The sequence below is a fragment of the Sphingobacterium tenebrionis genome, assembly GCF_037126265.1.
Classification (GTDB): Bacteria; Bacteroidota; Bacteroidia; order Sphingobacteriales; family Sphingobacteriaceae; genus Sphingobacterium; species Sphingobacterium tenebrionis.
This window is the reverse complement of the sequence record NZ_JAYLLN010000012.1, coordinates 1-57,671: the sequence shown is the minus strand read 5'-3', so window position 1 is coordinate 57,671 and position 57,671 is coordinate 1. Positions and strand designations below refer to the sequence as shown.

The following is a 57,671-nucleotide window of genomic DNA, read 5'->3' as shown; positions in this document are numbered from 1 at the left end:
TTTCAGATTGAACAACGCGGATTTATTCGGGAAGGCTATTGGGCGGATCTGGTATTGGTGGATCTGAACAAACCTTACACGGTAAATAAAAACAATATTTTATCGAAATGTGGCTGGTCACCTTTCGATAACCACACGTTCTCTTCTACCATCGAGCATACCCTGGTTTCAGGAAATCTAGCCTATACGGCAGGGAAGATTGTAGAAGTAGGTTCTGGACATCGCTTACTCTTTAATCGTTAATTATGGATAAACGTTCATTTATAAAAGCCATTGGACTTGGTTTGGCAAGTGTGCCATTTTTCGGGCATTCGGAAGCCATGGCCACAGCCGCACAATTGAAGAATTTATTAAAAGGAAAGGTGCTTAAAGCCGGTGATACCATTGGCCTGATAACTCCTGCCTCCGCATTGCCGGATGAAGAGTCCATTACCATCTGTAAGGATGTTATGGCTTATTTTGGTTTCAAGGTGAAGGAAGGAAAATATATCCGCGAACGTTATGGTAATCTGGCCGGAACAGATGCGCAGCGGTTGGAAGATTTGCATGCGATGTTTCGTGATAAAGAGGTAGCAGGTATTCTTTGTATCCGTGGAGGTGCTGGAGCATCCAGGCTGCTGCATAAGATCGATTACGATATGATTGCCAAAAACCCGAAGGCATTGATCGGTTATAGTGATATCACGGCCTTGATCATGGCTTTTCAAGCAAAAATTGGTTTGGTTACTTTCCATGGCCCGGTAGGAACCAGTACATGGAGTAATTATGTAGCTAAGGGCTTTACTGAACAGTTAATGGAAAACAAACTGGTAACCTATAGTAATCCGGATAAAAAAGGAGATAATGTGGTCCAGTATAAAGATAGGATTACAACCATTAATCCAGGTGTTGTAGAAGGGAAGTTCTTGGGCGGAAACCTCACCTTGATTTCGGGTCTTTGTGGTTCTCCTTATCTTCCGGATTTTAAGGATAGTATCCTTTTTTTGGAAGAGATCAACGAATCGCCAGAAAAAGTGGATAGGATGTTCTGCCAGTTGATGAATTCTGGGATATTATCCCAGATCAAGGGTTTTGTTTTTGGGAAATGTACCGACTGTAGCCCATCTGCTGGTTATGGATCGTTGAACCTAGATCAGATCTTACGGGACTATATCAAACCCTTGAACATTCCTTCCTATTCCGGAGCCGTGATTGGTCATGTTTCTGATCAGTTCTTATTGCCGGTAGGGGTGAAAGCAAGGATCGATGCCAGTAAAGGCACAATAGAGTTTCTTGAAAAAGCGTTAGTATAGTATGAAGTTATTTCTTGTTTCCATCGGTTTACTCGCTGCAACGACATGCGGCAATCCATTTTCTTCGAATTCCTCTTCAGGAAAGGGGCTTCAGGTCGACAGCAGTCAATGGAATGAGATGCATGCTAAATATAAGGAAAAAGCGCTTTTCCATCGACGTTTCAAACATCAGGATATTGATTCTTTGGTTAAAGTTCATCAAGAAAATTCACTGTTTGCAGTTTCTCAAATTGGAAAATCTGTGGAAGGAAGGGCGATTTATGAGCTAAGCTATGGTAAAGGCGATAAAAAGGTGATGCTTTGGTCACAAATGCATGGCGATGAGCCTACTGCTACGATGGCCTTGTTTGATATCTTTAATTTTCTTTCCGGAAAGAACGATGGTTTTGATTCCATCAGAAATATACTCCAATCCAATTTAGAGCTTCATTTTATTCCGATGCTCAATCCGGATGGAGCAGAACGTTTTATGCGTAGGAATGCGCAGAGCATAGACCTTAATCGGGATGCCCGAGCAGGTCAAACGGTAGAAGGAGCTTTATTAAAAGCGCGTGCCAAGGCGGTTAATCCGAGGTACGGTTTCAACCTTCATGATCAGAATATTTATTACAATGTGCCTGATACAAAGAATCCAGTGACCATTTCTTTATTGGCACCGGCATTTAATCAGGAAAGGGATATCAACGATATCCGAAAGGGAGCCATGCAGATCATTGTCGGGATGAATACCATTTTGCAACAGTACATTCCTGATGCGGTGGCGAAATACGATGATACCTATACACCACGTGGATTTGGGGATAATTTCCAATCTTGGGATGCCAGCACGGTATTGATCGAATCGGGTGGATTAAAAGGAGACCCGGAAAAACAACAGATCCGTAAATTGAATTTTATCATTATCCTGAACGCTCTATTGGAAATTGCCGAAGGTAGTTATGGCCAATATGATGCTAAAGGGTATGAGGATATTCCATTCAATGCCAGCCAGATGCACGATGTGATGATTCGTGGATTGGAATTTGGATCAGATTCTATTTCTTTGGTGAGCGATATTGCCATCCGTCGTGGTGAAACTACGGTTGGAAGAGATTATTTTATCCGAGGTAGGGTAGAGGATATCGGTGATCTTCCAGAGTCTTATGGATATGATGAAGTAGAGGCTAAAGGAATGAAATTGGTGGTTGGTAAATTAGCAGCAACACCGGTGGATTCCTTGAAGAACATCAGTAAAGAAATGGCTTACGATCTGTTGAAAAAGGGTTATATGGGAATTCAAGTTAAGGGACTGACACCTGCTCAAGTGGGAAGTCTGCATAATTTGCCTATACATATCTATAATAAACCTAATTTTGCGACAACAAGCTTTATTGATTTAGGGGGAACGGCCAATTTCTACATTGGTGATTCAGCTGGAAACCTTAAATATGCGATATTGAACGGCTATCTGATAGATTTATCAAAACCTTTGGCAGAATGGCCAGCATTAAAAAACAGAGTCCAATAGGACTCTGTTTTTTTTATCGTTATTGCTGATATAACTTTAGGAATTTCTGTAGTTTGGGAGCAATGACTACTTGACAGAATTGGTTTTGGGGATTCTGGTTAAAGTAATCATGGTGATAATCTTCGGCTTCCCAAAAGGTTACTGCTGGTTCTACTGCCGTTACGATCGGACTATCATAAACCTTAGCCTCTTCCAATGCTTGGATAAACGCTTCTGCTTCCTGCTTCTGTTTGTCGTCATGGTAGAAAACCACCGATCGATATTGGGTTCCCACATCAGCTCCTTGTCTGTTTAATGTAGTAGGATCGTGGGTTTTAAAGAAAACCTCCAATAGATCCTGAAAGGAAACCTGGCTTTCATCAAAATCGATCTGAATGACCTCTACATGCCCCGTAGCGCCTGAACATACCTGTTCGTAGGTTGGGTTCTCACGTTGTCCGCCCATATAACCTGGAAGGACTTCCTTTACACCTTTTGTATGTTGGAAGATGACCTCTGTACACCAGAAGCAACCTCCACCGAATGTTGCAATCATATCTTGTTGTTTGTTTATACAAATTTACGAAGAATTCTTTTTAGCTTTTCTTCGGATTGTAATGGTACTTTCCTTTTTCGATGAGGTCTTGTTTCTCATTATCGCATACGGCAAAGGTGAATCCATCCTGCAAAGCATAAGAACCGTATTCTCCGTTTTTATTTAAAGCAAGGAACCCAACTTGGATATCTTTGGCGATATCGGGTTTCTTTTTCACGATCCGCATCACGGCTTCTTTGCAGGCATCTTCGGGAGAATAGCCTTGACGCATCAATTCTACCACCAGAAAACTTCCCACTGTACGGATGACTTCCTCACCTACACCGGTTGAAGTTGCACCCCCGATTTCATTGTCTACATATAATCCTGCGCCAATGATGGGGCTGTCGCCAACTCTTCCATGCATTTTGAAGGCCATGCCGCTGGTGGTACAGGCGCCAGATAGATTCCCATTCGCATCTAAGGCCAACATACCGATGGTATCGTGGTTGTATTTATTTCCAGGAAGTTTTTCGGTCGCAAAAGCTTTGTTCTCAATATTCATTACCGGCTTATAGTTCTTTTCCTTCAGCCATTCTTTCCATGCCTTTTCAGAAGCTTCGGTCAATAAATTTTCTTCTTGGAATCCATTCTCCAAAGCAAACTGTTTTGCACCTTGGCCAACCAGCATCACATGTGGGGTTCTTTCCATCACCAAGCGGGCTACGGAAATAGGATGGGCAATATTTTCCAAAGCTGCCACAGAACCACAATTGCCTAGTTCATCCATGATGCAGGCATCCAAGGTTACATGGCCATCCCGATCTGGGAATCCGCCTTTACCTACGGTCTGATTTTCCAGGTCTGCTTCGGCTACTTTAACCCCTTGCTCCACGGCATCCAATGCACGACCATTATTTTCTAATACCTCCCAAGCTGCTTTATTGGCTGCAACGCCGAAATCCCACGTAGAAATAACAATTGGTTTTTTTCCTTGGCCTTTGGCTGCACTGCTATTATTGTCGCAAGAGATGGCGGTAGCTACTGCCGATAGGCTAGCTGCCCCGACAATACTTTGTTTGATAAATTTTCTTCGTGAATGCATAGTATTTGCAATATTAGTAATAGAATTGCATATTTACCTATTTAGGACTTATAAACAGTGAACATGAACTTTAAATTTACCGCATTATTTTGTTTTATTCTCGGAATAAATCAATTAGCCCATGCCCAGACAGATTCCACGCTGTATAAAAAAGTGGAGGGGCTGGTCTTGGAAGCTAAACAAAAATATGCGCCAGATAAACGTACTAAAATTGTTGCATTGGTACAAGCGGATGCAAAGAAGAATACCTATGTGATCGAATCTACTGAGAAGGAAGCAAATACCTTCCTACAGTCCAAGATTAAAGGTTTACCAGGTAAAATATCCATCAAATCCCTACCGGATACTTCTATTGGGGAGAACATCTATGGGGTGATCAACCTTTCTGTTGCCAATTTAAGGACCCAACCGGGCAATGCCTCTGAAATGGCAACCCAAGCATTGTTGGGTACCCAGGTAGATATTCTACAGAAGGACCGAGGGGAATTCCGTGTCAGAACTCCGGAAGGTTATATTTCCTACATTCCTGCTTCTTCCTTGGTGCCGATGAATGCCAAGGAAATTGCAGACTGGAAAAACAGTAAAAAAGTAATCTATACGCAGGAATTTGGAAAATCCTATTCGAAAGCTGATCCGGCGAGTATTCGCGTATCGGATTTAGTATATGGGGATATTCTTGCCCTAACAGCAGAATCTGGTGATTTTTATCAAGTAAGTTATCCCGATAAACGGATTGCTTTCATCCCTAAAGGTGAAGCCTTAAGTTTTGACCAATGGCTAGCCACCCGCCAATTGACTTCGGAGAATGTGCTGTCTAGTGCAAAGACCATGATGGGATTACCCTACCTATGGGGTGGAACTTCAGTAAAAGGGGTAGACTGTTCGGGTTTCACCAAAACAGCCTATTACATGAATGGTTATGTGATTCCGAGGGATGCTTCTCAACAAGTATTGGCTGGCGATAAAATTGATATATTGGATAAGGATGGGCATTTTGATGCGGAAAAGGCATTAAAGAACCTGAAACCTGCGGATCTATTGTTCTTTGCTTCTGGAAAAAACAGTAACCCGAATGCAAGGGTAACCCATGTGGCATTGTATATTGGTAATGGCGAATTTATTCATGCAGCTGGTACCGTGCGAATCAATTCCATGTTGAAGAACGCTAGCAACTATGATGATTTCCAGACCAGGACCGTTGTTGCAGCGCGCAGGTATATCGGGGCGGAGGATGCCCAAATCCAAAAAGTTCAGAACAACGCATATTATAAACCATAATAGAGATGGATCAACAAGAATGGGTAAGTAAAAAAATGGGGAAATTTACCCTGAGGTTCAAACCTTACACCCTAACTTTAAGACATGTTTTTACTGTTGCATCTTTCAGCCGTTCGACCACACCTGTGGTGTTGACGCAACTGGAGTATGAAGGGGTAGTAGGATATGGGGAAGCAAGTATGCCGCCATACCTCGGCGAATCGCAGGAAAGCGTGATGGCATTTTTAAATAAGATCGATCTTTCATCTTTCGATTCTCCTTTTCAAACAGAGGAAATCCTGCATGCCGTAGATGCCTTGGAGGCGAAAAACACAGCTGCAAAAGCGGCGCTGGATATCGCCTTGCATGATCTTTTAGGGAAATTGATGAACCAGCCTTTTTATAAGATCTGGGGTCTGAATCCGGAGCTGATCCCCGCAACTTCTTATACCATCGGTATCGACACGGAAAACATGATCAGAAAGAAAGTGCAGGAAGCGGAACAGTTCAAGATCCTAAAAGTGAAATTAGGATTGGATACCGATAAAATGATTATAGAAACCATTCGTTCCGTGACGGATGTGCCTTTATGTGCAGATGTGAATCAGGGATGGAAAAATAAGGAAGAAGCTTTGGAAATGGCCCATTGGTTAAAGGAACGCAATGTGGTTTTTCTGGAACAGCCGATGCCGAAGGAAATGATCGATGAGAATGCTTGGCTGACTGAGCATTCACCAATACCGACAATTGCCGATGAAGGCTGCCAACGCTTAGTGGATGTTCCAGGATTGCAAGGTGTCTATACAGGTATCAACATCAAATTGATGAAGTGTACCGGTATGCGAGAGGCCAAACAAATGGCCGAATTGGCCAGGGCATTAAACATGAAAGTGATGTTAGGCTGTATGACGGAGACTTCCTGTGCCATTTCTGCGGCCGCTCAATTAGCGCCTTTAGTGGATTGGGCGGATTTGGACGGAGCACTTTTGATTGATAATGACCTTTATGATGGCATGCGGGTGGAGAATGGGAAATGTATTTTACCGGATCGCCCCGGAATTGGTATAAAATTGAAATAATATTGCTATTAATTTCTTAGCAGAGCTATTAAAAAAACAATCAACCTAAAAAATTGATTGTTTTTTTATTTTATGGGCAATAAAATTGCAATTTTATGCAACATTATTTGGCTATTTTTCTTTTTTATTTCCCAAATACTAACAAATAATCAATCTAAATTGCATTTTTTTGCAAATTTCCTATCAGATTTGACATCATTCAGCTATCTTAGTTTTGTCTTAATAACCAATCAAGCTAAAGATGAAACTACCTTCAATTATTTCACTTGCGGTAGCATCCGTTTGCTCTATGCAAATGTTGGCCGCACAACAACAATCTATAGCTGGAAAGATTACAAATACGAAAGGAGAGCCCATAGTAGGAGCCTCGGTATTTATAAAAGGTACCCAGCAGGGTACTGCCAGCAATGAAAGCGGATTATTTTCGATCAATGCTCCTAATAGTGCTGTTCTTCGGATTACGGCGGTAGGATATGCACCCAAGGAAGTAGCCGTAAATGGCCGGACGAGCATTCAGGTGCAATTGGATCAGGAAGAGGGAGCGATCGATGAGGTCGTAGTAACCGCCCTAGGCATCCAAAGAAGCGAAAAATCGCTTGGATATTCGACCCAGAAGATCGATGGGGATGATTTGACCTTTACAAAAGAAACCAATGTCCTTGGATCCTTGGCAGGAAAAGTAGCTGGTGCGCAGGTTACCGGTTCTTCAGGAGCGAGTTTAGGTGGTACCCAAAAGATCAAGATCAGGGGTATCAACTCCGTAACTGGTGGTGGCCAACCTTTAATGGTAATTGATGGAACACCTATTTCCAATGCCAACTTCAGTAGCAGTACCGGTAATGGCGTAGATCTTGGAAACGTGGGACAGGATATCAATCCGGAGGATATTGAATCCATCAACGTGCTGAAAGGCCCTACGGCTTCTGCCTTGTACGGTTTGAGAGGACAATACGGGGTTATCATGATCACCACTAAAAAGGGTAAAAAGGGTCCGAAATCCATATCTGTCGATGTCAACTCCGCTACATCTTTTGAACAGGTCGGAAATTTTATGCCACTGCAGAATATTTATGGGGTGGGTAATAACCAGACCTTCCTGAAATTGGCCTCCGGCGAATTGTATGTGAACGGAAATGATGAATCTTGGGGTCCAAAGATGGATGGTACGCCTGTAAGGATGTATTATAGTTTCTATAAACAGGATGAAGATTATGGAAAAGCAACCCCTTTTTCTCCACAACCAAATAATATCGAGGATTTCTTTCAGACAGGAATGAATACCAATAATGGTATTACGATCGCTGGAGGAGCGGAGAATTCCGCGGTTCGTTTCTCGTACAACAATACCTACATCAAAGGAACTTACCCGAATACCTGGTTGAAGCGTAATAACTTTGCATTGAACGGTTCCTTGGACCTAACCGATAACCTGACGGCTTCTGCGAACATCAATTATGCAAATAACAATGGTCAACGTCCGGTAATGGGGTACCAAGGTTCTTTTACGGGTGCAACGCAATGGTTCCAGCGTAATATCGATATCAATAGATTGAGGAACTATCGCTATGCCGATGGTACGATCATGAACTGGAACGTGAATCCGAATACCACGCAGGAATTGATGATCAATAATACACCATCGGATTGGAACAACCCTTTCTTTGATGCTTACGAAAACCTGAACAATGATAACCGTGATCGCGTTTTTGGTGATGCGGGATTAACCTATAAGGTATTGCCGGAATTGAAACTATCGGCTTTCGTGCGCAAGGATTTATTTACCCAAAACACCAGTCGTAAACTATCGATCGGTGGACGTTCTGAATCTGGAGCAGGATCTTTCTTATCCAATACAGGATATTCGGTAGGGAAGTTCCAAAATGATGAAACGAACTACGAGTTCTTGGCAACCTACGATAAGGTTTGGGACGATTTTTCACTGAATGCCAATATGGGTGGTAATATCTATCAAAGGAATTATGATTACCTAACCCAAAAAACACAGGGTGGATTGAGTTCTCCAGCCTTCTTTAATATCGAAGGTTCGATTGATAGACCATTGAATGAATCTTATAAATTGAAAAAACAGATACGTTCTTTCTATACCATGGCTTCTATTGGTTATAAGGATACTTATTTCTTGGATGCCTCTATCCGTCGGGATATTTCATCGACCTTACCTAAAGACAATAATTCCTATTGGTACCCTTCGGTATCTGGTGCCTTTGTGTTCAGTAACCTGATCGGACCTTCTGCTTTGAGTTTTGGTAAGTTGAGAGCTTCTTATGCGGTGGCAGGTGCGGATGTGGATCCATTCGATATCTTGACCAATTATAATATCGGAAGTGTGTATGCGACTTCGAATTCTACCATCAATACACTTTCTATTCCTGATATTTTGAACAATCCTAATCTGAAGCCTTCTTTCGCGCATTCTTATGAAATTGGTGCCGATTTGAAGTTCTTCCAGGACCGCTTGGGATTGGATGTGACTTATTACCAACAACGTAATAAGGATCAGGTGATCAGTCTTTCCACTTCTTCAGGAACTGGTTTCTCTCGTGCAACAGTTAATGCCGGAGATATCGAAAATAACGGTATTGAGGTGTCGATTAATGCAACGCCAGTTCAAACGGAGAATTTCACTTGGACAACCACCTTGAACGGTGCAAAAAACAATAGTAAAATCCATGAGCTGATCCCTGGAATTGATTCCTACGAGTTGGGTTCCAATACCTATTCCAGCCAAACGGTGTATTTGTATGCCAATAAAGGTATGGCATTCGGATCCTTGGTAGGACCGGGCTATAAAACGGATGAAGCAACCGGAAAAATTCTATTAGACAATAGCAATATGCCTATTCAGCAGATGAACAAGGACTTCGGATCCGTTCTGCCTGATTTTACAGGAGGATTCATCAATTCCTTCCGGTATAAGAATGTGGACCTTAATGCCATGATCGATTTCCAAGCAGGAGGTCAATTCTTCAGCTGGTCGAAAATGTTGGCCGTTAAGTCTGGTCAGGCGGAGGAAACTGCAGCGATGAACAGCAATGGCAAGAATGTTCGTGATCCATTGGCAGATGGTGGAGGTTATGAAATAAATGGTATTTCAGAAGCTACTGGTCAAGAAGTGAATGCATTTGTAGATGCAAGAACTTATTTTAGAAACAACATCGGTACCCGTATCTACGAAGAATGGTTGTACGATGCTTCGTACATCAAACTGAGAGAGGTAAGTTTAGGCTATACCTTTAACCAGAATCAATTAGGAAGCTCTCCATTCAAATCTATCCGAGTAGCCGTTATTGCTAGGAATCCTTGGATGATTTGGCAAAAAGCTCCGAAAGGGCTTGATCCTTCAGAATTATCGGCTGGAAGTGCTTCAATCAGCTGGATCGAAAAGGGAGAATTGCAGACCGTTCGTTCCTATGGATTTAATTTAAGTGTTAAATTTTAACCATTAACATCATGAAAAAGCATTTATTAAAATATATATTATTTGCCCTTACGCCTATTGCGGTTGCTTCCTGTACTAATTTCGATGATTCGTACTATGAAAATCCCAATAAGCCCAGTAAGGCCTCAGGAACGCAATTGATTGCGAATGCACAGTTTTTCCTGCCAAATTTAAGTTCTAGTGCGTATGGTGTGCATTATCCGCAATACCTGAGTTTAACAACCTATACGGATAATACCCGTTTTATTGCGCAGAATTTTGATTTTGAGACCTGGTATGTGGGTCCGTTGATGAACTTGGAGGATGTGCTGAGCAAGCAGGATGCATTGGATGCTAATGAAGGGCCGGTTGCCAATCAGGTGGCCGTAGCCAAGATCTTAAAAGCATTCTTTATGTGGAATGTGACGGATAGATGGGGGGATGTGCCGTATACGGAAGCTTTCCAGGGAACTGCTCTTCCAAATCCTAAATACGATAAGCAAGAGGATATCTATAAAGCTTTATTTACTTTATTGGATGAAGCGAATGCCGCTATTGTATTGACTAACGGAACGATCAAGAACGATATTATTTATAAGGGGGATATGTCCAAATGGAAGAAGTTGGGGAATTCCATCCATATGTTGATGGCCTTACGCTTATCCAAAGTGAATCCTACCTTAGGGAAGGCGGAGTTTGAAAAGGCCATGCAGGCTGGGGATATGACCGCAAATGCGGATAATTTATCCTATCCTCATTTGGCGCAGGCTGCCCATCAGAATTTCTGGTACAATTCCTTTACGGTGTTGAAAAGAAACTGGTATGCTTTGTCGGAGGCTTTGGTAAACCTGATGTTGCCACAGGAGGATCCTCGATTGGCGGTTTATGGGGATAAGAATGCAGCAGGTGGATACGCTGGACTGGCATTTGGAAAAGCAGTTCCGAATCCTGACGTGGATATCCCTAAGGTGTCTTTGTTGGGTGCTGGAATCAGAAATCAAGACTCTCCTGTGCCATTGGTAACTTATGCACAATTGCAGTTCGCAAAAGCGGAAGCCGCGAAGTTGGGATGGATAGCTGGTGGAGATGCGCAGGCGAAAACGTATTATGAAACGGGGATAAAAGAATCGATCAAGCAATGGACCGGTTCAGATGCTTCAGCAGCTGGATATTTGGCAAAACCGGCGATAGTATATTCTCCAGCGAAAGCGTTGGAGCAGATTGCTACGCAACGGTATATTCATGTGTTTCCGTATGGGTATGAAGGTTGGGCAGAATGGAGAAGGACAGGTTATCCTGTGCTGACCCTGGCTTCGGAGATTAATGGTGGTAAGATGCCTAGGAGAGATGGTTATCCGCTAAGTGAGGCCGCAAATAATAAAGCGAATTATGAAGCTGCGGTTTCTGCGCTTCCATATGGTGGTGAGGATAATTTGAATAGTAGGGTGTGGTGGGATAAACCATAGGTTTTCCCGTCATTGCGAGGAGGTACGACGAAGCAATCTTTGAACTTTGTCATCCTGAGCAGCGTCGAAGGATCTGTACGGTTAGATACGAACAGATGCTTCGACTACGCTCAGCATGACATGCGGGAAGATTGCTTCGTTCCTCGCAATGACGTGATTTCCTCGCAATGACGTGATTCCTCACGATGAGGTGTTACCTCGCAATAATATTTTAGTCTTTATCAGTACCTCCGAAAAGGCCTAATTGACCGTTATCATCAATCTGAATATCATCTGGATTGGTAATTTCAAATGAAATCTCATCTGCTTTCGGAACAACCTCTTCATTCTTCTCAACATCCAGTTTTTTCTGAACGTCTTCCTTCTTCTCAACATCCAACTCTTTTTGAACGGCATCTTTCTTCTGAACGTCCTCTTCTTTCTTAACAACCTCTACATTGCCCATCTTTGGATTTTCCGGTTGAGAATCTACTTCTTCCATTCCTCCGCTAGCACCTTCCAAACCAGCACCATTACCCTCCAAACTACCACCAACTTCCATTACCTCTGCCAAATCCTTCTCCTCCGTCAACAACTTGATTTTTTTCACGGTATGGAAAGATAACCTATTCCCTTGGGCCTTCATACCCTTCACATCCACGATTTCTGTTAAATCCTGATCCAAATTCTCTTCCGTCTGCGATTTCCCTTTTAACAAATCAAGATGAACAACAGGTTGATCATTATTGGTCAACAAGATCAATTTGCTATCCTCGCCAATAAATTTCACACGCTTTCCAACCGGATTATCATCAAAATTAAACCTCTTCACAAAATAAGTACCCTTACTATCCTGATGGATCGCTGTATAAACCTGCTCCGGAATAAATTTTTCCAAACGGATCATCTTCTCATCAAAATGGTTATTCAGATCAAAGGTGCTCAGTTCATAAGAACCATCGCCCAAAGCCATTAATATCTTATCATCACCATCAAATTCACCCAAGAACTTCCCACGATCATCAGCATTCAAACGCTTCAATATATCATCATACCAGATCTTCCTGCCCGCAAGAGTGGATATCCCCGCACTTTTGAAAATGATTTTCTTAACCGGATACTTACTCACGATATTTCCTTGAGAACCCCGGCCTTTAATGGCCACTTCTGCAAAATCCATATCAAAATTCAGTTTCCGAAGCTTCGTATGCGGCTTCAACTGCACATTGACAATCTCTGCCTCACCATTCGAATTCGCAGTAAAATACAATATTTTGGTACCCTTGCTTCCTTTCCCGATATCATAATCCTTATCACGCGTAACTCCGGTTACCGCAAAACGTTTAATATAACTCGTTCCAGTCGCTCCATCCTTATAAATCGCATTGTAAATCGTCCGCTCATCACCTTTCTTGAATACCGCCACATGGATGATATCCTTGCCCACAAACACCTTATCCTGAATTTTTACAATGGAATATTTACCATCCGCACGGAACACAATGATATCATCGATATCCGAGCAATCGCCCACCAGTTCATCCTTACGCATGTTGGTCCCGATGAATCCCTCTTCACGATTGACATATAATTTTGCATTGGCAAGGGCAACCTGCGTCGCCTCCACCTTGTCAAATACGCGAAGCTCTGTTTTTCGTTCGCGGCCTTTACTGTACTTTCCGCGCAGGTATTCGAACCATTTGATGGTGAATTCCGTCAGGTTCCGAAGGTTCTTCTTCACCTCCTTGATTTCATCCTCCAAGGCCTTCATCAACTCATCCGCCTTTTTCACATCAAATCGCGTGATGCTACTCATCGGTTTATCGATCAAGCGTTTGTAATCCTCCGGAAGGATAGGGCGGTAGAACTGCTCGAAGAAAGGTTCAAACAAGCGGTTCAATACCTCAACAACCGTTTCAAAATCTCCAGAATTTTCATAGTCAGGATGTTTGTACATCCCTTCTTGGATAAAGATCTTCAAAAGATTACTGAAGAAGATCTTCTCCATCAATTCATTCAAGCGGATCTCCAACTCCTGTTTCAAGAGACTTTTGGTCTGTTTCGTATTCTCGATCAGAATATCATTCACACTCATGAAATGAGGTTTGTTATTCTTGATCACACAGGTATTTGGCGAAATGGATGTTTCGCAACCTGTAAAAGCATATAAGGCATCGATCGTTACATCAGGGGAGATCCCAGGTGCCAAATGCACCAAAATCTCCACGAATTCTGCTGTATTATCCTCGATTTTCTTGATTTTTATTTTACCCTTTTCATTGGCAGTAACGATACTATCTATCAAGCTGCCTGTGGTAGTGCCAAAGGGGATTTCCGTGATCGCCAAGGTCTTTTTATCGCGTTCCTCGATCTTCGCTCGAACGCGTATTTTTCCACCACGCTGCCCTTCGTTATAACCCGTAACATCGGCCATACCGCCGGTCGGGAAATCGGGATAGATGCTTGGTCTTTCCCCTTGAAGAACCTGGATGGATCCATCGATCAGCTCGATGAAATTATGGGGCATGATCTTGGTCGCCAAACCTACAGCAATACCTTCCGCACCTTGTGTCAACAACAAAGGGAATTTTACCGGCAGGGTGATCGGTTCTTTCTTCCGACCATCATAACTCAACTGCCACTCGGTGGTATCCGGATTGAAGACCACTTCAAGCGCAAATTTCGACAAACGACCTTCGATATAACGTGCCGCAGCGGCAGAGTCGCCTGTGATCGGATCTCCCCAGTTTCCCTGGCAATCGATCAACAGGTTCTTTTGTCCCAATTGGACCATCGCATCCCCAATAGAGGCATCTCCATGCGGGTGGAACTGCATGGTATTTCCGATGACATTGGCTGCTTTGTTGTATCTTCCATCATCCATCTCTTTCAACGAGTGCAGGATGCGTCGCTGAACCGGTTTGAAACCATCGTTGATATGTGGAACAGCACGGTCTAGAATAACGTAGGATGCATAATCTAGAAACCAGTTCTCATACAGTCCCGAAAGGGGAATCGTATTGCTTTGTTGGTCTTGTGATGGGCTTTGTTCGTTGTTTTCGTCGATGTTGTTAATTTCGTCGCTCATTTACTGTTTGTAAGTTTTTCGGGTTTGGCAGATTCGAATACTGCAAACCTTGTAAAAATACAAAATTCATTTTATTTTTAGGTTTATATCCGCATACCTCATCACGCATTATGAAGAATTTTCTGTTAAGTGTTTTATTCAGTTGTTTATTGTTAGTTGCCCAGGCCCAACAGGCTGCCTACCAGTTGAAAGAAAATATTTCTTATGCTGGAAAAGGGGCCGATGCCTATAGCCAAGAGCGCTGTGTATTAGATCTTTATTTCCCTACGGGCAAAAAAGATTTTGTGACCGTTTTATGGTTTCATGGCGGTGGACTAACCGGTGGAAATAAGGAAATCCCGGCCTTTCTAAAAGACAAGGGAATTGCCGTCATCGGAGTCGGTTATCGCCTTTCGCCAAAGGCTAAGGTCGAAGAGGTCATACAAGATGCTGCCAAAGCCGTACAATGGGCCTATCAACACCTGGAAACTTATGGGGGCAATAAAAACAAACTGGTACTTTCCGGTCATTCTGCCGGGGGATACCTTAACCTGATGTTGGCCTTAAATCCGAGGTACCTGAAAGAAGTTGCTGTTCCTGAACAGGCGATTCTGGGCGTCGTACCTTTCAGCCCGCAATGTATTACCCATTTTACTGCACGAGCGGAGCAGAAAGTCGATATCAACCAGCCGGTGATTGATGCGTTGGCACCTTTATTCTGGGTACGGAAGGAAGCTTCCCCGATCACCTTGATCACGGGCGACCGCGAACTCGAGATGGTGGGCCGTTACGAAGAGAATGCCTACCTCGCTCGGATGTTGAAAATTGTCGGCCACCAACAAGTAAAACTGATCGAACTTGATGGCTATGACCATAATATGGTTTATCCGGGTTTGCCTCTTTTGTGGAAAGAGATCCAAAACTGGTCAAAATAGGAATACTTTATCCCGATAAAATTTCTAAAAGCGCTATTGTTTGCTAATATTTTTAGTATTTTTGAAATACTATTTTAATATTTAGCTATGGAACTGTTTGATAGTAAGCGTTTTGTTGCGCATTTGGATTTGGATACCTTTTTTGTAAGTGTAGAAAGGCTCAAGAACAGTCAGTTCATTGGCAAGCCTTTGATTGTGGGGGGTATGAGTGATCGTGCGGTGGTATCTGCCTGTAGTTATGAAACCCGAAAATTTGGTGTACACAGTGCCATGCCGATGAAATTGGCTTTGCGATTATGCCCGCATGCGATCGTGGTGCGTGGTGATATTGACAGTTACAGTTATTATTCCCGGGTGGTGACGGATGTGGTCCGGGAGACCGTTCCGGTGATGGAAAAGGCGAGCGTGGATGAGTTCTATGTGGACCTGACGGGTGTGGATCGATTTTTTGGATGCAGCCAATTCATGAGCGAGCTGAAGGATAAGATCCGGAAGGAGAGTGGCTTGCCGATCAGCTATGCCCTGGCATCGAACAAACTGGTGAGCAAAGTGGCTACGGATGATGCAAAACCCGATGGGAAAAAAGAGATCCTCCATGGTCTGGAAAAGGATTACCTAGCCCCGTTGAAGATCGAGCGGATGCCGGGTATAGGACAGAAAACAGGGACCTTACTGCAACAGATGGGCGTGCGGACCATTAAGATATTGAGCGAGATCCCCCTGCCGATGATGCAGAATCTCCTGGGGAAGAACGGCATCGACCTTTCCCGAAAGGCCAATGGCATCGATCCATCACCCATTATTCCCTATTCGGAACAGAAGAGCATGGGAACGGAAGAAACCTTCCATCAGGATACCATCGATATGAACTTCCTGAACGCTGAATTGATCCGGATGACGGAGAAACTGACTTTTCAGCTCCGAAAACAAGAACGGCTCACCGGCTGTGTGACGGTAAAGCTGCGTTATGCCAATTTCGATACGGTAAGCAAGCAAATGGTTATTTCCTATACGGCTTCTGATGCGGTATTGCTCAAGAAAGTGAAGGAACTCTTCGGTAAGTTGTTTGACCGGCGGATGCTGGTACGCCTGATCGGGGTCCGCTTCAGCCATCTGGTGCAGGGTTCCCAACAGATCAACCTGTTTGAAGATACCGAAGAGGCCGTTCGTTTATACCAAGCCATGGACGCTATGCGCGCGCGATTTGGGGATGAAGCAATCAAAAGGGCTATTTCTGCACCTCCAAAACCGGCTCAGAAACGAGACGCCTTTCGAGCATAAGCTCCACATATTTCCTGCACATCTTATCCCATCCATAATGGTTCCTGGAATATTCCTGATAGCGCAGGGCAGCCATCCGAAAATGCTCCTCGTTGAAAAAAAGCTCCTGTAATTGTGCCGCCCAGGCCTTTGCATCGTTGGATGGCAGAAGAATCCCGTTTTTATTTTGTTTGATGGCGTCGGTGATCCCGTCGATCTCCGAGGCGATCACCAAGGTTCCGGCCAGGGAAGCCTCTAAACAGACCAATCCGAAACCTTCCATATCCCCATCTACCCGGATGTTGGGCATGAGAAATGCAGAAGCATTGGCCAATAAAAGCTTCAGGTCGGAAAAGGGCACTTTTCCAAAATGTATCACCCGATCTTTGATCTCCTTTTTTTTCAGGAGTCTGCGGATGGCTGCTTGATCGCTGGGATAGCCCAGAAAAAGAAAAAGTAGCGACCTGAACTTCTTGGGCAAAGCATACAACAAACGTTCGGTAAGCCCCGTTTTTTTCTGAAAAGGACCGACCATAAAGAGCTTAACATCCGCGGGAAGCTGCGGAACCACCTCTTCCAATAGCCAGGAGAAACCCTTGCGTTGCACGGGTCTGCCCAAGGTAATGAGGTACTTCTGTCCGGGAGCAATTTGGGGAAAACGACGCTGGAGATCCGATCTTTCCAGGTTTCCGCGATCCATCCCTTCCGTATCCACCCCATTGGGGATAACATAGACTTTTTCACGAGGAATACCTCTACGGATAGCCGCATCGGCTGTTGCCTGGCTCACCGTGATGATCTTATCATAATGGGCGGCCAATTTAGGGATGATCCTTTTCTGAAAGAATGCCCAAGGGAATACAATATCCAATCCATGCAGGGTAACCATTTTCCGAAGATGGCCATAACCTTTATGCGATAGGGCGAAGGAGGCAATCAACCCATCATTGAAATGGATCACCTGGATCTGGGGATGGGCTTTCAACAGGGTCAGTATCCGATGGTTGAGCAGGAAAAAGAAGGTCAAAAGGCTTTCCTTATTCTTTCGGAATACCAGTTTATGAATTTTGGCATACCGGGCAGAACCTTGGATCAGTTCGTAGGACTGCTTTTCCATGCCTCCGGTTGCTGGAGGATATTTATGGCTAACAAATAGTATTTCAGGAAGTGGCTGTTGCGACATGATTGATTTCTTTTTTAATGAAAAGGTAAAGGATAAAACCGATGAGGATCCAGCTGAGCTGTCTTGCCCTACGCAGGATGGATACCGTGATCCAAACGGATGCGCCGGTAATACCAATGGCGGCCAGCATCAGTTTATTCCCCAGTTCTTCTACCCCTAACTGCCCAGGAACAAAAGCGCCCAAGCTTTTGAATACAATGACGCTCATGTCCAGCAATAAACCATGCATGGGCAGCACATCGAATCCAAGAAAAAGGAGGATGAAATAGAATTCCAAGCTGCCTACGATCCAGTGGAGCGTAGCTAAGGCATAGGAAAACCAGAAAGTACGGGTGTTTTCCTGATAAAAAGTGCGAATATCGATTAAGAGTTTCAGGATGTTATGGTATATTTTTTCCAGGAAATTCTGGGGCTTTTTTGGCGAGGAAGTATTCTTACCGCTTTTCGATAACCAGATGAACAAACCTATTTTGGCAACAAGCAGCACAACAACGATCAGGTAAAACACCCAACCGAAACGTTGTATGGCCTGCATACCGGCCGGATTGCTGATCAACCAGACACAGGCGCCTAAAAAAAGTAATATTTGGGATAATACGGCCGTCACCCGGGAGCTGGCTACCGAATTGATGGCCACCGATTTGGAGATACCATAAGGTTTCAACAATTCGGCCTTCAGCATATCACCACCAATAATGCTGGTGGGATTATAAAGTCCAACCGTTTCCCCGACCTGCCGCAAGGAGAACAACCGAAATACCGAGATCTTCGATCTTTCCTTCCCCAAACAAACATGCCAGGACCAGGTACCGATCAGGTAGGCCAAATAGGTTATCCCCAGCAGGTACAGAAAACGGAATCCAATGCCGCGAAGTTCTTTCCAGACCGACTGGAAATCCGTGTTCCAAAGGAAAATTCCGATGAATACGACAATACTGATCACCAATAATTGCTTGACCCGCTTTTTAGTTATTTTAATCGACCTGCCCATTGACTGCTATTCCAAAGATCCAATGCCCAATTATTGTCCGGCCAAGGCAAAAGCCCGTTGCGGTTCACGCGCCAGTTCCTGTACATCATCAAAATAGGTATCGGTCAATTTTGCCCAATCCAGTTGTTTGATGTACTGCAGTCCGGCATGGCGTAAATCTTCCTTGAGCTTCTCATTCTGAAGGATCTTATGAAGGAAAAAAAGATATTCTTTCGGGTTGTTCGGCGAGCATTTATAGCCTGTTTGGCCATGTTCCACCAAACTGGCACTGCCACCCGCATTCGCAATGACACTCGGTAAACCCGATGCCATCGCCTCGATCACCACGTTTCCGTAGGTTTCCGAAAGGGAAGTGAACACGAAGGCATCCGCCGAAGCGTATAGCCTGGAAAGCTCCAGATGATTCAATTTTCCCAAGAAGACCGCCTTGGGCATCAATTGCATGGCCTCCTCCTTGGCGGTTCCATCCCCCGCAATGATCAGGTTGTAAGGCATGCCTTCCTGTTCCAATTGCTGATAGATACCGATCAGGGTCTGTATATTCTTCTCCCAGACCAGTCGGCTCGCAAACAGGATATTGGGCTTGTCGTTTTTGCTGATCGCTCGGATGTAGGCCTCACAACGTTTGTTCGGGTTGAACAGCTTCACATCGATCCCACGTTGCCATAGGGTCAATCGTTCGCCCTGTATCCCGATCTCCTCCAACTCTCGGATAATGCTATGCGCCGGAACATACACCTTTTCGCAGTTGTTGTAAAAACTGCGCATCCGCCTGCGGATCCAGTTTTCCACCGGTCGGATCAAGCTGCTGAAGTTGCGGAAATAATAGGCGATATAGGAAATGAAATGCGTATGGTAGATACTGATGACCGGAATGCCCTTTCTCTTAGCGTATCCCAACGCATAGAAACCCAATAACGATGGCGTGGCGATGTGGATGACATCCGGTTGGAAGGCATCCAAGGTTTCCTCCAAACGCCATTTGGCCAATTGCGGCACCGCAAAGGAATAATCATCGTTCATGGGGATCCGAAAGGTAGGAACCTGGTAGCTTTGACCGCCTTCAATCTCACTCGGCCCACGGCCATATACAAATAAATAGGAAAAGGAATTCGGGTCTATCCGATTGATAATCTGATACATTGTTCTGGATGCCCCGTCAAAATCCTCGAACAGGATCTCCGAAAAAAATGCAACTTTCTTCATGTAGAAATAAAATTGTCTGTATTAATAAAAATACTGCCGGAGTTTATAGTTAATGATAACTGATTATTAATTAATTATGAACAATAAGGCTTATAATTCCCGATTTTAATATGGAGTAAATAGTTTGAAAACAAACATTTAATAATCTCTAAAAACTGGGGTTATATTGCTGAATTAGTTTTGTTTCAGATCAAGGAATTTGCCGCTATGCTCATTCAGCTTACCTATCCTAAAAGACGAAAATCAAAACATCTCGGTTTGATCAGTCTTCTTTCTCTACTGCTTATCACAGGTTTTCAATTAAGTTTCAAACGAGGAAATACAGCCAAGGAGGTGTCCAAGACCGTTTTTCCAGTGATGGGAGAGGCCAGCTCGGGCGAGCTTTCGTTGTTGACCTATAATGTGGCGGGATTGCCGCAGATCATTTCCAGTGCGGAAACGGACCGTGCAGTCAGCATCCAAGAGATCGGTCGGCAGATGAATAAATTCGATCTGGTGAATGCCCAAGAAGATTTCAATTATAATCGACAGCTCTATGCGAAGAACACGCATCCCTACCGTACGGAAAACATGGGTGGGGTTCCTTTCGGAGATGGCTTGAGTACGCTGTCCAAGTATCCTATCTTGAAGACCGAACGCATTGCCTGGGAGGATTGCAGTGGTTCGGATTGCTTAACCCCAAAGGGCTTCAGCTATCATCGGGTACAATTGGCCAAAGAAGTGTTTATTGATGTCTATAACGTCCATGCTACGGCGCAGGATAACCCTTCGGCAGTCCTGGCAAGAAGAAAGAACCTCCTGCAATTGGCGGAATACATCAAGGAGAAATCTGCTGGAGAAGCGATCCTGATCATGGGGGATTTCAATGCGCATTACGCCTTTTCAGAAGATAATTTACACGATTTCCAGAAAGAAACTGCGGTTCAGGACAGTTGGGTTATGGTTCAGAACAAAGGAATACACCCGGCCTTGCTACCTGATTTTAAGGCGATCCATGCACTTCAGGTTACCGAAGAATGTGAAAGTATTGATAAGATCTATTTTAGGGATAGTGAGAAGTTGCGCTTTAGCCCGAGTTCCTACAAGATCGAACATGAGTTGTTCAGCAATGAGGAAGGAAAACCGCTTTCCGATCATTGTGCCATATCCTTGAAAATGGCCTGGGTCCTAAATGAACAATAGCCCAATTCTACTTTATTATAAGATTAACCCAGTTTATAGCCTAATTTCCGCATACCCAGGATTTCCAGGCTATACACTTCGAATTCTTCCATCACGCGGCCGTGCAATTCATAGAATCCACCTCCCAGAAAAGGGTATTGCTTGAGCACGGGCGGGAAGTGAACCGTATCCAACCAATTCCCATCCACATCCAGGAAAGTGCCGAAGCACATCCTTTCCCCTTTGATGGTCCGGGTTTCTTTGATGGTCACTAACCTGCCGATCACCTTGATCTGTTGGCCCAGGTAATCCTGCAGCCGTTCCGCACATACCGTTCCTTGTAGATGCATCGGGTCAAGAAGTTCGAAGAAATCCCCCACTACAAAACCCAAGAGATCCAGTTCGTCCTTGAGGTCTTCCATGCGGTCTTCATCAAATTTGGGCAGGGTAAATTGCAATTCCTCGCTTTCGAAGAGGTTGACCAGCACTTCCTTTTCCACCCTTTTGCTCCGAAAATTGGCCTCCCAGAGCAAGGTCTTCTTGTCCAGACCGGTAAACCGTAGTGCGCCGATCCGGATCAGGATGTTCAATTGCTCCGGAGCAGGTTGTAGGCGCTGTAGGATATCATGCAGGTCTAGGTAGGGGCCATTGGCGATCCTTTCTTCGACGATGCGATGACCCAGCTCCTGTTCCAGCCCCTGTAGGTGGATGAAACCCACATACACCTGCTGTCCACGGATATTGGTGAGGTAATCACTTTGGTTCAGGCAGGGGAGTTCGATGATCCCGCCATTTCTTCGGAGTTCATGGAAATAGAATTCGGTACGGTAGAACCCTCCAAAGTTATTGATCACCGCCACATAGAATTCGCAGGGATAATACGTCTTGAGGAAAAGACTCTGATAGCTTTCCACGGCAAAGGATGCCGAGTGGCCTTTGGCAAAGGAGTAGCCACCAAAACTTTCCATCTGTCGCCATATTTCCGCACTGACGGCCTCATCGTGCCCCTGCGCTTTACAGTTCACAAAGAACTTCTCGCGCATCAGCTCAAACTTGTTCTCCGAGCGATATTTTCCGCTCATCGCGCGACGAAGGATATCCGCTTCTTCCAGGGAAATCCCTCCAAAATGATGGGCCACCTTGATCACATCCTCTTGGTACACCATCACACCGAAAGTTTCCTCCAACAGTTCCTTCATTTTAGGATGGAGATACTCCACCTTGTCGCGATCGTGGTATCGTTCAATATACTGCTTCATCATCCCCGATTGGGCAACCCCCGGGCGGATGATGGAGCTTGCCGCCACCAAGGTGATGTAATCGGAACATTTTAGCTTGCCCAACAATTGGCGCATCGCCGGACTCTCGATATAGAAACAACCAATGGTATCCGCGTTCCGGATCATGTGGGCCAATTTAGGATCCTTAAAAAAACGGTCTACATCATGGATGTCGATATGCTTGCCTCTGTTCTGCTGCACCAGTTCCAGGGCATCCTTGATATGCCCCAGGCCACGTTGGCTCAAGATATCAAACTTGAAAAGCCCGATGCGGTCCGCTTCGAACATATCCATGTGCAAGGTCTTAAAACCCTTGGGCGGAAGCTCCAGCACCCCGTAATTGGCAAGGGGCTCCTCACTGATGAGCACGCCCGCCGCATGCACACTCACATTGCTGGGGAAATTGACCAATAGCGCACCGTATTTCTGGATCCAACGCTGTATCTTATCCTCTGGGCTCCATTCTCTTTTGTGCACCAGCTCATCGATCTCTTCCTTCGGCAAACCAAATACCTTTCCCAATTCCCGAACGATCGCCCTACGCTGAAAAGTGGTATACATCCCTAATAGGGATACATGCTGTTTTCCATAGCGTAAAAAGAGGTATTCAAAAATAGAATCCCGGTCTTTCCAACTAAAATCGATATCAAAATCCGGTGGGGAGGTACGGCTGGGGTTCAGAAAACGTTCGAAATATAGGTTCAACTGTATAGGATCCACATCGGTGATGCGTAGGCAATAGGCGACCACCGAATTGGCACCACTACCACGCCCCACATGGTAGAATTTCTGCTCGTTGGCATAACGGAGCATATCCCAAACAATCAGGAAATAAGAGCAGAAATTGGATTTGTAGATGATGCTGAGCTCTTTTTCCACCCGCGCCATGGCCTGCCGGTTCTTGATCCCATAACGGGTCTTGCAACCCTCTACCGCCAATTTCCGCAACAGTTCCTGATCTCCTTCCTCCGAGGCCGTGAAATACTTCTTGTTCTTATCCACATGGAATTCCATGCTGATGTTGCAGCTCTTGATCACCTGCATGGTCTTACTGATCACACTTGGAAAGCGGGCAAAGGCAGCGACCAGCACCTCTTCCACCACGAGGGTTTCATTCGGGCCGGCATAATCCGCTGGAGTCAATTTGGAGAGTAGGGTGTTCTTGGCGATGGCCCTTAAGATCCGATGCACATTGTAATGGGCTTTGTCCTGATAGGTGACCGGATGAAGGACTACCCAGCAATCTGCGGCTAGGGCTTCCTGCCAATTCAGTTTATGGAGATCTTCCATACCCAGGCCGATCAGCTCCTGTGGGCGGAGCTCCCCAATCTCCGGGTGCTGCTCCAGGGGATAGATCACCCATACGTTTTCCAGATCAAAAGTCGGTCGATCGGGAAAATCCAGTTTTTTCACTTTATGATGGGAAAGAAAATGATGGATCTGCGTAAGCCCCTGGTTGTTCTTCGCCAATAGGATATAACAAAGCTGATTATCATTTCTGACCTCTGTACCGACGATGGGCTTAATGCCCTTTTCTTGGCATTTTAGGACAAAATCCCAGCAATCGGCAGTAGAATTGATATTGGTAAGTGCCATGGCAGTGATGCCCATACCTGAAGCTTGCTCCAGTAGATCTTTGGGCGAAAATGTTCCATAATGGAAACTGAACCAGGTCTTACAATTCAAATACATGTTACAAGATTACGAAATATAGCTTTATTTTGCTAAAAATATTAGTAAAATAAAGTATAAAAAATTGATAGATAACCTTATAAATAAATTGGAATTATTCAGACTAACTATTAAGCAGGAAGTTCTTTCCACTCCCAATCGAAGGACATGGAGACCGCCAAATGGTCGGATAGGGCTGCCCCAGCCTGATTGGTAAAATGGGAAATCTCCACCTCATAGGTCTTAGGGATCAAAGTCAGGTTATCCCCATTTCTAAAAAAGATCTTGTCCAGACTTTCGGTGTCATTTGTCAGGGAGAGCATGTGCTGGGCAATGAATTTCGGGATGATCTCCGGAAATGTACCGTTGCGGAGATGGGTCACCCATCCATCCGACAACCCGGTATTCACTAAAAACTCATGGAGATTATCGCGTTTATAAGCATAATGGGCGTTGAAATCCCCCATTACGATCAAGGGTTTTCCAACAGAATGTTCTTGGATATAGGCCGCTAATTGACGGATGTTTTCTCTTCTTGCTTTTGCCGCACGCGCTACATCACTGGAATTGGCATGCACATTATAAACATCGATAAACACATGCTGATCCAATTGGATTTTGGCAAAAGTGAATCCCTTCACGGTCCAACAATCCGGACCACTACAATGCCGCCAAGGAATACGACGGTATTCTACAATCGGATATTTGGATAGGGTATTCAAGCCATCACCCAAAGGGATTTTTCCTTTATGCACAGTGCGGTAGGGATGTTTGTTCAGAGAATAGAAGGCCGAATTGTAATTGAAGTCTTCCTGTACATTCACGATGTCAAATTCCTCCACCTTTTCACCAATCTCCGTGATACTTACTCTTCTAGGGGTTTTTGCGGCTGAGATGCCTTGGGGTAATCCGGCAATATTATAGGTCAGCACCTTAATATTGCCTTTTGAAAGTTGGCCGTCTTTGTCTTCATCTGGCGTTAATTCTACCAGGGTTAATTTTCGTCTTAGTTTTTTGAAAATCAATAAGACTACAATAATCAGAACAACCAGTATATATACTATAATCATCAACAAACTATTATGGGAATAAAGATAACCTGATTGGATTACCTAAATCTTTATTTTATGTTAAGTTATCCTTATTCCTTTGATGACGTTAAAATCTTATTCCTGATTAGGCTTATCCTTATTAGGTTTTTCCTTTTTCTCTTCGTTGATATTCTTCAGGTCTTCATAAGGGTTTTCCTCCGCCTCATGGACCTCTTTGTAAACAACTTCTTCCTTCGTTTGATTGCCTTGCTCATCGGTAGTTACCTTCACATCCATTTCAATTTTCTTTTTGTTCTTAGGCGTTCTGACAATTCCCCATTTCATCAACAACTCCTGGGTGGAGTTCTTTTTGAGGTGAAGTTTTTCAGGTTCACCGATCAAGAAACCAATCGCCTGCATACCAGGAGAGGCATCGAAAATAACCTTCAAGGTAGCAATCAACGGTAGGGCAAGGATCAATCCGGCCAATCCGAATAGCATACCACCCAATAAAATACCTATAATGGCCATCAACGGATTGATGCTTACTTTACTGCCCACTATATTAGGGGTGATGATGTTTCCTTCCAAAAATTGCACCACCTGGAACCAAGCGACCACACCTAATGCATACCAAGCACTATCCTTGGTAGCCAAGGCAAATAAGGCGGGCAGGATGGACCCAATAGCAATGCCAATATAAGGCAATAGCATTAACAAGGATGCCAAGGAACCAAAGAACCAAGCATAGTCAATGCCCATGGCCATCAAACCTACGGTATTCAGCACCGCTACGATCCCCATTACGGTGATCAGACCGACCAGGTAACTCTGTACAACCTCATATATTTTGTTCAATACCTCATTCACCTTGTGTTGAGGTGTAGATTTGAAGGCCTTGAAGAAAAATTCCCGAAAGAAATCACGGTAGTACAATAAGAAGAAACTGAATAACGGAACCAAGATGGCACTACCCAGTAGGTTACCGATGGAGCCAAAAGTGGAGGTTAATGTCCCGGCCATATTCTCCATGGATTTATTTCCCTGCTCGCGGAGTTTTTCCATCACCTCTGTCTTCTCAACACCAAACTGACTACTGATCCATTCCTGGCCGCGCTCCAGAACAGATAGCACTTTGTCCGTTATCGCCGAAGCATCTTTTCCGATGATGATACTTTCATGCACGATAAACCAAAAAAGCCCAGAAATGACCGCGATAGCGACCAGAACTGCTAGAATGGACGAAAATGCTTTCCCTAGATGCAGGCGGTCGAAGAACCTTGCCAAGGGATAGAGAGAAATGGAAATAAGGATGGAGAATAATAGTGGTAATAAAACACTTTGCGTAAAATACATCAAAGCTATGATTAATACCATCGCCAATAAGCTTGCAGAAAGCTCCATGGCATAGGGTCTTTTGGTCTGATTTTTTTCCATATGGTCTTTATAACGTGTTAGGCAGTTTTTTGTTTTTCCTTTCCCAATATAGAACATATAAAAATGCAAAGAAAATAACGATGGCATTTCCATACATGATTCCTGGGATTCGCGATATCTGATCGTGATAAATATATCCTGCAAATACTGCGCCACCACCTATACCGGCCTCCAAGGCAATATACATGGTTGCCATGGCCTTACCGCGGTATTGCGGAAGGGAAAGATCGATGGTCCAGGCATTCACGGCAGGCGAAAATATCCCCGTACCTATCCCATAGATACAGGCACCAATGATCAGGTGCAGAATACTGTCGCTAAAACCGATGTATAGGACGGAGATTGTAACAATCAATAAACCTACTTTCATCACGGAAATCCGACCATAACGGTCTGCCACTTTACCGGATACCATCCGTATGGCGACGGACGCAACGGTATAGGCCGTGAAGAAGAGCCCTTTGTTCTGAATCCCCAAATGTTCACTCCAATCGGGAATAAGGGTCAGGATAACGCCATAAGCGGTATAAGAGAACAGAGTCACTATCCCCGCCGGGATGACCCGAAGTTCGATGATGTCCCTCCGCGAGATCTTCAGCATTCGCCGATGGAATTTTTGCTTATCCTTTAAGGTCTCCTTCATGTTCATGACGATAATGATGGACAGGAAGGCGAAAGCAGAAGAGCTGTAGAACATGGTGTTCAGGTCGGCAACCATGGCAATATAACTTCCAATGGCAGGTCCAACCGCGCCCCCAATACTAAAGCATAGCCCATGCATGCCCAATGCTTCGCCCCAACGTGTGGAAGGAATAATATCAGCTATATAGGCAGAAGTTGCCGTGGGTTTGAAACCGGTGGAGAATCCATGCACCAATCGGAGAAGAAAGAATCCGGCCACACTGGTCAGGATAGGGTAGAGGAATCCACAGAGCACACATACGATGGAACCGATCGCCATTACCGGAACACGACCCCATTTATCGGTCAAACGACCACTGAAAGGTCTGGAAATTCCGGCTGTCAAAGTGAATAATCCAATGATCAGGCCTTTATGTTCCGCTCCGCCCAAGGAACTTAAATAGTTGGGCAGTTCGGGGATGATCATGTTGAAGCTTGCTGAAAAAAGCAAGGAACTCAGGCAAAGTAACCCAAATTGTAAGGTATATAAGGGCCTTTGATCTTCCTCCGCAGCATTCTCCATCATATTATCTTAGTTTTTGTCTCGTTAATTCTGAACAGAATATGGTAGTCGCCACAGCAACATTCAATGATTCGGCAGCACCGACCCGTGGAATGGTCACCTTTTTCTGGATTTTCGGGATCAGATTCTTCCGAATGCCATTCCCTTCATTGCCCATGATGATCAAGCCTTGCTTACCAAAATCAGTATCATAGATGGAATCGCCATCCAATAAGGCACCGAATGTGGGCAACTGGTTTTCTTCCAAAAAGGATTCGATATCCAGGTAATGGATCTTGATCCTGGAAAGGGAACCCATGGTTGCCTGTACTACCTTGGGATTGTAGGCATCCACCGTTCCTTGGGAGCAGATCAGGTGCTCGATGCCGAACCATTCTGCGGTGCGGATGATCGTGCCTAAGTTGCCTGGATCTTGCACATCATCCAAGATCAAGCTGTGTTTGTTCGCAAGGATAGCAGGGTCTAGATCGTCCTCAGCAGGGATTTCCACCGTTGCCAATGCCCCTTGTGGATTCTTCAGGCTACTGATTTTTCCAAATTCCGCTACAGTGACTTCTTCCAGTTTTATATTTTGAGGGATTTTCCCCAATTTTGCAGCGGCATCTGCCGTCGCCCATATTTTTTGTATTTTGTAGGATGAGCCAACAAATTCCATTACGGACTTAATTCCTTCCACTACAAATAATTGATGCTGGGTACGAAATTTTTTATGCTGCAATGACGTAATTAAACTGATTTGTGCTTTTGACAACATGGGACGAATGACTAAAAAAAGAAGTTTGTTTATTTTTGCAAGTATAACGTTTTTGTTGCTATTTTTTGCAGCATGCCGTTCAGCGAAGTACTTGGAAGAAGACCAAGCCTTGGTGACGGATGTAGATATCAACGGTGTCAATCAACAATTGAAGGAGAGTGCCGGTCAATACGTGGCCAATGATATCCGTCCCAATTCCCCCTTATATTTAACCATTTACAATATTTTCAATACCCGTGATGGAGCCTATAAAACAGATGGGATCAAAAACGTAGGTGAAGCCCCACGGATTTTGGATTCTGCCCTGGTGGAACTTTCCGCCAACCAGATCCAACGTTTCCTGCAGACCAAGGGCTATTTCAATGCCCAGGTGAAACCCCAGGTTTTGATCAAAAACAAAAAAGCGAGAATTGAATTCAATACGGAACCTGGCCAAGGTTACCTGGTCAATGCTATCAACCAGGAAGTGCAGGATCCAGAAGTGGATCGGATCTATCAAGAGGAGGTCGTTCCGGGCAGCCTCGTGAAAGTTGGCAAGCAATATGATGCTGCCGATCTTTATCTGGAAAGGGAAAAATTATATACCAGTATGCGTGAGCGAGGGTACTATGATTACCTACGGCAGTATATGCGTGTTGCGGTGGATACCATAGGTCTTCAACATAAAACCGATCTTTCCATACAAGTTTCCAATCCCAGTGATTCGTCAGCGCATCAGATCTATCACATCGATTCGGTGTATTTCCGGGTGGAAGCAGCCGATCCATCCCTGCGGAAAAATGAAGAAGCTTACCTGGATACCCTTCGTAAGATCGTTTATCTGGATGAGACCGGTAAGTTTCGCTTATCGCCTTTATCCCGCTATGCGTTCTTACGGAGAGGACAGAAATACAATAGCGAAAACGAGGAACTGTCCTACGATAGGCTCTATGAGATGAATGGTTTCCGGTCGGTAAAGATCAACTACCAAAAAAAGGATTCCGCGTTGTTGGATGTTTATTATAACCTCATTCCGCGTGCGGCCATGAGCAACCAAATGGAAGGAGAATTTACTTTCAGTTCGGGGATGAGCGGGTTCAACGTGGGAAATACCTTTGCCCATCGAAATGTGTTCGGTGGTTCGGAAACCATCGAGGTGCGCATGCGCTACGGGGTACTTTTTGATTCCAGACTACCGGGAAGTTTGTCGGACAAGATCTTCAACAATGATTTCCAGATCGGGGTCAACCTATCCTTTCCACGCATATTGGCGCCTTTCCGCGTTCGAAGTGTTGGACGTTTTGGGCTTCCAAGAACCACGATATCCTCCAGTCTGCAGTTGTTTTTCCAAGATCAGACCTATGCCAACCGCTATTTTATCAACAGCTTGAACTACCAATGGTACGAAGCGACCAACAAGATGCATAGTTTCACGCCTGTAGTGATCGAATACCGTGATGGCCGATTGAACGAATCCTTTATGAATAACCTGATCGAACAGGGTTACGAGCTGTATGTGCGTAGTAACAATCGTCGATATTTTGGATTGGGTTCACAATATGCCTATACCTATAATGCGCCAAAACTGACTTCCAAAGAAAGCTTCAGCTATTTCCGTGGTGCCGCGGATATCAGTGGTAACCTTTTGGGGCTATTGTCCAATACCCTCAACCTGCGTACCAATGATAAGGGAGAGAAGTTATTGTTCGGCGTTCCTTATCTGCAATATGTGAAGGGCGAAGTCGATTACCGTTGGTATAAATTCCTGGGCGGTAATAAACAATTTGTATTTCGCTTTAATTCGGGGGTGATTGTGCCTTATGGTAACAATTCTACCTTGATCATCTTTGAAAAGAGTTTCTTTTCAGGCGGTATGAACGGTATCCGTGCTTGGCAGGCCAGAACATTGGGACCAGGGGGTTATAACCGTTCTACCAAACCGGAGAATATCCGATTGAACCTCCGCAACCTGGATCAGCTGGGGGAGGTAAAGATCGAAACCAATGCGGAATACCGCTTCCGGATGTTGAATAACTTCTTCGGCGCCAAACTTAATGGAGCTACTTTTATCGATGCCGGAAATATTTGGCGATTGCGTAAGGACGATTTCAATATCGATGGGGAATTTGTCGGAAGTAAGTTCCTATCCCAAATTGCCATAGGTACCGGTTTTGGATTGCGTGTGGATATGGATTATTTTACCATCCGCTTAGATGCGGGTTTGAAGGTCAAAGATCCGCAGTTCCGTGGTAAAGAACAATGGGTCATCAGGCATCTGTTTGATTCCAAGGATTTCAAATACCAATATGCACTGAGCAACCGCCCAGACCGCTATAATTTTATCCAATATAATTTTGGTGTTGGAATGCCATTTTAAAAGATGGTAAGCCTTGCGAAGATCGTTTAGATCAGATCTTTCAACCCAAGTATAGTACTCTCGATCAGCTGTTTCACGTCTAATCCTTTGCTATAATTCAAATAGAAGTACACTAAGGCAATGATCAAAAGGGTGATCAGGAATCGCTTTAATTTATACGCGATGAATAAGACCAGCAATGGAACGACGATCAGCAGAAAACCAGAGATCTTGTAAGGGCTTATCCCTTTTTCGGTTACCCGAAGAAAAAATAATTTCCCGATTTCCTTATCGCCCGATTTATGCTTGAAAAAAACAAATGTGGAGGATTCGATCGGGTTGCTTGTAACAGCTACTCCATCTGTAAAACGCAGATCTTGCTGGAAACCATTGATCGTGAACTTGTAATCACCGTTCACCTGATTATTGGTTTTTTCAAGTGAATCCGTGGCAATAATAGCGAGTTTTCCATTCTGAGAAAGATTTTCTTTCACCATGAAATCATTAATACTTGCTTGTTGAGCCGTACCAGTGAACGGAAAAATCATAGCCATTGCTAGTATCAAGCAGATTATCCAGCTGTTTTTCATGATGCAATGATACAAAATAGATAGGAATCTTCTTATCTTTGCAGACATTATTAAATAAAAGCAAAATTATATGTTGCAGTTAAATTACATCCGTGAGAACAGGAATGAAGTAGTTGAAAGACTTGCTGTAAAGAATTTCAACGATGCAGAATTGGTAGATCAGATCATTGCCTTAGACGAGCAACGTCGTAAGGTTCAAAATGAATCGGACTCCATCGCAGCTGAAGCCAACTCCTCTGCAAAGCAAATTGGAGATTTGATGCGCCAAGGTAAGAAAGAAGAAGCCGAAGCTATCAAATCGCGTTCCGCAGCATATAAAGAACAGATTAAAAACTTACAGGATACCTTGGAGCAGGTAGAGCAGGATTTGCAGTCTAAACTCGTGCAATTACCTAATTTACCATACCATATGGTACCAAAAGGATTGACCCCGGAAGATAATGAAGTGGTATTGACCAATGGAGAAATTCCATCTTTGGGAGCTGATACACTTCCACACTGGGAGTTGGCCTCGAAATACGATATCATTGATTTTGAGTTAGGAACCAAGATTACAGGAGCCGGCTTTCCGGTGTATAAAGGAAAAGGTGCTAGATTGCAAAGAGGATTGATCAATTTCTTTTTGGATGAAGCGACCAAGATGGGCTATGGTGAGGTGCAGGTTCCGATCGTTGTGAATGAAGCTTCGGCCTATGCAACGGGACAATTGCCGGATAAAGAAGGGCAGATGTACCATGTTACGCAAGATGAGCTATACATGATCCCAACGGCTGAGGTGCCGATCACCAATATTTACCGTGATGTTATTGTTAAAGCGGAAGATTTTCCGATCAGACATTGTGGATATACGCCTTGTTTCCGTCGTGAGGCAGGATCTTATGGCGCGCATGTGCGTGGTTTGAATAGATTGCACCAGTTTGATAAGGTGGAGTTGGTTCAGATTGTTCACCCGGAGAAATCTTATGAGACATTAGAGGAAATGAGTACGTATGTACAGTCTTTATTGCAGAAGTTGGGATTGCCTTATCGTGTGTTGAGGTTGTGTGGTGGAGATATGAGTTTTGCCTCTGCAATGACCTATGATATGGAGACTTTTTCTGCTGCGCAGCAACGTTGGTTGGAGGTTTCTTCTGTTTCTAATTTTGAGACTTATCAATCGAATAGGTTGAAGGTGAGGTTTAAGAATGAGGACGGAAAAACTACTTTAGCGCATACATTGAATGGTTCAGCATTGGCTTTACCAAGGATTGTAGCGACGCTATTGGAGAATAACCAAACTGATAAAGGGATTAAGATTCCGGAGGTATTGGTGCCTTATGTAGGCTTTGAGTATATTGATTAAGGGATTTTTACACGTCATTGCGAGGAACGAAGCAATCTTTTTACACTAATCCAAAGATTGCTTCGTCGTACCTCCTCGCAATGACGTAGAATCCTCTTTAAAAGGCTCCATCCTCACCAAATACTGATCATTCTCATCCTCAAAAAGGATCTGAACTACCCATCCCTCTTCCCTCGCTATTTTAATCAAAGTCTCTTGATCAATATACAACCACTTAAACAAATCCCCCTTCTGTTCCTTATACTCATATTGAAAATTGATCTCCCCAAAATAATGCTCCGGCCTTTTGATCTTATATTCTTCATACAAATAAGAAATATCCGAGCTATCAAACAGCAACTGCCCTCTATCCGACATCAATGTTTTGGCATGTTGAAGCACCTTCCGAAATCCCTCCAAAGTCCCAGCAATCCCGATTCCGTTCATCAAGAACAACAAGGTATCATACTTTTCTTCACCCCCATATTGGAAAAAATCCCCATGCACCACTTTCCCAACACCTCTTTCCCGCATGATATTACAAGCGATCTCTGAAATCTCCAAAGCCGTCACATCAAATCCTTTTTCCTGAAGGTATAAAGCATGAACACCTGTTCCTGCCCCCACATCCAACACCTTACCATCACATAACGACAAGGCGATAAATTCCAATTCCGGGATATCATCATCCTGCCTGTAAAAAACCTCCACCGGCATTTCCTCGATATCGCCATAACTGCTATGCAATAGTAGGGGATGGCTCAGTTCCCCCTTTTCCTTATAATCAAATAAGGCATCGCCATATACATCTCTACTCATGTTCCTGGATATTTAAGAATCGCTTCGCCATTTTTATTTCTTCTGGATCACCGGTATGTTTGTTCGGCTCGTCGGAAAGTTTGATAACCGGTGTCCATTCCCCTTCATCCGGATAGGCTTCCGTCATTTTCAGCACGATATTCATCCGTGGTAGTCCCACATCATTGGTGAAATCTGTTCCGATACCAAAGGAATGGCCGATTTTATCCTGGCTGAATTTCACGATCTTCACCACCTTTTCATAATCCAATCCATCGGAAAAGATTATGGTCTTGGTCAAAGGGTTGATCCCCCTGCTTTTATAATGATCGATGGTCTTTTGTGCAAATTCGATCGGATCACCACTATCATGCCTTACCCCATCAAATAATTTGGACAATTTTTTATCAAACTGTTTGAAGAAAACTTCGGTGGTATAGGTATCAGATAAGGCGATCCCCAAATCCCCACGATACACGTTGGACCAGTTCTCCAGCCCAAGCAGGTTCGCCATTTTATAACCATATTTCGCAGCATGGAACATAAACCATTCATGGGCATGCGTGCCGATCGGTTTTGTTTCATATTTCATGGCAAAATGAACATTGCTGGTACCGATGAAGGTATTGGATTTATGGGATTTCAATGCTTTGATCACCAAATCATGCACGGCTGAGGAATGTCTACGTCGGGTTCCAAAATCGGCAATGGTGATGTTCAGCTTATCGTATTTGTCCATCTTATCATTTACGATCTTCATGACCTCTTCATCGTCCACCCTTTGCAAGCCGGTCATTTCATAATACAATTCGCAGATCAGGGCCATCAAAGGCACCTCCCAAAGAATGGTCCTGTACCAATATCCCTCGATCTTCACGATCAGATCATCTCCCTTTTGGGTAATCTTCACCTCATCCGGGTCGTACTGGTAACCTTGGAGAAAATCAAAATAGGTAGGATCGATGTAGGGACATGTTTTTGAAAAAAAGGTTTTCTCGGCTTTGGTTAATTTCAAATCGACCATCTTATCCACGGCCTCTCTGAATTTCGCTGCAAATCCTTCCGGAAATTTATGTTTACCACGATTGATGAACTGGTATCTCGCTTTTGCTTTTGGAAACAACTTAACGACAGCGTATTGCATCGTGAATTTATAGAAATCGTTGTCTAAAATGGATTTTAGTTTTGCCATTAGGTGTGATTTATGCTTTTCTGTTCCTTACAATTTAGTAAAAATAGAAGAATTTCGGGTTTTTAGCAGCATATTTCCGAATTATGAAATCGAGTTACCCTCGAGGCTTAAGCAGTTTGTAAGTAATTTGCAAGTGAGGTGTAAGTGTATAAAGTCACTTACAAGTCACTTACACCTCACTTAGATCTCACTTGCAGCGCGATTCCAAATGGTGAAAAATTCGGTTGAATTTACCAAGATCCTTATCTCTCCAACCATACAAAAAAAGGCCGTATACTGCTGTGTATACGACCTCTTTAAAATTTATTTCGACTAAATGTATGTATTATCTTCTTCCTGAATTTCCTCGTTCCGAACGTCCAGAATTACCACCGCCATTAGATCTTGCGGCAGGTTGGCTAGAACGGCTTGAGCTTCTTTCCACAGCTGGTCTACTTTGAGAACCTCTTGACTGGGATTGATTACTCGTTTGGAAAACACGGTTCTGCGTTTGTGGTCTGCTTGAACGTTCCATTTGTTGAGAACGCTGCGGACGACTTTCCTGACGTGGAGCTGCTTGCCTTGGAGATGATTGTCTCGGAGCAGACTGCCTTGCAGTTTCTTGTCTCGGAGCAGTCTGTCTTTGTTGACCTCTGCTCATCGATTCGCTTCTTCTTGACTGTTCAGTGGGACGAGTCGTTGTACTTCTTGTGTTTCCTTGAGAACGCTCGGTTCTACTATTAGCGTTGTTAGAGTTGCCAATACGCATCACACGTTGACCGTTTTCATCCTTAGTAATATTATAGTTTCCACTTCTTGAAGATGAACGAGAACTTGAGCTTCTATTACCTTCAGAACGAGAGATGGTACCTCTATTACTTTCTGAGCGAGAACTTGAGCTTCTATTACCTTCTGATCTAGAGATGGTACCTCTATTGTTCGAAGGGCTACCTATTCTTGCTGAACGGTTTGCTCTAGCAGAGTTTCTATCCGGACGGTACATATCTACCGAGTTTCTTCCAACGCGACTTACAGAACGATCGCGGCTAAAATTCACATTTCTTACATCTACACGTCTACCAAGTCCACGTTCGATATCACGACGTGATGGTCCACCATAGTAATGGTTGTTATTAACGATATAGGTGTTGTTGATAATCGTAGTTCTGTTATAGATATTACGGTTTCCGTAAGACCAGTAACGAGACATATGGTTATCATAGATACGACCGGTAGGTAGGAATAACCAAAGATTAATCGGTAAACCAATATTAACGGTTACAGAAATACCAGGCGACATTGGAGCCCAACCGTAGTATCCACCACCATTACGCCAATTTACCCAAGCCGGTCCCCATTCATATCCAGGGATCCAGGCCCAGCCACGATGGCTACGGTGAATCCAACGACCATAGTGGAATGGAGCCCATCCCCAGTCGTAATTAGAAACCCATGTGTTACCATATTCGGTCATGGTCCAATAGCCATTGGTTCCATAAGGACGAAAATCGCGTCCTTCATTAGGATACCAAACATCACCATATTCTGGGTCTCTATACCAGTCGCCATAGGGGCTTAATTCATGATAGAAGTCATCAAATTCCAAATCATCCTCATAATAACCTTGGGCGGCTGCATTTTTTGCAGAAAAAACAGCAAATAGCATGAATAAAATTCCTGCAAAAATTGTCGAAGTGTTTAAATTTTTCATATGCCAACCAAATTAAGTTTTCGCTTATTTTGTCAGTATGACCTTAAACGAGAAGGAAAGGTTTAATAGTATAATTTTTTTGTCAAACTTTTTTGGCTCAATTGCTGTATTAAGGAATAATGGCTTTGAGAAATTTTGGGAAAAAATAAATTTGTACATTTGCCAACGAATATTACCAATGCTGGAAAACAGGAAGAGTAACATAATCATTCATTAATGGCAAAAAAGATAGAGACCTTACTCCTTGAATTTGCGAAGATCCATCGATTCTTGATGCGCTTCTTCCGCGAAGTGGTAAGTCCCCCATTTGAGTTTAAGGAAATTATCCGTCAGTGTTATGAAATCGGATGGAAGTCATTTCCCTTGATTAGTTTAACCGGATTTATTGTGGGCTTTGTATTTACAAAACAATCCCGACCTTCTTTGGAGGATTTTGGGGCCACATCCTGGCTTCCGAACCTGATCTCCATTGCCATCGTGAGGGCATTGGCACCTTTGGTAACCGCCCTGATCGCATCGGGTAAGGTGGGGTCGCAGATCGGTGCCGAATTAAGTTCCATGAACGTAACGGAGCAGATCGATGCGATGGAAGTTTCTGGTACCAATCCTTTCAAATTTTTGATTGCCAGCAGGATCCTTGCTACCACCTTGATGATTCCTGTTTTGTGTTTTTATGTGGCAGGTATTGGTCTAGCAGGTGGTTATTTAAGTATCATCTCCAAGGATCAGTTAAGTATATTGAGTTTTATTACCCAAGTCTTTGAATCCATCACCGCGAAAGATGTATTTGCGATGGTGTTCAGAGCAGTGGTATTTGGTTTTACGATTGGATTTGTAAGTACATATGTAGGTTATTATTCTACAAAAGGTACTGAAGGTGTGGGTAAAGCGGCCAACGCGGCGGTTGTTGCCTCCATGTTCATTGTATTTATTGAAGAATTGCTGATCGTACAGATTCTAGCCTTAATAGGATAACATGGAACAGAAAAAGAACGTAGAGATCGATTATAATGATGCCGTGATTCATGTAGACCATGTGAGCAAATCATTTGGAGACCTGCATGTACTGCGTGATGTCGACCTGAAATTGTACAACCGCGAGAACCTGGTTGTTCTTGGGCGTTCTGGTACCGGTAAATCCGTATTGATCAAATTGATCTCCGGATTGTTGAAACCAGATGCTGGAGATATCCATGTTTTGGGCGAGGTGGTCAATCATCTAAAAGAAAAAGAATTAAGGGAACTTCGATTGCGGATTGGATTCTCCTTTCAGAATAGTGCCTTGTATGATAGTATGACGGTTAGGGAGAACCTAGAGTTTCCTTTGGTGAGAAACAAAAGAAACCTAACCAGGGCAGAGATCAACAAAGAAGTGGAAGATGTGTTAGATGGCGTTGGGCTATTGCGCACGATCAACCAAATGCCATCCGAACTGTCCGGTGGACAACGAAAAAGGATCGGTATTGCGCGGACCTTGATTTTAAGACCCGATATTATGATGTATGATGAACCAACAGCGGGACTTGACCCGATTACCTGTTTGGATATCAATTCCCTGATCAATGAGGTTCAGGAACGGTATAAAACATCATCCATTATCATTACCCATGACTTGGCCTGTGCAAAAATGGTCGGTGACCGAGTGGCCATGTTATTGGACGGACGTTTTGAACGCGTAGGTAAATTTTCGGAAATATTTGATACAGAAGATGAAAGGGTGAAACCTTTCTATGATTATAATTTTATTGTATAACAGAGTTTATGGCAACAACAGATAGAAAACGATCCATAATCGTTGGTTTGTTCACCTTTATTGGATTAATCATTTTAGTGGCTGGTATCTTGGTATTGGGTACTCAACAGAATAAATTCAGTAAGAATTTAACAGTTACGACCTATTTCAAGGATGTTAAAGGATTGAAAGTTGGAAACAATGTTTGGTTTTCCGGTGTAAAGGTTGGGATTATCAAGGAGATCAGTTTTGAGAGTGTAGAGAATGTGAAGGTGGTTCTGAATGTAGAGGAAAAATCGAGTCAATTTATCCGTAAGGATGTTATTGCGACCTTAAGTTCAGATGGTTTGATCGGTAATGCGATCATCAGTTTGGTGGGTGGTTCCGAAGCTTTCCCACAGATTGAGGACAATGATGTCATCAAATCCGGAGTTTCTGGTGGTATGGATGCTATGTTGGCAACCCTACAGGTTAACAATGAAAACCTATTGGAAATCACCAAGAACTTTGCCATGTTATCGAAACAGATTTTGGATGGAAAAGGAACAGTAGGTGCGCTGATGACGGATGATGAGATTGCCAATAACCTGAAGAAAACCGTTGTTTCCTTGAATGGAACCATGACTACAGCTAATGCAGCGGTAAATAATTTATTGACCTTATCTCAGAAATTGAACAACAACGAAGGATTGATTCATGATTTAACCACCGATAAAGAGGTTTTTGCGAGTTTGAGACAATCTGCAGCACAATTGCAGGGAGTAACTCAAACGGCATCTGCTTTGATGGCCAACCTGAATGAAACAACCGCTCGATTGAATGATAAAGACAACGCGATCGGTGTGTTGACCAATGATCCAGAGGCTGCCAATGAGATCAAGCAGATCCTACGGAACCTGAACATGGGTTCGGCGAAGTTGGATGAAAATATGGAAGCTCTTCAGAGTAACTTCCTATTGCGTGGATTCTTCAAGAAAAAGGCGAAAGAAGAAGCTGAAGCAGGCGTAGATAGCTTAAAAAATTAAGCTTAGATGATTACAGAAAATGATATCCTTTTTGAGGATAACCATCTTATTGCCATTAATAAACTTGGTGGTGATATTGTTCAGGTAGATAATTCAGGTGATCCTTCGATGGAGGATATGCTGAAGGTTTTCCTGGCGAAAAAATATAATAAGCCCAATGATGCATTTGTTGGGGTGATCCATCGCTTGGATCGTCCGGTAAGTGGGATGATTTTATTTGCCAAGACCAGCAAGGGTTTGGATCGGATGAATAGGCTGTTCCATGATCGTAAGGTCAGGAAAACTTATTTAGCTGTTGTTCGCGAAAAGCCTAAGGCGATGAAAGGAACTTTGAAAAACTGGTTGTTGCGGGACAGGAAGAAGATGGTGACCAAAGCCTTTGATCGGGAAGTGAAAAATGGGAGTTATGCGGAGTTGGATTATGAGGTAGTGGGAGCTCTGGATGGGTTTTATCTGTTGAAGATCAATCCGTTGACTGGAAGAACACATCAGATCCGGAGCCAGCTTTCTTTTATGGGCTGTCCGATCGTGGGGGATAATAAGTATGGGTATCCTCGCGGAAGCCAGTTAAGGACTATTTGTTTGCATTCGAGGTCTTTGGCGTTCAAGCATCCGGTGAAGGAGGAGGAAATGATCGTGAAGGCTCCATTGCCGAAGGATGGTTTCTGGGAGAAATTCAATGTTTTATTGAAGGAGGATATCTGATCGTTGGTCTGCTAAGATCTGATCGTTGGTCTGCTGTGGATGTTTGATATTAGTTAAGATTTATACGTAACTTTATACCATGAAATATTTAAGAGCCCTGAAGTTGAGTCTAATTGCTTTGCTGCTTTGTTTGTCTTTTGTTTCTGTGCCTACGGTTAGTTCCGCGCAATGTGCGATGTGTTCATTAAATGCAGAGAACAGTACAAAGGATGGCAATACGCAAGGGAAGGGATTGAATGCGGGGATATTGTTCCTATTGGCGATGCCATTTCTTTTTGGCGCTGGTATGGGAATTCTTTGGTACAAGAAATACAGAACACCTTCGGAGAAATCTGGGTTTAAGATGACGGAAGGGTTAGAGAAGTAAATTTGTTAGGGAGAGCCAGGGCATTGGGAGGTGTTGCGTCATTGCGAGGCCTACGTCATTGCGAGGAACGAAGCAATCTTTCGATTAATTTAAAGATTGCTTCGTCGTACCTCCTCGCAATGACGGGAAGAGTCCTCGCAATGACGGGGAAAGCTACCTACTCATGATTAATATACTGCATCGTACTATCAAAAATAAACGCCTTATCCGGAAACTGCGTTCCAATAACAGCTTGAATTTCCTGCAAAACCTCCTCTTGAAACTCCACAATCTCTTTTTCGCTATTCAACGTCACCTGCATACAATACGTCTGGCCTTCATGCGGCGAATTCAACATCTTCAAAAATTTGATGTTCTTGCCTTCATGCGCCTTCAATTGAGTCCTGATCCAAACCAGCAGATCATGATGAACGCTGTCCTCCATAATGATGGAAATGTTATATAGAAACATAAAATATGATTTTGATATCTGCTGTAAAATTAAGGTTGCAAAAGTAACTTTTCCGTATTTTTTTTTAATATTTGAGAAAGGGATAAAATAGTATATGAAAGGGAATGCTTTGATTTTTGTAATAATCTTGCTTGGGATGTTTATTTCTTGCAAGCAATCGGACAGAAATCAACCGATTATCCCCGTGGAAGATTTCTTTGTAAAACCCGATAAGGGATCTTTCAAATTATCACCCGATGGCAGCAAAATTGGCTATCTGGATGTACATGACCATTGTAAGAATATTTTTATCCTGGATCTACAAAACCCCGATTCATCCAAGCAACTGACCTATCAGGCCGACCTGAATGTGCAGAGCTTCTTTTGGCTGGATAACAAACAGATTGTCTTTTCCAATACCCAATCAGCGGCAGATAGCCTCCGATTGTTCTATATCGATGTGAAGACCGAAAAACGGTCCCCATTATTATCGCCCCAAAAGTCAAGGTTAAGATGGATCAATCCCATCAAAGTGAATAATGGTGCTGTTACTGTAGCGATGAATAAACGGGATTCTTCTCTTTTCGATCTCTATAAAATCTATTTTGATGGTCGTAAAGAGGAATTGGTCTACAAAAATCCGGGCAATATTGTTTCCTGGATCGGCTCGCCGGATGGGGTGGTGAGATTGGCAATGACCAGTGACAGTGTACAGGAATCCGTGCTATACCGTGCTTCCGAAAGCGCAGCTTTTAAGGAGGTCATGCAGAACAATTTTGAAACAATTTTCATTCCATTGGGATTCAAAAAAGGCGCTATGGAAACCGTATATGCCCTATCCAATCAGAACAGAGATAAACTTGCTTTGGTCGAATTTGATGCAAGTCAAGGAAAAGAGGATAAATTACTGTTCATGGAAGAAAAGGGAGATCTATCCTCCGAAGGATATTCCCATCAGGTTCAAGAAATGGCTTTCACCTCTTCTTTTACCAATAAATATGAAAAACGCTTCTTCAATCCCGTGTACGAAGATGTATATAAAGACCTGAAAAAGAAATTCGATGATTCGGAAATTGGTTTTGTGGATGCAGATCAGAAACTGGAAGGTTTCATTGTACGTGTTTACAGCGACGTCCATCCAGGGGAGATCTACTATTATAACCGCTTGACCAAAACCTACAAATTATTGACAGAGGATAATCCGAAATTGAAGGATAAAGACTTCAATAAAATGGAGGAACTGGTTTATCAGACCCGTGATAATAAGACCATCCATGCCTACATTACCTATCCAGGGAATAAAACGAAAGATGTACCTGTTGTTGTATTGGTCCATGATGGGCCGAACCGACGCAGCGATTGGGGCTTTGACCAGGAGGTGCAATTTTTGACCAATAGGGGATATGCGGTCTTCCAAATCAATTATAGAGGTTCTATGGGGTATGGAAAGGAATTCTGGACCGCTGGTTTTAAGGAATGGGGTGGTAAGATCCAATCGGATATCTCCGAAGGGGTAACCTGGTTGATCCATCAGGGGATTGCCGATAAGAACCGTATTGCCATAATGGGTTCCGGTTTTGGGGGTTATTCGGCGCTCTACGCTGCAGCCTTCAATCCAGGATTGTATAAATGTGCGATTTCATCCTCTGGATACAGTAATCTATTTACCTATTTTAGGGAAATCCCAGCCCATTTACAGCATTATGTGCAGTTGTATTATCGGATCATCGGAAATCCAGAAAAGGAATCCGAACTCTTCCAGGCGATCTCACCTGTTTTCCATGCGGATAAAGTAAGAATGCCGGTCCTGTTTTTCCAAGGCGGAAAAGATAAATACAGCTCGGTAACCGATGCCAACCAATTTGTGGGCAAGTTGAAAGCCAACAATGTGCCTGTACGCTATGTTTTCAAGAAGGATGAAGGGAAACGCTTTAGAAACGAGGAGAACGTAGTGGAATACTACCAGGAAATAGAGCGTTTTTTGGCTGAGAATTTGCGTTAATTAACTTAACATGATCAATAGGACCAGTAAATATCGTAAGAACTTAGGTTTATTGATAACCTTTTTCTCCTTTCTGACGATCCTATACATCGTTTCGGTCTTTGTGGCGCGACGGACCATGACGAATTTCGTGGAATCTGAATTCTTTAATAGAAAGGCCGATGTCTTTGATAGCAGCCTAAAAGCCTATAATAATTTCTTCAATAACGATATTCCGGAAGTCTCCAACTACCAAGGTTATCTGGACTCTGTACATGCCATCACCTATGCTGAAAAAATCTTAAGAAAAACCCCTTTCTTGGAGGAAGTGGTCTTCTATGATGTGTTGTTCAGTAATTTAAATGAAGGGGTACGTGGTGTGAGGTTTCAGAACCTATTGATCTATCCTCGATCTATCTTTTCCTTCCACCTGAATGAAGAGAACAAATTGATCAAGAACAGTCTGACCGAAAGCACAAATAGGCCATCTTCGGATGATTTCAACAATATGGCCATCAAAATGGTGAATTTTTTGGAGGTTTTGGATGATTCCACTTCCCTTTCCGAAAATGATATCTATCGGATCTTTTATAACACGATGCCCGGGAAGATCACCTTTTTGAACATCCCTCGGGTAAATGCCCTCCGTGCCTATAAGGGTTTGATGGAGGATACCAGCAATATTTCCCAAGCTTATGACCAGGATTTCTTTGTGTACAAGGTAAATCCGCAAAAGATAAAAATCGTCAATACCCAAGAGCGCTTGTATGAGAAGGTAAGGATTCTGCCGATCGCCAATCCAAACCTGACCGAAGAGCCCTCTTACCTTACTACCGATATGCCCTTGCCAAACGCCTTATCGGACTATAAACTGCAGTTTGATTCCTCCGAACAACATCTCCGGGGCGAGATAAACCGCCGATTTTTCCCTGTAGTGTTAGGGATATCTTTAGTTTATTTTATTTTATTGTTAATAATTTACTTGATTTACCGTAATATATCAATCAACAGCAGGCTGTTTCAGCTGCAGTACGACTTCATCAATAACCTGACGCATGAGTTCAAGACCCCGGTGAGCGTGATCAAGATTGCAGGTAATAATATCAAAAGTGCGGAGAAAATATCCGATCAGGAAAGGAATATGTATGGAAGGATCTTGGATCAGGAAGCGGATAAGTTAAATAATTTGATGAATAAACTGCTGTCTTTCACGCAGATAGAAAATAAATCCTTAAAATTTAAGGGAGAATACGTGGATTTGAACAGTTTTTGCGAGGAAATATTTGATGCAACACGTTTGAAGTATCCCGATTTAAACCTGAGTTATCGAATTCAGGTGGTGAATCAAATGTATACCGATCCAGTTTTATTGAATTCCGTGTTTCAGAATTTAATCGATAATGCTTATAAATATTCCGAAGTTTCGAGAAAATTTATTGATATTAGTGTTGAGCAAATCAAAAGTAATTTTGTGATCGTGTTTGCCGACAAAGGAATCGGGATTGAAAAACAAGAATTAAAGAATATATTTAAAAAGTTTTACAGAGTAAAGAATCAATTTAATCAGGGTGGCAGTGTTGGATTAGGCTTGGCATTTTGTAAAGAGATTACTGAATTTATGGGTGGAGAGATCAAGGTAAGCAGTGTAAAAGGTGAAGGAACGACATTTACCCTGGTTTTTCCAAAATAATTCGAAGCAAACTATGAATAAAGATATAAAAATTGCAGTTGTTGAAGATGATGATAACTTACGCTTCTTGGTAAGTCATCGCCTCCAGACAGAGAATTTTCAGGTTATTCAATCAAATAATGGTATAGAAGCCGAGAAGATCATCTTGGATGAGCGTCCAGACATCGTTCTGTTGGATTGGATGCTGCCCGGGAAAGAAGGTATTGATGTGTGTGAATCGGTTAGGAAGGCAGGGTTTGAGAACATCATCATCATGATGACGGCAAAATCACAGGACATTGATAAGATTGATGCCTACAGCTTCGGAGTTACCGACTACATCACGAAACCGTTCAACATGGACGTGTTGGTTGCCATGATCGAGAATAAGGTGCGCTTTTTCGTGCCGAAATCGCAGAATGAAGTATACCACTTTGGCAATACCGAGCACCATCCGAATGTGCATTCCCTGATCAGGGATGGCAAGAAGATTGAGTTGACCATCTTAGAGAACCGTATCCTACTTCATTTCCTGCAGAATAAGGGCCGTGATATCACGAGGGAAGAGTTAATGGAAGTGGTATGGGGCTATAGTTCCAATGTGAATACCAGGACCTTAGATATGCACGTGGTGCGGTTGCGTAAGAAAATCGAGACCAATCCGGACAAACCATTCTACCTACAGACGGTGCGTGGATTAGGATATAAATTTATCAACGACGAGGGCGAGGAAACCGCCTAAAAATTTGTTTTATTAAAATATTTTATATATCTTCGTCAGAAGAGCAAGACCATGTTGTCCTTATTTGGATAGTGTGGTCTTGTCTTTTTTTTGTTAATTAAAATTATTCATTAAAGATCGCGTAAAGGGTTAATATTATGGCAGAAGTAACGTATTACACCGAAGAAGGTTTGACCAAATTAAAGGAAGAACTTCAATACTTAAAAACAGAAGGAAGAGCAAATATTGCGAAGGCAATTGCAGAAGCTCGTGATAAGGGAGATTTGTCGGAAAATGCAGAGTATGATGCTGCAAAAGAAGCTCAAGGGCTTCACGAGGCGAAGATCGCGAAATTGGAAGAGGTTTTGGCCTCTGCACGAATCATCGATGAGTCCAATCTGGACACGTCGAAGGTGCTCGCACTTTCTTTCGTAAAGATTAAAAACAAGAAGACCGGGGCAGTGATGTCCTATCAGTTGGTTTCCGAAACGGAAGCTGACCTGAAGGCAGGGCGTATTTCGGTGAAGTCGCCAATTGCACAGGGTCTTTTAGGCCTGCAGGTAGGTGACGTCGCGAAGGTGGATGTGCCTGCTGGTCAAATGGAATTGGAAGTCTTAGAGATTTCCCGATAAATTTATTCAGGTTATGTGCGGTTTGCCATAACCGTATGTAATTTATGAGAATGCCTCCAAATCTTGGGGGCATTTTTTTTAGCGGTCAAAAAGGCCGTCGAGATGTACAGAAAATTCTTATCTTTGTTACTCACGAAAAACGAGTAGTTTATGTCTACAATATTTTCAAAAATTATAGCTGGTGAGATCCCAGCGCATAAGGTTGCCGAAAGTAATGATTACCTAGCCTTTTTAGATGTTAATCCATTGGCCGAAGGTCATGTGCTAGTGATACCGAAAAAGGAAACAGATTATATATTCGATATCGATGATGAAGAATATATGGGCATGTGGGTTTTTGCTAAAATCGTTGCTCAAGGAATCAAGAATGCCTTTCCATGTAAGAAAGTAGGGGTAGCGGTAGTAGGATTGGAAGTGGCACATGCGCACATCCATCTGATTCCTTTGAATAATGTTCATGACATGAACTTTGAAAAACCCAAGTTGAAACTGGAAGATCAATTGATGTCGGATATCGCTGAGAAGATTCGTGAATCAATCTCTTCCATCACAAATCCTGCTTAACTAAAAACATATGCAAGAATACTTGTTGTCTTTTCAACAATTACTAGATGCTGAATATTTATTAAGCCACGGTGGATTTTACATCGTTTGCCTTATTGTATTTGCTGAGACTGGACTCTTTTTTGGATTCTTCCTACCTGGTGATTACCTCCTGTTCCTAGCGGGCCTATTCTGTGCCCTGAATAAAATTGATGTTGACATCGTAACCCTATATTTTGGTATCCTGGGGGCGGGGATACTCGGTAATTTCACGGGCTATTGGTTCGGTCATCGAACGGGCCCTATGCTCTTTAAACGAAAGGATAGCTTCTTGTTCAAGCGCAAATATGTGATCATGGCCGAGGAGTTTTTCCAGAAATATGGTGGAACTGCATTAATCATAGGTCGTTTTGTACCTATTATTCGTACATTTGCCCCGATATTTGCTGGAGTAGTGCAACTTAACTTCAAAAAATTCGTAATCTATAATGTATTAGGGGCGCTTTTATGGGTATCCTTATTGACATTGACAGGTTATTATTTAGGAATAGAATTCCCTTCCATCATTAATTATGTGGAATATATCATCGTAGGATTGATTGCTATTGCATTTTTACCGATTGCGATCGCCCTATTGAAGAAATGGTTGAAGAATCGAAAAACGAAAGACGAAATAAACAAACAGTAGAAAATTAAATGAGTACACAACATCCTTGGCATCAAGTGTCTCCTGGTGAGGACTTACCAAATTCCGTTAATGCCATTATTGAAATCCCAAAAGGTTCAAAAGCGAAATACGAAATCGATAAGGACAGTGGTTTGATCAAATTGGACCGCGTTCTATTTTCATCCGTGATGTATCCAGCAAACTATGGATTCATTCCTCAAACGTATTGTGATGACAAGGATCCATTGGATATCTTGGTGTTATGTTCGGTAGATGTTTATCCAATGAGCTTGATCGAAGCGAAAGTGGTTGGTGTTATGCACATGATCGATAATGGTGAACAAGACGATAAAATCATCGCTGTTGCGAAACACGATATGTCGGTAAACCACATCAACGATCTTTCTGAACTTCCTCCGCATACCATGAAGGAGATTGTTCGTTTCTTCCAGGATTACAAAGCTTTGGAAGGTAAAAACGTATCGATTGAAAATCTTTACGGACGTTCATATGCTCAAAAAGTAATCATGGAGAGCGTAGAACTTTACAATACCGAGATTAGAAACAAATAATATTTTTATGAATCTTAACCTACTTTGGTCTATATGCCTAGTATTGTCAAATAGTGTTGGGATTACAGATATTCAGCAACATCCTTGGCACAGGGTTTCTCCTGGCAAGGATGTTCCTCGTTCTGTAACCGCTGTGATCGAGATCAAACAGGGGAGCAAAACGAAATATGAGATTGATAAAGAATCGGGGATGTTAAAGCTTGATCGAATATTGAAGACAAGCATGGTATACCCCACCAATTATGGATTTATCCCGCAATCTTACTGTGGCGATAAGGATCCATTGGATATTTTGGTGATCTGCTCCGAAGGATTACAGCCAGCCAGTTTGGTGGATGCACAAGTAATCGGCGTGATGCGAATGACCGATTCTGGTGATCAGGACGACAAGATAATTGCTGTCGCCAAACATGATGCCGCTATAAACCATTACAAGGATATCAAAGATTTACCAGAACAAACCATGAAGGAAATTGTTCATTTCTTTCAGAACTATAAAACCTTGGAAGGAAAAACCGTAAAAATCGAAAAAATAAGTGGGCGAGACTCCGCACAAACTATTATCTTAGAGAGTTTAGAATTATATAAGAAAGAATTTGGTCAAATAAAACCTCATCATGGCAATTGATATATTTTGGACTATTTTTCTTGTGCTGGCTAACGGATTCTTCGTTGCCGCCGAATTCGCTATTGTAAAGGTTCGTGCCTCCCAGATCGAGTTACAGGCTAAATCGGGCTCTAAAGTGGCTCAGATCGCCAAGAATATCACCGAACATCTTGATGGTTACCTGGCTGCTACGCAATTGGGTATTACCTTGGCTTCCCTAGCCCTGGGTTGGGTCGGTGAAGCAGTGATGACCCAGATCGTTAACCAGATCTTTGGGTTCTTTAATGTGGAATTATCCGGTAAATTAGCGACTAACCTTGGCCACGTATTGGCATTTAGTATCATTACCTTTTTACATATTGTTTTTGGTGAATTGGCTCCTAAGTCGATCGCGATCCAGAAACCTGTGGCCACCACGATGAAGATTGCCCTTCCTTTGCAATTCTTCTATTATATCTTCCGCCCGATTATTTGGTGTCTGAATGGTTTTGCCAACTTCCTGTTACGCCTGATCGGTATACAGGTCAGTGGCCATGAATCAAGCCATTCCTCCGAAGAGTTACAATACTTATTGGAGAAAGGTAAGGAAAGTGGTGCGTTGAATTTTTCTGAGCATGAGTTGATTAAGAATGTATTTGATTTCAACGAACGTATCGTGAAGAACATTATGGTTCCCCGCACGAAGATCATCGCTGTTGAACAGCATGATACGGCAGAGGACTTTATCAATACCGTGACGGAAGAGGGCTATTCCCGTATTCCGATCTATGACGATAATATTGATCAGATCATTGGGGTTGTCCACACCAAGGACATCCTGCCCTTGGTCGTGAAAGGCAAGGAAGTGGTGCTGCGCAACATCATGCGGAAACCTTATTTCATCCCGGAGACCAAGAAGATCAATGATTTGATGACCGAGTTCCAGTTGAAGCGTATCCAGATCGCTTTTGTATTGGATGAATTTGGTGGTACAGCCGGTATGGTGACCTTGGAGGATATTGTGGAAGAGTTGGTAGGTGAGATCCAGGATGAGTACGATGAGGAGACTCCAGTAGTGGAGCAGATCTCTGAAACGGAATTCATGGTGGATGCCGGTTCCAGTGTTCATGATGCGAATGGCTATTTGCCATTGGAGCTTCCCGAAAGCTCGGATTATGACACGGTTGCGGGATTGGTGAGCCATCTGTTCGAAAAGATCCCTGATGTGGGCGATAGTACGGAAGAATTGGGTTACCGATTTACCATCATCAAAAAGACCCAACAGAATATTGAATTTGTGAAGTTGGATCTGATCGAGACGGCCAACGACGACGAAGAAGATTAATTGAATACCCGTGCATTTATTTTACACCGCAGATATACAAACTGATCAAAAGCAGTATCAGCTTTCTGAGGAAGAAAGTAAGCATGCTGTTCGGGTGCTTCGTATGCAGGTTGGAGATCAGGTGCAATTGGTAGATGGTAGGGGCGGTTTGTTCCTTGCCGAAATTTTAGACGCACATCCAAAACGAACGTTATTAACCATTCTTTCTTATACAGGAGATTTCCAGAAACCTGCTTATCATCTGCATATTGCTGTAGGACCAACGAAGAACATCGATCGTATCGAATGGTTCTTGGAGAAGGCCGGAGAGATCGGCATCCAGGAAATCACGCCGTTGATCTCGGAGCATTCCGAGCGGAAGGATGTGAAGATAGATCGCTTGAACAAAGTATTGGTATCCGCCATGAAGCAGTCGCAAAAGGCTTATTTGCCTTTGATAAACGAGCCTGTAGCCTTTGATGTGTTTGTAAGGAAGATGGGGGCTGTAGAGGGCCTTTTTAAGGCTATAGCACACTGTGAGGAGGATGAGGCAAAGAAATACCTGAATCAGGAATTTCCTGCTGGAAAAGATTACTTGATTTTGATTGGTCCTGAGGGCGATTTCTCGCCATCTGAAATAGAAACAGCCTTTTCTGTAGGTTTTGTTCCGGTTTCTCTTGGAGAAGCCAGATTACGCACAGAAACGGCTGCCTTATATGCTTGTACGGAAATCGCGCTGCTTAACCGGGGTTAATTCCTCAACCGTAGGTTCATTTTCTTGTCTTTTCTAGTTGACTAACACAGCATCCACGATCTGGATTTCTGCATTTCCTTTTAATGGTTCCGGATTGAAGACCATTTTTCCTTTTATTTTGATCGGTTCATCCGTGAACTTCACTGTTCCTTTTTTCATGAAGATCTCCACCATTGGTGGAATACCATTAGTTCCACAGAATTGGCATTGGGTGATCGGTAAGACCGAAAGCATGAAGGTGCTGTGGTTTCTACCTGAAACCAAGGGAACGATATAGCCCGGAAGATCGACAATGGTGTTTTCTAGTTTCTTCAATACCGGTGGGTAGGTTGGGGTATACACCTTTTTATTTCCTTGGGTGGATACCTTATACATCATTTTATCGATTGCTTCCCAGGTTTTGTTCATCATCGGGGTGTGGTCAGGGATCTGTTCCCCACCAAAATTTCCGATCTGTGCTTTTGCGAATGTTACTGTTATGATCAGCAACAAGAAACTCAATATGATTTTTTTCATGTTATTTACTTCCTAAAATACTTGATATGGTGGTGCCATACGCCTTGATAGCTGGAATGATCGATGCAACTACACCAATCAGACAGGCTGTCAACAAAATTAACCATTCTTTGCTATAAATCTGGAAAGCCTGGATAAAATCAGCACTTTGACTGGTCTGCGTACTGATGAAATATAGTCCAAGATGACCTAAGATCAAGCCTAGAATGCCTCCAATCGCCGTAATCACTAAGCCTTCGACAATCAATAAGGTGAATAGTTTAATTTTACTTGCTCCCATGGCACGCATGATGGCTAGGTCGTATTTACGGTCTTTCAACGCATTGTACAAACTGATAAAGACGCTAAGACCGGCGATGATCATGATGACATAGGCTAAGATTTCCAAAGAATCTATTCCTACACCTAATAGGGAGAACAATCTGGCAGTTTCCAATGCAGGAGATGCTGCCTGCATACTGGTGGATTGGTTGATCATTTTAGGGATCACGCCGATTGCGGCTGGCGTGCGGTATTTGACCAATAGCGCAGTGATCTCTAATCCTGAATCTTTCACTACATCATCTGCGATGCTTTTTACGAAGACATTAGGCCTAGGTCTTTCAGAAACGATGCTATCGTCTGCTGGAGCGGATTGAGTTGCTTCAGATGCGTGGTCGTGGTCATGGTCTGCGTGGTCATGTCCTTCATGACTATCTGCTGCATGGTCGTGATCCTCATGGCTATGTGCTGCGTGGTCATGGTCATGATCTTCTTCCGTATGTGCATGGTCATGATCCGCATGATCGTGTCCCTCATGATTGTCTGCATCATGATTATGCCCTTCATGGTCATGATGTTCGTGGTCATGGTCATGATCATCATGTTTAATACCGTGTACATCCCATACACTTTCCAGGTTGGATAATAATAAATTATCTACTATAGAACCTGAAGGTTTTAAGATCCCTACGATCGTAAAGGGATGCTCATCATGAATATGTGCATTTTCCGCCAATCCATGTGCGCCATGAATTTGATCGCCGATTTTAAGTTTGTTCTTTCTGGCAGTTTCACTTCCGATGACCACCTCATAGCTTTTACTCCAGATTTTTCCTTCTGCGATGGAAAGCTCATACATGGTCATAAAACTGGTGTCTGTACCTACAATGCGGTGGCCCTTGAAATTATCTCCAAGGGAGATGGGCACCGCCATATCAATCATCGGGTTATCCTTTAGTTTTTCTGCTTCGGATAAAAGAATATTGCCAGTTGGATTGTCAATATGATAAAGTGCAGATAGGATCAATTGCAATGGGCTTCCTTTTGCGCCTACAACCAGGTCGACCTGTTTACTGTTATTGTCCAATTGCTTTTCGAACGTATCGCTGGTAATATATATACTGCAAAGAATAGCAACTCCAAAAGCTGTTAGGATGATACTTAACAAGGTGGAGCCCCATTGTTGGGAAATGTTTTTCCAGACTAATTGTAATGTGTTCATCTTATTGGGCTGCTAATAAATAATTATGTTGGAATTCGTCTTTTAATCTTTTGTCATGCGTGGATATCAATAAAGTACTTCCTTGTTCGGAGGCCAAAGCTTTCAAGAGCTCGATCACTAAATAGGTGTTTTTATCGTCCAAGGATGCGGTGGGTTCATCGGCCAAAAGGATAGCCGGTTTATTGATCAGTGCCCGTGCAATCGCCACTCTTTGCACCTGTCCACGACTTAATTCATTTGGAAGCCTGGTTGAAAATGATCCTAATTGAAGTTTATCCAATAACAACATGATCGCATGTTCATCTACTTTTTCTCCTGCTAGCGATTGGGCAAGCTTGATGTTCTCCATCACGGTAAGATTTTTCAGCAGATGAGCTTCCTGAAAAATAAATCCGAGATGCTTGGCCCGGAATCTATCCAAACTACTTTCGGAAAGTTGATAGAGGTTTTGACCTTTAATTGTTACAGAACCGGTGCTTGGATAAGAAAATCCTCCGATAAGATTCAAAAGAGTTGATTTACCGGAACCGGATTCGCCAAGGATTAAAGTATGTTGCTGATTGGAAATCTGCAGATCTTCAAAGGCAAGATTTGCTCCTTTTGGATAGGAAAAGGAAAGATCAGCAGTTTGTAGGACGATTTCGCTCATAAAATAAACTTTGTTGCAATTTAACAATTCTACTCTTTTTAAGCGAATTAATATTATTGTTGGCAATTTGCTGCTTCTTGTTACAAAAGCTATATAAAGGTTAATCGATGTAATGTGTTTTTAACAATTTTTTAGCTTTAACGACCTTATTACCGTAAACAAATCTCTTGTTAATAATAAGATAATATATCCTTAACTATGTTGTAACACTTTGTCTCAATATTTGCCCCAACAAAAAACATAAATTTGAGATAAATGAAAAAGAAATTATTTTTTGCTCTAGCAATTGTTTCATTAGGAGTAACATTAAGCTGTTCAACAAGTGATGATCCAACTCCAAAACCTGAACCTGGGAAAGATGTAGAAAAAAGTGGATTGCTTACAGCAAATGAGACTTGGACTGCTGGGAATATCTATATCTTAAAAGGAAAAGTAGTTGTAGCAGAAGGAACTACATTAACAATTGAGCCAGGAACAATTATTAAAGGTGCTCAAGGTACTGAAGCTAACGCATCTGCATTAGTAGTTGACCAAGGCGCAAAGTTAATTGCAAATGGTACTGCTGACAAGCCAATCATCTTTACGTCGATTGATGATAACATCAAAGTTGGTCAAAAAGCTGGAACTAACCTTACAGAAGCGAACACTGGCCTTTGGGGTGGTGTAATTGTTTTAGGTAATGCGCCTATTTCTGTAGCGGGTGATGTGAAAACTAAACAAATCGAAGGTATCCCTGCAAACGAATCTTATGGCCAATATGGTGGTACAAATGCAGCTGATAACTCTGGTTCATTAAAATATATCTCTATCCGTCACGGTGGTATCACTATCGGACAAGATAACGAAATCAATGGTTTAACTCTTGGAGGAGTAGGTTCAGGAACTGTAATCGAAAATATCGAGATTGTTGGTAACCAAGATGATGGTATCGAGTGGTTCGGTGGATCTGTAAACGCAACTAACTTGTTGACTTGGGCAGCTGGTGATGACGGTTTAGATGTTGACCAATCATACTCAGGTACTATCAAAAATGCCTTAGTAATTAAAGGTAAAGATAGCGATTCAGCGTTAGAGTTAGATGGCCCTGAAGGTTCTAAAGCTACAGAAAAAGGCTTTACCATGGAAAATATCACTATCAATAATAACAATAATACTAGCAAGATCGCTGATTTAAGAGACGGGTTAATTGCTAACCTTAAAAACATCCTTGTTTATAATATTGGTACTGGTTCTACAGTAAAAGTAAATGGAGCAGATTCTCAAGCTGAATTGAAAGCTGGAAGAATTACTTTCTCGAACTGGGAAGCAGTTTTACCTCAAGGGTTAACACTTGATAAATTTATCGATGGTGCAAATGGTGAAGAAGCTAAATTTGTTTCTAACGCTAAAGCCATCACTGCAGTTGCAGACGCTAAAACTGGAGCTAATGTTTCCGTATTTGGTTGGACTTACGCCAAATCAAAAAACGCATTCTAATACCCTAATAAAAAATTACATATCCGCTTTCTCTTCTGAAAGCGGATTTTTTTAAAATCCTTTTTTTAATCATTCAAATGTTTAAAGTTACTAAACTTACTTTTTTAATATCATTCTTTATTTTCATTGCGGCAGCAGCACATGCCCAATCTGGAAAAGTAAGCGGAACAATTAGAGATGATGCTGGTAATGCCCCTTTAGCAAACGCTACGATTTCGGTACCAAACCTATCATCCACCAATTCTGATTTCGAAGGTGATTATACGTTAGAATTACCAGCTGGAAATCATACCTTAACGGTAAAATATCTTGGGTATGCCCCAAAAGAAATTAAAGATGTTGTTGTAAAACAAGGTCAAGTCGTGCAAGTGGATGTAACCTTATCCGGTGAATCCAATGCGATCAGTGAGGTTGTAGTAACTGTGTCTGCTCGTAAAAATACGGAAGCATCGGTATTAAATATGCAGAAAAACGCTGGAGTCTTAATGGACGGTCTTTCTTCACAATCTATCAAAAGAAGTGGTTCTTCAGATATTGCTGCGGCAGTTAAGGCTGTTCCAGGAGTATCTGTTCAAGATGGCAAATACGTCTTTGTTAGGGGGTTAGGAGATCGATATTCAAAATCCATTCTAAATGGTGTAGATATTCCAGGATTGGATCCAGATAAGAACACAGTTCAAATGGATATCTTCCCTACTAATATTTTGGAAAATGTTATCGTTTATAAATCAGCTTCTGCTGAGCTACCTGCTGATTTTACAGGTGGGGTAGTAGATATTGTAACAAAAGATTTTCCATCACAAAAACAAATGGGAGTTAGCTTCTCGCTAGGAGTCAACCCTGATATGAGTTTTAATGATAATTACTTAAATTACAAAGGTGGTAAAACTGATTTTCTAGGTTTTGATGATGGTAATAGAAAACTACATGTAAACCCAAAAGAAGATCTTCCAAGACCAACTTCAGCAGATAATAGTGGTATTGAAGCTATTACAAAAACCTTTAATCCTTTAATGGCCCCAAAAACAAGTACTAGCTTACCTAATTTTTCATTAGGTTACTATTTTGGAAACCAATACCAGGTAGGTGAAAACAAGTTGGGTTTAATTGCTTCTATCGATTATCGTAACTCTACGGAATTCTATCAAAATTTTAGGAATGGAATCTATCAAAAACCTCAAGAACGTACAGAGTTCGAGATCTTACCTGATAGAACGCAATTCGGTAATTTAGGTTCTAATAATGTTTTATTATCTGGATTATTGGGATTAACTTATAAAACGGAAAAATCTAAATATTCCCTTAACCTTTTGAGCATTACCAATGGACAATCAAGTGCCGCGGTTTTTGACCAAGAAACTAGAATTTCTAATGTGATCAATACACAAAAGCAGAATTTGGAATATACCCAAAGAAACGTTACGAATTTGTTGTTGAGTGGAAAGCATAGTAATGAAGATGCTAGCTTTTTAACGGAATGGAAAGTTTCTCCAACCATCTCACATGTGAATGACAAAGATATTCGTTCGACTACTTTTGTGAAAAATTCAGATGGTTCCATGTCCATTAATACGGATGCTGGATTGCCTAATAGAATTTGGAGAAACCTAAAAGAAGTAAATCTTGTCAACAAAGTTGATTTTATCAAAAAACATCAACTGTTCGATAATGCTGCCCAATTGAAATTTGGTGGATTATATAGCTTTAAGAAAAGAGATTATAGTATCCCTACCTACCAGATCATGAATCTGAATGTTAACACCAGGGATTTGAATGGAGATCCAAACCAAATCTTAACACCAGAGAATATTTGGACCGTGGAATCTAATTCAGGATACTATTTTAGTGGAAGGTCACAACCACAAAACCAGTTTGATGCTACGCAACATACGTTAGCGGCTTATCTGTCATCTGAATTCAAACCAATGGAAAAATTAAGAGCCATTGTAGGATTAAGAGGTGAAAAATATTTGACCTTGTTTAATGGTACAAACAGCATGGCTTCTGAAGTTTATGATAATAAAAAGACCATTGATAAACTTGATTTATTTCCATCTGTTAACTTGATTTATGGGGTTCAAGAGAACCAAAACCTAAGGGTTTCTTACTCTAGAACAACCGCTCGTCCTTCATTCAAAGAACTTTCTGTTGTACAGATCCCAGATTTATTAACAGGAGTTATGTTTTTAGGTAACATCAATTTAGTTCCTACTTATATCAACAATTTGGATTTAAGATATGAGATGTTTGGGAATGCCGCACAGATGTTTGCCGTAAGTGCATTCTACAAAAAGTTCAAAGATCCTATTGAATTAGTGGCTTATTCATTCGAGTCTCCAGAAAACTTTACACCAAGAAATGCTCCTAGTGCAGAAGTATATGGTTTGGAATTTGAAGCTAGAAAAAACTTTGGATTTATTTCTGAAGACCTTACAGGCCTAAGCTTAAATGCGAACGTATCTATCATCAAATCTAAAATTGATATGAGCAAGGTTGAAGGCGGTGAATACCAATCAAGGCAACAATTTGCTAGAGAAGGTGAAACCATCGAAGATAGCCGCGTATTGCAAGGACAGTCTCCATATTTGATCAATGCTGGATTGAACTACAACAGCACCACATTAGGTTTGGAAACTGGAATCTTTTACAATGTTCAAGGAAAGACATTAGAAGTGGTTGGTTTTGGAAAGAACTCCGATGTATATGTTCAACCGTTTCACAGTCTGAATTTCAATTTGTCGAAAAAACTAGGTCAAGCTCAAAGAAACGTCCTAAGAGTAAGTGCAGAAAATATCTTAGGAGCTGAGAAGAAAAGTATCTATGAGTCCTATGGATCTGCTGATAAGGAGTTTTTATTTAGAGCTCCAGGAAGAACATTCACTGTAGGATATTCTTACAATTTCTAAGAAGACGAAAATAATATCGCATAAAAAACAGCCTCCAAATCTGTAGGGCACTGAAAAAGTCCTCTTTTAGATTGGGCAAAAAAAAGGAGTGGAAAACAACAGTTTTCTGCTCCTTTTTTCGTATCTTAAAGTAGGCTTTAACGGATATCAGGATGCTTTCTACCCAACAAAAAATTCAGTTCAGTTCCT

The 57,671-nt window shown here is 42.6% G+C and carries 48 protein-coding genes (1 of these 48 running past the window's edge); 29 read left to right on the top strand and 19 right to left on the bottom strand.

Annotated features, from left to right (window positions below; translation table 11 throughout):
* The 3 genes in view from VJ786_RS06870 to VJ786_RS06860 are tightly spaced (at most 2 nt apart) and all read left to right on the top strand, a layout consistent with a single transcriptional unit that may run on beyond the window.
* Positions 1 to 243, top strand: partial view of a dihydroorotase gene (locus VJ786_RS06870; protein WP_099367236.1) — the end only. The gene continues 1,092 nt to the left of window position 1, outside the view; 243 of the gene's 1,335 nt are visible here — the last part of the coding sequence; the start codon falls outside the window, past its left edge; the stop codon is at positions 241 to 243.
* Between the two features lie 2 nt (positions 244 to 245).
* Positions 246 to 1,292: a S66 peptidase family protein gene (locus VJ786_RS06865; RefSeq protein ID WP_336557482.1), complete on the top strand. Its 1,047-nt coding sequence runs from the start codon at positions 246 to 248 to the stop codon at positions 1,290 to 1,292.
* A gap of 1 nt (position 1,293) precedes the next feature.
* Complete coding sequence (locus VJ786_RS06860) at positions 1,294 to 2,799, top strand: M14 family zinc carboxypeptidase (RefSeq protein WP_336557481.1); 1,506 nt, start codon at positions 1,294 to 1,296, stop codon at positions 2,797 to 2,799.
* A 19-nt stretch (positions 2,800 to 2,818) separates the two neighbouring features.
* Here the strand turns inward: VJ786_RS06860 and msrA are convergent, their stop codons facing one another.
* Positions 2,819 to 3,334, bottom strand: coding sequence for a peptide-methionine (S)-S-oxide reductase MsrA (gene msrA, locus VJ786_RS06855; RefSeq protein WP_099367239.1), 516 nt, complete (start codon positions 3,332 to 3,334; stop codon positions 2,819 to 2,821).
* Between the two features lie 40 nt (positions 3,335 to 3,374).
* A complete protein-coding gene (locus VJ786_RS06850) occupies positions 3,375 to 4,418 on the bottom strand; it encodes a glycosylasparaginase (protein ID WP_336557480.1) in 1,044 nt (347 codons plus the stop codon).
* A 63-nt stretch (positions 4,419 to 4,481) separates the two neighbouring features.
* Between VJ786_RS06850 and VJ786_RS06845 the strand changes: the two genes are divergently transcribed.
* The 4 genes from VJ786_RS06845 to VJ786_RS06830 all read left to right on the top strand — a co-directional run bounded on the left by VJ786_RS06845 (position 4,482) and on the right by VJ786_RS06830 (position 11,659).
* Positions 4,482 to 5,696 carry a C40 family peptidase gene (locus tag VJ786_RS06845; protein ID WP_336557479.1) on the top strand — a complete coding sequence of 405 codons (1,215 nt, stop codon included), beginning with the start codon at positions 4,482 to 4,484 and terminating at the stop codon, positions 5,694 to 5,696.
* Between the two features lie 5 nt (positions 5,697 to 5,701).
* Positions 5,702 to 6,754 (top strand): dipeptide epimerase, encoded by a 1,053-nt coding sequence (locus VJ786_RS06840; protein ID WP_336557478.1) that lies wholly within the window; start codon positions 5,702 to 5,704, stop codon positions 6,752 to 6,754.
* A gap of 241 nt (positions 6,755 to 6,995) precedes the next feature.
* Positions 6,996 to 10,214: a SusC/RagA family TonB-linked outer membrane protein gene (locus tag VJ786_RS06835; RefSeq protein ID WP_336557477.1), complete on the top strand. Its 3,219-nt coding sequence runs from the start codon at positions 6,996 to 6,998 to the stop codon at positions 10,212 to 10,214.
* An 11-nt stretch (positions 10,215 to 10,225) separates the two neighbouring features.
* The gene (locus VJ786_RS06830) at positions 10,226 to 11,659 is read left to right on the top strand and encodes a SusD/RagB family nutrient-binding outer membrane lipoprotein (protein WP_336557476.1); all 1,434 of its coding nucleotides are present in this window, start codon (positions 10,226 to 10,228) and stop codon (positions 11,657 to 11,659) included.
* Between the two features lie 211 nt (positions 11,660 to 11,870).
* Here VJ786_RS06830 and VJ786_RS06825 read toward each other — a convergent pair whose 3' ends face one another.
* On the bottom strand, positions 11,871 to 14,726 hold the full coding sequence (locus tag VJ786_RS06825) for a DNA gyrase/topoisomerase IV subunit A (RefSeq protein WP_336557475.1): 2,856 nt from the start codon (positions 14,724 to 14,726) through the stop codon (positions 11,871 to 11,873).
* A 110-nt stretch (positions 14,727 to 14,836) separates the two neighbouring features.
* Between VJ786_RS06825 and VJ786_RS06820 the strand changes: the two genes are divergently transcribed.
* Together VJ786_RS06820 and dinB are read left to right on the top strand one after the other, a co-directional pair.
* Positions 14,837 to 15,640, top strand: coding sequence for an alpha/beta hydrolase (locus tag VJ786_RS06820; protein WP_336557474.1), 804 nt, complete (start codon positions 14,837 to 14,839; stop codon positions 15,638 to 15,640).
* Between the two features lie 87 nt (positions 15,641 to 15,727).
* A complete protein-coding gene (gene dinB, locus VJ786_RS06815; RefSeq protein WP_336557473.1) occupies positions 15,728 to 16,921 on the top strand; it encodes a DNA polymerase IV in 1,194 nt (397 codons plus the stop codon).
* Here dinB and VJ786_RS06810 read toward each other — a convergent pair.
* From VJ786_RS06810 to VJ786_RS06800, 3 genes are read right to left on the bottom strand one after another with little or no spacing between them, the layout of a single operon-like run.
* The gene (locus VJ786_RS06810) at positions 16,869 to 18,083 is read right to left on the bottom strand and encodes a glycosyltransferase family 4 protein (protein WP_336557472.1); all 1,215 of its coding nucleotides are present in this window, start codon (positions 18,081 to 18,083) and stop codon (positions 16,869 to 16,871) included. The genes dinB and VJ786_RS06810 overlap by 53 nt on opposite strands.
* Positions 18,061 to 19,074: a lysylphosphatidylglycerol synthase transmembrane domain-containing protein gene (locus VJ786_RS06805; RefSeq protein ID WP_336557471.1), complete on the bottom strand. Its 1,014-nt coding sequence runs from the start codon at positions 19,072 to 19,074 to the stop codon at positions 18,061 to 18,063. Before VJ786_RS06805 ends, VJ786_RS06810 begins: the two co-directional genes overlap by 23 nt.
* A gap of 30 nt (positions 19,075 to 19,104) precedes the next feature.
* Entirely contained in the window at positions 19,105 to 20,280 is a 1,176-nt protein-coding gene (locus VJ786_RS06800; protein ID WP_336557470.1) for a glycosyltransferase family 4 protein, read from the bottom strand.
* A 207-nt stretch (positions 20,281 to 20,487) separates the two neighbouring features.
* On the opposite strand from VJ786_RS06800, the gene VJ786_RS06795 reads away from it, so the two are divergent.
* Positions 20,488 to 21,462 (top strand): endonuclease/exonuclease/phosphatase family protein, encoded by a 975-nt coding sequence (locus tag VJ786_RS06795; RefSeq protein ID WP_336557469.1) that lies wholly within the window; start codon positions 20,488 to 20,490, stop codon positions 21,460 to 21,462.
* Between the two features lie 23 nt (positions 21,463 to 21,485).
* Here the strand turns inward: VJ786_RS06795 and VJ786_RS06790 are convergent, their stop codons facing one another.
* From VJ786_RS06790 to VJ786_RS06770, 5 genes are all read right to left on the bottom strand, one after another.
* Positions 21,486 to 24,413 carry a DNA polymerase III subunit alpha gene (locus VJ786_RS06790; protein ID WP_336557468.1) on the bottom strand — a complete coding sequence of 976 codons (2,928 nt, stop codon included), beginning with the start codon at positions 24,411 to 24,413 and terminating at the stop codon, positions 21,486 to 21,488.
* 110 nt (positions 24,414 to 24,523) lie between these two features.
* Positions 24,524 to 25,462: an endonuclease/exonuclease/phosphatase family protein gene (locus VJ786_RS06785; protein ID WP_099366182.1), complete on the bottom strand. Its 939-nt coding sequence runs from the start codon at positions 25,460 to 25,462 to the stop codon at positions 24,524 to 24,526.
* Between the two features lie 96 nt (positions 25,463 to 25,558).
* On the bottom strand, positions 25,559 to 26,860 hold the full coding sequence (locus VJ786_RS06780) for an AI-2E family transporter (protein WP_336557467.1): 1,302 nt from the start codon (positions 26,858 to 26,860) through the stop codon (positions 25,559 to 25,561).
* 7 nt (positions 26,861 to 26,867) lie between these two features.
* Positions 26,868 to 28,067, bottom strand: a complete 1,200-nt coding sequence (locus tag VJ786_RS06775) for an MFS transporter (RefSeq protein ID WP_245153200.1) — start codon at positions 28,065 to 28,067, stop codon at positions 26,868 to 26,870.
* A 1-nt stretch (position 28,068) separates the two neighbouring features.
* Complete coding sequence (locus tag VJ786_RS06770) at positions 28,069 to 28,818, bottom strand: TrmH family RNA methyltransferase (RefSeq protein ID WP_134777361.1); 750 nt, start codon at positions 28,816 to 28,818, stop codon at positions 28,069 to 28,071.
* A gap of 7 nt (positions 28,819 to 28,825) precedes the next feature.
* Here VJ786_RS06770 and tamL point away from each other — a divergent pair, with 7 nt between their 5' ends.
* On the top strand, positions 28,826 to 31,174 hold the full coding sequence (gene tamL, locus VJ786_RS06765) for a translocation and assembly module lipoprotein TamL (protein ID WP_336557466.1): 2,349 nt from the start codon (positions 28,826 to 28,828) through the stop codon (positions 31,172 to 31,174).
* A gap of 26 nt (positions 31,175 to 31,200) precedes the next feature.
* Here tamL and VJ786_RS06760 read toward each other — a convergent pair whose 3' ends face one another.
* Positions 31,201 to 31,701, bottom strand: a complete 501-nt coding sequence (locus VJ786_RS06760; RefSeq protein WP_257213715.1) for a hypothetical protein — start codon at positions 31,699 to 31,701, stop codon at positions 31,201 to 31,203.
* Between the two features lie 112 nt (positions 31,702 to 31,813).
* Between VJ786_RS06760 and serS the strand changes: the two genes are divergently transcribed.
* Positions 31,814 to 33,085, top strand: coding sequence for a serine--tRNA ligase (serS, locus tag VJ786_RS06755; protein ID WP_099366179.1), 1,272 nt, complete (start codon positions 31,814 to 31,816; stop codon positions 33,083 to 33,085).
* 45 nt (positions 33,086 to 33,130) lie between these two features.
* On the opposite strand, the gene VJ786_RS06750 is transcribed toward serS, so the two are convergent.
* The 3 genes from VJ786_RS06750 to VJ786_RS06740 form a co-directional block, all read right to left on the bottom strand.
* Positions 33,131 to 33,883, bottom strand: a complete 753-nt coding sequence (locus VJ786_RS06750) for a class I SAM-dependent methyltransferase (RefSeq protein ID WP_099366178.1) — start codon at positions 33,881 to 33,883, stop codon at positions 33,131 to 33,133.
* Positions 33,876 to 35,054 (bottom strand): nicotinate phosphoribosyltransferase, encoded by a 1,179-nt coding sequence (gene pncB / locus VJ786_RS06745; RefSeq protein WP_099366177.1) that lies wholly within the window; start codon positions 35,052 to 35,054, stop codon positions 33,876 to 33,878. The genes VJ786_RS06750 and pncB overlap by 8 nt, the downstream gene beginning before the upstream one ends.
* 325 nt (positions 35,055 to 35,379) lie before the next feature.
* A complete protein-coding gene (locus tag VJ786_RS06740; RefSeq protein ID WP_336557465.1) occupies positions 35,380 to 36,744 on the bottom strand; it encodes a DUF6600 domain-containing protein in 1,365 nt (454 codons plus the stop codon).
* A gap of 216 nt (positions 36,745 to 36,960) precedes the next feature.
* Between VJ786_RS06740 and VJ786_RS06735 the strand changes: the two genes are divergently transcribed.
* The 5 genes from VJ786_RS06735 (at position 36,961) to VJ786_RS06715 (ending at position 40,573) form a co-directional block, all read left to right on the top strand.
* Positions 36,961 to 37,719 (top strand): MlaE family ABC transporter permease, encoded by a 759-nt coding sequence (locus tag VJ786_RS06735; RefSeq protein ID WP_099366174.1) that lies wholly within the window; start codon positions 36,961 to 36,963, stop codon positions 37,717 to 37,719.
* 1 nt (position 37,720) lies between these two features.
* Positions 37,721 to 38,497, top strand: a complete 777-nt coding sequence (locus VJ786_RS06730) for an ABC transporter ATP-binding protein (protein WP_099366173.1) — start codon at positions 37,721 to 37,723, stop codon at positions 38,495 to 38,497.
* 8 nt (positions 38,498 to 38,505) lie between these two features.
* Positions 38,506 to 39,501 carry an MlaD family protein gene (locus VJ786_RS06725; protein ID WP_099366172.1) on the top strand — a complete coding sequence of 332 codons (996 nt, stop codon included), beginning with the start codon at positions 38,506 to 38,508 and terminating at the stop codon, positions 39,499 to 39,501.
* 6 nt (positions 39,502 to 39,507) lie between these two features.
* Complete coding sequence (locus VJ786_RS06720) at positions 39,508 to 40,206, top strand: RluA family pseudouridine synthase (protein WP_099366171.1); 699 nt, start codon at positions 39,508 to 39,510, stop codon at positions 40,204 to 40,206.
* A 79-nt stretch (positions 40,207 to 40,285) separates the two neighbouring features.
* Positions 40,286 to 40,573 carry a hypothetical protein gene (locus VJ786_RS06715; RefSeq protein WP_336557464.1) on the top strand — a complete coding sequence of 96 codons (288 nt, stop codon included), beginning with the start codon at positions 40,286 to 40,288 and terminating at the stop codon, positions 40,571 to 40,573.
* Positions 40,574 to 40,730: 157 nt separating this feature from the next.
* On the opposite strand, the gene VJ786_RS06710 is transcribed toward VJ786_RS06715, so the two are convergent.
* Entirely contained in the window at positions 40,731 to 41,024 is a 294-nt protein-coding gene (locus VJ786_RS06710) for a DUF4286 family protein (RefSeq protein WP_099366169.1), read from the bottom strand.
* Between the two features lie 136 nt (positions 41,025 to 41,160).
* Between VJ786_RS06710 and VJ786_RS06705 the strand changes: the two genes are divergently transcribed.
* The 10 genes from VJ786_RS06705 to VJ786_RS06660 all read left to right on the top strand — a co-directional run bounded on the left by VJ786_RS06705 (position 41,161) and on the right by VJ786_RS06660 (position 50,452).
* Positions 41,161 to 43,005 carry a S9 family peptidase gene (locus tag VJ786_RS06705; protein ID WP_257213714.1) on the top strand — a complete coding sequence of 615 codons (1,845 nt, stop codon included), beginning with the start codon at positions 41,161 to 41,163 and terminating at the stop codon, positions 43,003 to 43,005.
* 10 nt (positions 43,006 to 43,015) lie between these two features.
* Positions 43,016 to 44,674 (top strand): sensor histidine kinase, encoded by a 1,659-nt coding sequence (locus VJ786_RS06700; RefSeq protein ID WP_099366167.1) that lies wholly within the window; start codon positions 43,016 to 43,018, stop codon positions 44,672 to 44,674.
* A 13-nt stretch (positions 44,675 to 44,687) separates the two neighbouring features.
* Complete coding sequence (locus VJ786_RS06695; RefSeq protein ID WP_099366166.1) at positions 44,688 to 45,395, top strand: response regulator transcription factor; 708 nt, start codon at positions 44,688 to 44,690, stop codon at positions 45,393 to 45,395.
* 137 nt (positions 45,396 to 45,532) lie between these two features.
* Positions 45,533 to 46,006: a transcription elongation factor GreA gene (greA, locus tag VJ786_RS06690; protein WP_099366165.1), complete on the top strand. Its 474-nt coding sequence runs from the start codon at positions 45,533 to 45,535 to the stop codon at positions 46,004 to 46,006.
* Positions 46,007 to 46,156: 150 nt separating this feature from the next.
* Entirely contained in the window at positions 46,157 to 46,570 is a 414-nt protein-coding gene (locus VJ786_RS06685; protein ID WP_099366164.1) for an HIT family protein, read from the top strand.
* Positions 46,571 to 46,580: 10 nt separating this feature from the next.
* Entirely contained in the window at positions 46,581 to 47,237 is a 657-nt protein-coding gene (locus VJ786_RS06680; RefSeq protein WP_099366163.1) for a DedA family protein, read from the top strand.
* 8 nt (positions 47,238 to 47,245) lie between these two features.
* Entirely contained in the window at positions 47,246 to 47,788 is a 543-nt protein-coding gene (locus VJ786_RS06675; RefSeq protein ID WP_099366162.1) for an inorganic diphosphatase, read from the top strand.
* A gap of 7 nt (positions 47,789 to 47,795) precedes the next feature.
* Positions 47,796 to 48,416, top strand: coding sequence for an inorganic diphosphatase (locus VJ786_RS06670; RefSeq protein WP_099366161.1), 621 nt, complete (start codon positions 47,796 to 47,798; stop codon positions 48,414 to 48,416).
* Positions 48,406 to 49,719 carry a hemolysin family protein gene (locus VJ786_RS06665; protein ID WP_099366160.1) on the top strand — a complete coding sequence of 438 codons (1,314 nt, stop codon included), beginning with the start codon at positions 48,406 to 48,408 and terminating at the stop codon, positions 49,717 to 49,719. The genes VJ786_RS06670 and VJ786_RS06665 overlap by 11 nt, the downstream gene beginning before the upstream one ends.
* 10 nt (positions 49,720 to 49,729) lie before the next feature.
* Entirely contained in the window at positions 49,730 to 50,452 is a 723-nt protein-coding gene (locus VJ786_RS06660; RefSeq protein WP_099366159.1) for a 16S rRNA (uracil(1498)-N(3))-methyltransferase, read from the top strand.
* A gap of 33 nt (positions 50,453 to 50,485) precedes the next feature.
* On the opposite strand, the gene VJ786_RS06655 is transcribed toward VJ786_RS06660, so the two are convergent.
* From VJ786_RS06655 to VJ786_RS06645, 3 genes are read right to left on the bottom strand one after another with little or no spacing between them, the layout of a single operon-like run.
* Positions 50,486 to 50,968 carry a hypothetical protein gene (locus tag VJ786_RS06655; RefSeq protein WP_099366158.1) on the bottom strand — a complete coding sequence of 161 codons (483 nt, stop codon included), beginning with the start codon at positions 50,966 to 50,968 and terminating at the stop codon, positions 50,486 to 50,488.
* Between the two features lies 1 nt (position 50,969).
* Positions 50,970 to 52,451, bottom strand: coding sequence for an ABC transporter permease (locus VJ786_RS06650; protein ID WP_099366157.1), 1,482 nt, complete (start codon positions 52,449 to 52,451; stop codon positions 50,970 to 50,972).
* Position 52,452: 1 nt separating this feature from the next.
* Positions 52,453 to 53,100: an ABC transporter ATP-binding protein gene (locus VJ786_RS06645; RefSeq protein WP_099366156.1), complete on the bottom strand. Its 648-nt coding sequence runs from the start codon at positions 53,098 to 53,100 to the stop codon at positions 52,453 to 52,455.
* 255 nt (positions 53,101 to 53,355) lie between these two features.
* On the opposite strand from VJ786_RS06645, the gene VJ786_RS06640 reads away from it, so the two are divergent.
* Complete coding sequence (locus VJ786_RS06640; protein WP_099366155.1) at positions 53,356 to 54,576, top strand: beta-helix domain-containing protein; 1,221 nt, start codon at positions 53,356 to 53,358, stop codon at positions 54,574 to 54,576.
* Between the two features lie 77 nt (positions 54,577 to 54,653).
* The gene (locus VJ786_RS06635; RefSeq protein ID WP_336557463.1) at positions 54,654 to 57,482 is read left to right on the top strand and encodes a TonB-dependent receptor; all 2,829 of its coding nucleotides are present in this window, start codon (positions 54,654 to 54,656) and stop codon (positions 57,480 to 57,482) included.
* Positions 57,483 to 57,671 lie beyond the last annotated feature (189 nt).

Coding starts and splice junctions, on each gene's coding strand:
- VJ786_RS06865 (WP_336557482.1), top strand. CDS start 246: ATGGATAAACGTTCATTTATAAAAGCCATTGGACTTGGTTTGGCAAGT.
- VJ786_RS06860 (WP_336557481.1), top strand. CDS start 1,294: ATGAAGTTATTTCTTGTTTCCATCGGTTTACTCGCTGCAACGACATGC.
- msrA (WP_099367239.1), bottom strand. CDS start 3,334: ATGATTGCAACATTCGGTGGAGGTTGCTTCTGGTGTACAGAGGTCATC.
- VJ786_RS06850 (WP_336557480.1), bottom strand. CDS start 4,418: ATGCATTCACGAAGAAAATTTATCAAACAAAGTATTGTCGGGGCAGCT.
- VJ786_RS06845 (WP_336557479.1), top strand. CDS start 4,482: ATGAACTTTAAATTTACCGCATTATTTTGTTTTATTCTCGGAATAAAT.
- VJ786_RS06840 (WP_336557478.1), top strand. CDS start 5,702: ATGGATCAACAAGAATGGGTAAGTAAAAAAATGGGGAAATTTACCCTG.
- VJ786_RS06835 (WP_336557477.1), top strand. CDS start 6,996: ATGAAACTACCTTCAATTATTTCACTTGCGGTAGCATCCGTTTGCTCT.
- VJ786_RS06830 (WP_336557476.1), top strand. CDS start 10,226: ATGAAAAAGCATTTATTAAAATATATATTATTTGCCCTTACGCCTATT.
- VJ786_RS06825 (WP_336557475.1), bottom strand. CDS start 14,726: ATGAGCGACGAAATTAACAACATCGACGAAAACAACGAACAAAGCCCA.
- VJ786_RS06820 (WP_336557474.1), top strand. CDS start 14,837: ATGAAGAATTTTCTGTTAAGTGTTTTATTCAGTTGTTTATTGTTAGTT.
- dinB (WP_336557473.1), top strand. CDS start 15,728: ATGGAACTGTTTGATAGTAAGCGTTTTGTTGCGCATTTGGATTTGGAT.
- VJ786_RS06810 (WP_336557472.1), bottom strand. CDS start 18,083: ATGTCGCAACAGCCACTTCCTGAAATACTATTTGTTAGCCATAAATAT.
- VJ786_RS06805 (WP_336557471.1), bottom strand. CDS start 19,074: ATGGGCAGGTCGATTAAAATAACTAAAAAGCGGGTCAAGCAATTATTG.
- VJ786_RS06800 (WP_336557470.1), bottom strand. CDS start 20,280: ATGAAGAAAGTTGCATTTTTTTCGGAGATCCTGTTCGAGGATTTTGAC.
- VJ786_RS06795 (WP_336557469.1), top strand. CDS start 20,488: ATGCTCATTCAGCTTACCTATCCTAAAAGACGAAAATCAAAACATCTC.
- VJ786_RS06790 (WP_336557468.1), bottom strand. CDS start 24,413: ATGTATTTGAATTGTAAGACCTGGTTCAGTTTCCATTATGGAACATTT.
- VJ786_RS06785 (WP_099366182.1), bottom strand. CDS start 25,462: ATGATTATAGTATATATACTGGTTGTTCTGATTATTGTAGTCTTATTG.
- VJ786_RS06780 (WP_336557467.1), bottom strand. CDS start 26,860: ATGGAAAAAAATCAGACCAAAAGACCCTATGCCATGGAGCTTTCTGCA.
- VJ786_RS06775 (WP_245153200.1), bottom strand. CDS start 28,067: ATGATGGAGAATGCTGCGGAGGAAGATCAAAGGCCCTTATATACCTTA.
- VJ786_RS06770 (WP_134777361.1), bottom strand. CDS start 28,818: ATGTTGTCAAAAGCACAAATCAGTTTAATTACGTCATTGCAGCATAAA.
- tamL (WP_336557466.1), top strand. CDS start 28,826: ATGACTAAAAAAAGAAGTTTGTTTATTTTTGCAAGTATAACGTTTTTG.
- VJ786_RS06760 (WP_257213715.1), bottom strand. CDS start 31,701: ATGATTTTTCCGTTCACTGGTACGGCTCAACAAGCAAGTATTAATGAT.
- serS (WP_099366179.1), top strand. CDS start 31,814: ATGTTGCAGTTAAATTACATCCGTGAGAACAGGAATGAAGTAGTTGAA.
- VJ786_RS06750 (WP_099366178.1), bottom strand. CDS start 33,883: ATGAGTAGAGATGTATATGGCGATGCCTTATTTGATTATAAGGAAAAG.
- pncB (WP_099366177.1), bottom strand. CDS start 35,054: ATGGCAAAACTAAAATCCATTTTAGACAACGATTTCTATAAATTCACG.
- VJ786_RS06740 (WP_336557465.1), bottom strand. CDS start 36,744: ATGAAAAATTTAAACACTTCGACAATTTTTGCAGGAATTTTATTCATG.
- VJ786_RS06735 (WP_099366174.1), top strand. CDS start 36,961: ATGGCAAAAAAGATAGAGACCTTACTCCTTGAATTTGCGAAGATCCAT.
- VJ786_RS06730 (WP_099366173.1), top strand. CDS start 37,721: ATGGAACAGAAAAAGAACGTAGAGATCGATTATAATGATGCCGTGATT.
- VJ786_RS06725 (WP_099366172.1), top strand. CDS start 38,506: ATGGCAACAACAGATAGAAAACGATCCATAATCGTTGGTTTGTTCACC.
- VJ786_RS06720 (WP_099366171.1), top strand. CDS start 39,508: ATGATTACAGAAAATGATATCCTTTTTGAGGATAACCATCTTATTGCC.
- VJ786_RS06715 (WP_336557464.1), top strand. CDS start 40,286: ATGAAATATTTAAGAGCCCTGAAGTTGAGTCTAATTGCTTTGCTGCTT.
- VJ786_RS06710 (WP_099366169.1), bottom strand. CDS start 41,024: ATGTTTCTATATAACATTTCCATCATTATGGAGGACAGCGTTCATCAT.
- VJ786_RS06705 (WP_257213714.1), top strand. CDS start 41,161: ATGTTTATTTCTTGCAAGCAATCGGACAGAAATCAACCGATTATCCCC.
- VJ786_RS06700 (WP_099366167.1), top strand. CDS start 43,016: ATGATCAATAGGACCAGTAAATATCGTAAGAACTTAGGTTTATTGATA.
- VJ786_RS06695 (WP_099366166.1), top strand. CDS start 44,688: ATGAATAAAGATATAAAAATTGCAGTTGTTGAAGATGATGATAACTTA.
- greA (WP_099366165.1), top strand. CDS start 45,533: ATGGCAGAAGTAACGTATTACACCGAAGAAGGTTTGACCAAATTAAAG.
- VJ786_RS06685 (WP_099366164.1), top strand. CDS start 46,157: ATGTCTACAATATTTTCAAAAATTATAGCTGGTGAGATCCCAGCGCAT.
- VJ786_RS06680 (WP_099366163.1), top strand. CDS start 46,581: ATGCAAGAATACTTGTTGTCTTTTCAACAATTACTAGATGCTGAATAT.
- VJ786_RS06675 (WP_099366162.1), top strand. CDS start 47,246: ATGAGTACACAACATCCTTGGCATCAAGTGTCTCCTGGTGAGGACTTA.
- VJ786_RS06670 (WP_099366161.1), top strand. CDS start 47,796: ATGAATCTTAACCTACTTTGGTCTATATGCCTAGTATTGTCAAATAGT.
- VJ786_RS06665 (WP_099366160.1), top strand. CDS start 48,406: ATGGCAATTGATATATTTTGGACTATTTTTCTTGTGCTGGCTAACGGA.
- VJ786_RS06655 (WP_099366158.1), bottom strand. CDS start 50,968: ATGAAAAAAATCATATTGAGTTTCTTGTTGCTGATCATAACAGTAACA.
- VJ786_RS06650 (WP_099366157.1), bottom strand. CDS start 52,451: ATGAACACATTACAATTAGTCTGGAAAAACATTTCCCAACAATGGGGC.
- VJ786_RS06645 (WP_099366156.1), bottom strand. CDS start 53,100: ATGAGCGAAATCGTCCTACAAACTGCTGATCTTTCCTTTTCCTATCCA.
- VJ786_RS06640 (WP_099366155.1), top strand. CDS start 53,356: ATGAAAAAGAAATTATTTTTTGCTCTAGCAATTGTTTCATTAGGAGTA.
- VJ786_RS06635 (WP_336557463.1), top strand. CDS start 54,654: ATGTTTAAAGTTACTAAACTTACTTTTTTAATATCATTCTTTATTTTC.